This window comes from Limimaricola cinnabarinus, assembly GCF_047631075.1.
Taxonomy (GTDB): domain Bacteria; phylum Pseudomonadota; class Alphaproteobacteria; order Rhodobacterales; family Rhodobacteraceae; genus Limimaricola; species Limimaricola cinnabarinus.
Genome location: NZ_JBLHYX010000021.1, coordinates 1 through 48,079, shown reverse-complemented (window position 1 = coordinate 48,079; position 48,079 = coordinate 1). Strand labels below are relative to the sequence as shown.

Below are 48,079 nucleotides of genomic sequence, written 5' to 3'. Positions count from 1 at the left end.
GGCGCGGTCGCTTCGGGGGCGGGGCGCGGCGCGTGCTCGGGGCGAGGTTCACGATCCGGGCGGGGGCCGCGGTCGGGCCGGGGCCCGCGATCGGGCCGCTGTCCGCGTTCGGGCCGGGGGCCGCGCGACAGGTCGGGCGCCGTGTCGAGCGCGGTCATCTTCAGACCTTCCTCGGGCGACATGTCGGGACCGATGGCGCGCAGGAAGCCCGGCACGGCGGTTTCAAGGATCTCGACGTAGGTTTCGGTATCCTGAATGCGGATCGCGCCGATCGCATCCTTGGAGATGTCGCCCGCGCGGCACAGCAGCGGCAGGAGCCAGCGCGCCTCGGCCCGCTCGTTGCGGCCCGCCGAAAGCGAGAACCACTTGCTCGGACCGAAGCTCTCGGTCGCGCGTTTCTGCGGCTTCGCGTCGGGGGCCTGAAGCTCCTCGGGTGCCGAGCGGCGGGCGCGGTAGAGCGCCAGATAGGCCGCGGCGATGGTCTCGGGCGCGTGGCGCTGCAGGAGCTTGGCAGCGAAGACCTTCGCATCCTCGGTGATTTCGGCGTTCCAGACCGGATCGTCGAGCAGCCGCGCCTCGTCGGCGGCGAGGATGTCCTCGGCCGAGGGCGGCACGGTCCAGTCGGCGGAAAGCTTGGCGGTGCCAAGCAGGCGCTCGGCCTTCTTGCGCAGCTTCATCGGCACGATCAGGGCGCTGACGCCCTTGCGGCCCGCGCGGCCGGTGCGGCCCGAGCGGTGCAGCAGCGTCTCGGAGTTCGAGGGCAGCTCGGCGTGGATCACCAGTTCGAGGTCGGGCAGGTCGATGCCGCGCGCGGCCACGTCGGTCGCCACGCAGATCCGGGCCCGGCCGTCGCGCATCGCCTGAAGCGCGTGGGTCCGCTCGTTCTGGGTCAGCTCGCCCGAGAGCGACACGACCGAAAAGCCCCGGTTCGACAGCCGCGCGGTGAGGCGCGCCACGGTGGCGCGGGTGTTGGCGAAGACGATGGCGTTGGTGGCGTCCTGATGACGCAGCGTGTTGATGATCGCCGCCTCCTCGTCGCCTTGGGCCACCTGCAGCGCCTTGTAGGAGATGTCGGCGTGCTGGCCGCCCTTGGTGGCGACGACGACGCGCTCGGCGTCGGTCTGGAAATCCTTGGCCAGCTTGGCGATGGCGGGCGGCACCGTGGCCGAGAACAGGAGCGTGCGGCGGCTCTCGGGACAGGCCGAGAGGATGAATTCGAGGTCCTCGCGGAAGCCCAGATCGAGCATCTCGTCGGCCTCGTCGAGCACGACGGCGCGGATGTCCGACAAATCGATCGCGCTGCGGCGGACGTAATCGGCGAGGCGGCCCGGCGTGGCGACGACGAAATGCGCGCCCCGGTCGAGCGCGCGGCGCTCGTCGCGGATCTCCATGCCGCCGATGGCGGTGGCGAGCTTGGCGCCGGCGCCGCGGTAGAGCCATTCCAGCTCGCGCATCACCTGCGAGGCCAGTTCGCGGGTCGGCGCGATGGCCAGCGCCAGCGGGGCGGCGGCGCGGCCGAGCTGGCCGTCATCGTCGAGGATGGTCGGGCCGATGGCGAGGCCGAAGCCCACGGTTTTGCCGGAGCCGGTCTGCGCCGAGACCAGCAGGTCGCGCTCGGCGAGCTCGGGCGCGGTGACGGCCTCCTGCACGGGGGTGAGCGTGTCGTAGCCGCGCGCGTCGAGCGCGTCCCTGAGGGTCTGCATCATATGTAAGTAAAGGTCCGTTGGTCTGGAGGCGGCCGGATTGGGGCCGGGGGCGGCCCCGGGGGACCACGTCAAGCGCGGACCCTTACCCGCAATCGGGCGCGATGTATAGCGCCATTCCACGCATGGCCGATGCCCGCAAAGCGAAAGGACCGCGCAATCGCGCGGCCCTCTGCCCCCATCGGGATCGTGGCGGGCCGTTGCACCGGCCCTGCCGGCCTCACTCGCCGGGGACGGCGCTCATGCCCGCGTCGGCTTCGCGGTAGTGATGCTTCTCGCGCACGGGGCGCATCATGAGGTTGGCGAAGAACGCCACGACCAGCAGGGCGGCCATCACGTACATCGTGGTGTTGTAGAGGCTCGAGGTCGGGTCGACCGTGCCGGCGGGCGCGATCTCCATCAGCCGGGCGATGGTGACGGTCTTGGCCGCCACGAGCTGGTCGAGCTGGTCGAGCCCCGCGCCGAACTTCTCGGCGAAGGCCGCCGGATCGACCTTGGCCGCGAGATCGGAGATCGCCGAGGTGACCGACATGTCGCGCAGCGAGGTGATCAGGAGCGGCCCGAGCACGCCCGCCGTGGACCATGCGGTCAGCAGTCGGCCGTGGATGCCGCCCACATGCATGGTGCCGAACATGTCCGCCAGATAGGCCGGGATCGTCGCGAAGCCGCCGCCATACATGGTGAAGATGATCATGGTCGCGACATAGAAGCCGATCAGCCAGATGATCGAGGGATCCGACGCGGTGGCGCTGGCGAAGAACGGGATCGACAGGTAGAGCGCGGCCCCCAGCACGAAGAAGATCGTGTAGGTGGTCTTGCGGCCGATATAGTCCGAGGTCGAGGCCCAGAAGAAGCGGCCCACCATGTTGAAGACCGAGATCATCAGCACGTAGGTCGAGGCGAAGGCGGCGGTCACGATCAGCGGCATCGAGGTGCCGTAGATCTCGCTCATCATCGTCTTGGCCACGCCGATCACGCCGATGCCGGCAGTGACGTTGAAGCACAGCATCAGCCAGAGCTGCCAGAACTGCGGCGTCTTCATCGCCTGATCGATATGCACGTTCGAGCGGGTGATCATCCCGGCCGAGGCCGATTCCGGCTTGGGCTGCCAGCCCTCGGGCTTCCAGTCCTTAGCGGGCACGCGGAAGCCGAAGGCGGCGATGATCATCACCACGAAATAGGCGATGCCCAGCGTCAGGAAGGTCGAGGCGGCGCCGGTGTCGCCGGTGCCGACGGCATAGAGACCGTTGGTCACGACGCCCTCGATCTGCGCGGCTTGCGCGGCGGTGGCGGTCACGGCCTCGATCATGGTGCCGTTCTGCTCCACGAAGAGGCGGCCCTGTTCGGTGGTGGTCGCGACCTCGCCGGACATGCCGAGGAAGGTGGGCGCCTTGGAGTAGAGGCTCAGCAGCCAGCCCTTGAGCGGGGCCGCGATGATCGCGCCGCCGCCGAAGCCCATGATCGCCATGCCGGTCGCCATGCCGCGCCGATCCGGAAACCAGCGGATCAGGGTCGAGACGGGCGAGACATAACCGAGGCCGAGGCCACAGCCGCCGAGCACACCATAGCCGAGATAGACCAGCCACAGTTGATGCGCCGCGATGCCGAGCGAGCCGATGACGAAGCCGCCGCCCCAGAGGCAGGCGGCGAGCACGCCGACCATGCGCGGGCCGACCTTTTCGAGCCATTTGCCGCCGAAGGCCGCGGCGAGGCCGAGGAACACGATGGAAACCGAGAAGATCCACACCACCGAGGAGAGCGACCAATCGTCACCGGCGGCCGAGACCACGCCCAGTTCGCGCGTCAGCGCCGGGTTGAACACCGACCACGCATAGACCGAACCGATGCACAGGTGGATCGCGATGGAGGCGGGGGGCACCCGCCAGCGGTTGAAGCCGGGTTCGGCCACGATGTTGTCCTTGTGAAGAAAGCCCAAGGGCCCCTTCGAGTCGCTCACGCTCATTGTCGTCTCCTCCCAGAGTCCCGGCGCGCGCACGGCGGCGCGAGCCGTCATGGCGTGAATGCATGACCGCCGCCACTTGACCTGTCAAGAGGAATACATATATGAAACAACAGGTTAGCTGGACATTCTGTCCGTCAAGCCTAGTGCCGGGGGCGGCAAAGTGGACATTTTGTCCGACGCTACCCGGACGGGCCTGCCGCTTTCGGTCAAACCGGCCCGCCCGCGGGCTCCGCCGCCGGAAGCCGGATCGTGAAGCGGCTGCCCGCGCCGGGCGTGCTTTGGGCCAGGATCGTGCCGCCCGCATGTGTGACCAGCGTCTGGCTGATCGACAGGCCGAGACCGGTGCCGAGGCTGCGCTTGGTGGTGAAGAACGGATCGAAGATCCGCGCCAGCACCTCGGGCGGCATGCCGGGGCCGTCATCGGCGATCTCGATCTCGACCTCGGCCCCATCTCCGGCCCCGGCCTGCGCGTCGGCCTGGACGTCGCGCGTTGCGATGCGCAGCGCGCCGCCTTGCGGCATCGCATGGGCGGCGTTGACCACGAGGTTGATCACCACCTGCGTCAGCTCGCCGCGATCCATGGCGACGCGGGCGCGGGCGACAAGATCGGTCGAGATGTCGAGAGCGTGGGTCTCGGCCTGATGGCGCGCAAGCTCCAGCGCTTCCCGGATCGCCTCGCTCGTGTCGAGCGCCGGGGCCGAGGCGGCGTAATCGTCGGGTCGGGCGAATTGCAACAGCTTGGACACCATGGCCGAGATCCGGTGCACCTGCGCGTCGATCAGGTCGAACTCGGTCTTCACCGCCGCCGCCGCATTCGCATCGAGGCTGTCGCGCGCGACGTCGAGATTGCCCTGGATCACCGCGACCGGGTTGTTGATCTCATGCGCGACGCTGGCGGTGATCTCGCCCACGGCGGCGAGCTTTTCCGACAGGACGAGCTGGCGCGTCGCCTGCTCCAGCCGGTCATTGGCCTCGCGCAGGTCGCGGGTGCGGTCCTCGACCTTGCGTTCCAGCTCGGCGGCCCAGTCGCGCAGCTTCGCGTCACGCTCCTGCACCTGATCGAGCAGCGTGTCGAGATGACCCGCGACCTGTCCGATCTCGTCGGGTCCGCGCGCGTCGATGCGCGCGCGCAGATCCCCCGCCTCGACCCGCGCCATGGTCTGGGTCATCCGCTCCAGCGGCAGGAAGATCCGCCCCGCCCATCGCAGGAACACCGGCACCGTGATCGCGAGAACCGCCAGAAGCGACAGCGCCACCGCGAGGAGCGAGTTGGCGCGCGCCGCCGAGAAGGGCGCTTCGAGAAAGCCGACATAGAGCATGCCGACGGCCTCACCGTGGCTGTCGAGGATCGGCTCATAGGCCGAGACGTACCAGTCGTTGACCACGAAAGCGCGGTCGAGCCATGTCTCGTTCGCGCCGAGCACCCGGTCCGAAACGGCGGCGGACACGCGCGTGCCGAGCGCGCGCACGTTCTCGAACAGGCGCACATTGGTCGAAACGCGCACATCGCCCAGAAACAGCGTCGCGGTGCCGCGGCTGCCTTCGGGAAGGGAGCGTTCGCGGTAGACGAGGTCGTTGATCGTGTCGATGAAGCCGAGGTTGCGATTGAGCAGCACGCCCCCCACCAGCGCCGCGCGGCCGCCGCCCGCCAGCGTCACCGGCGCGGCGGCGTGGACCATCATGCCGCGATCCTCCTGTACCCGGTTGGTGGGGCGGGCGGCGGCCGTGGGCACCAGCGGGATCGCCGCGCGCGCGGCCAGATCGGGCGAGAGGGCTTCGAGCGTGCCCGCGTCGAAGAGATCGACGGCGCTCATGGCGCGGCCTTCGAGCGCGGCGGCGATGACCGGCCAATCGTCGGCGGGCAGGATCGCGTCGAAGCGCGAGATGCCGCCGGGCCGCGCCAGAAACAGGAAATCGAAGCCGAGGGCCTCGCGGCGTTCGGCGAGAAAGCCCTGCGCCGAGGGGTCGCGCGCGATGGCGGTGGCGAACTCGGTCGAGGTGCCGAGCGCGTCGAGCCGCTCGGCCGCGTTCTCCAGAAGCCGCCCGAGATACTGATCGGCGATGGTCAGGTCGGAGTTCACCTTGACGATCAGAAGCTCGTCGAGCCGGTCGGACCAGCGCAGCACGATGACGCCGATGAAAAGCGGCAGCAGAACCAGCACCGGCAGCAGCGCGATCGCCAGAAGCCGCGCGCGCACCGAGCGGGCGAAGATCCCGAAGGGGCGCAGGATCACAGCCCCCAGGCCGCGCATTTGCGGTCGATGGTCTTGCGGCTGACGCCAAGGCGCCGCGCGGCTTCGGCGCGGTTGCCGCCCGTGGCCTCCAACGCGGCGAGGATCTCGCGCCGCTCCACGTCGTCGAGCGGCTCGATCGGACCGCTGGGGGCGGGGGAGAGCTGCTCGATGGGGAAGCGCGCAAAGATCAGCGCGCGTTCGACGAAGTTGCGCAGCTCGCGGATGTTGCCGGGCCAGTCATGGCGCAGGATCGCGGCGCGGGCGGCGGCGTCGATCTCGATCCGCGGCAGGCCGAGCTGCGCCGACAGCTCCTCGACGAAAAGCCGCGCCAGATCGACGGTGTCGGCGCCGCGCCGCCGCAGGGGCGGCATGTGGATTTCGAGCACGTTGACCCGGAACCACAGATCCTCTCGGAAGCGCCCCGCCGCGACCTCGTCGGGCAGGTGCTTGGAAGTGGCGAAGACGAGACGGATATCGAGCGGCAGCTCGCGCTCGGCGCCGATGGGGCGGATGGTGCGGTCCTCGATCACCCGCAGCAGCGCGGTCTGGGCCGAGGCCGACAACTCGCCGATTTCGTCGAGGAACACGGTGCCGCCCTGCGCCGAGACCAAAAGCCCCTCGCGCAGGGCCTCGGCGCCCGGAAAGGCGCCGCGAGTGTGGCCGAAGAGTTCGATCTCCAGCATCTCGGCGGGAATCGCGGCGCAGTTCACCGGCACGAAGGGGGCGTGCGCGCGCTCCGACAGCCCGTGCAGATGCCGCGCCGCGACCTCCTTGCCGGTGCCGCTCTCGCCGGTGATGAGCACCGGGGTCGGCACCCGCGCCACCCGCGCCAGCATCCGGCGCACCTCCTCGACCTGCGCGGAGTCGCCGATCAGCCGGGCGCGGCGCGACCGGCCCGGATCGCCGGTGCTCAGCTCGTGGCGCAAAAGCGCGTTCTCCCGGCGCATCGCGGCCAGCTCCACGCAGCGGCGCACGGCGTTGAGGATCTGGTTCGAGCGGAACGGCTTCAGAACGAAATCCACGGCACCCGCGCGCATCGCCTCGATCGCGGTGTCGAGATCGGCGAAGGCGGTCATGATGATGGTATCCGACAGGCTGCCGCGCCGCCGCTGTTCGGCGAGCCATTCGAGCCCGGAGGTGCCCGGCATCCGGTTGTCGAGGATCACCACGTCGAACATCCGCGCCGCGACGAGCGCCTCGGCCTCCTCGGCGCTGCCGGCCTGCGCGACGTCGAGGCAGTGTGGCGTCATCGTCTTGACGATGAAGTTGCGTATCCCCGGCTCATCGTCGATAACGAGCACCCGAGTGCGCAGCATGCCGCGACTGAACCCGCCGGAACCGACAGAGGCATTATCCGCTGATATCATGGGTGCCTCGACAGTGGCATTGCGTATGCCTGTGTTACATGAAACTGGCCTTCTGGCATCAAGTAGCCCGAAAGGGCTGACACATCCATCGTCGTGTGAGATACATTAATGGTATTTAAACTATTTGCCGTGGTGGATGCCGGATGATGAATGCCGTCGTGGAAACTGTCATGGTCAACAGTTTCAGGGTTCAGGTATACGCCGATCTTTACGAGCGCGCCGCGCGTAGCCATTCGAAGGTTCTGAGGAATTTCGCGCTCCGCGGTATTCCCAAGCAGATCTACAGAAACCGGACAATATTCATTCACGTGCCGAAGAATGGCGGTACGAGCGTTTCCCGCAGTCTTTACGGCCGTAGCATTGGCCATCGTTCGGCGGAGTTCTATCGTAGGACGGACCCGGAACTTTTCGCGAGCGCCACGTCCTTTGCGGTGTTGCGCGATCCGATATCCCGCTTCGGTTCGGCCTGCAACATGCTGATCAACGGCGGCGCGACCGATGTCAGGGTGCCTCCCCGTGTAGCGCGGCTATTGGCCGATCTGCGCACGGTACCGGATATTCTCGATTGGCTCGAGGGCGAAGGCGAGAACGCGTTCCGGTTGAATGCCAGCTTCAGGAGGCAGAGTTGGTACGTCACGGATGCCGTCGGCAAGGTTCTGGTGGACCGGCTGTTTGTCCTGGGCCGCGACGATGCGGAATTGAGTGAGATGGTCGAGACGTTGTCGGGCAAAGCCTTGTCACATGCCAACCGCGGGTTGAGCAAGCCGATTGAATTGTCGACGTCGGATGAGGCAAGGGTGCGCGAATTCTATGCCCCGGATTTCGAGTTGCTGGCAAATGTAGATGCAATGCGAAAGGTCACGATCGCGGCGTCGTAATGCCAGGCGATCCGGCCAAAGCTATATCCTCCTGACAATTGGTTTCGCGATAAGATACAAAGTCCCATTTTATGGGGGTCTGTCCAGGACGCCCGCGCCCGACACATGGGCGGGAGTGGAATGCCGCGTTCGGCGGGGGCGAAACCGCTTGCCTCCCCCGCTCTATCGGTAAAGGTAGTGGCAAATCGAAACGCGAGCGCGACAGGCGCTCGACCGCAGGACATGAGGGGCTGAAATGCCGAAAGTCGTGATCATCAACGATGCCAGCGTCGCGCGGGGCGGGGCCACCGGGCTGGCGCTGCTTCAGGCGCGCGGCCTGCAGGCGCGTGGCGTCGAAGTGGTCTACGTCGCCGGCGACCGTGGTGAGGATTCGCAGTTCGAGGCGCTCGGCATCGAAGTGCACAACATCGGCGGAGATGCGCTGCTGCGCGCCTCGCCGCTGCGCGCGGCGACCCGCGGGCTCTACAGCCAGGCGGCGCGCAAACGCGTGGCCGAGGTGGTGGCGCTGCATGACGGGCCCGATACGGTCTATCACGTGCACAGCTTTTCCAAGGCCCTGACCCCGGCGATCTTCGGGCCGTTGCAGCGGGTCGCGTCGCGGTGCTTCATTCACGCGCACGACTTCTTCCTTGCCTGTCCGAACGGCGCCTTCATGGATTACCAGGCGATGCAGCCCTGCCACCGGGTGCCGCTGTCGCGCGATTGCCTCGGCACCAATTGCGACAAGCGCAATTATGCGCAGAAGCTCTGGCGCACCGGCCGGCAGGCGGTCCTGCACCAGAGCATGCCGCGGCAGGCGCCTTGGGGCGGGATCCTGATGATCCACCCGGGCATGGCGCCATTCCTGCGTAAGGCGGGCTATCCCGAGGACACGCTGCACAGTCTTCGCAACCCCGCCGAGGCCATCGGCCCGACACGGGTGCAGGCCGAGCGCAACGACCGCTTCGTCTTCATCGGTCGCGTCGAGGCTGAAAAGGGCATCGAGGAGCTGATCGCGGCGGTCGGGGCCGTCGGCGTCCCGCTGACCGTGATCGGCGAGGGGCCTTTGCGCGAAACGCTGACCGCGCGCCACCCGGAAGTGACTTTCCGTGGCTGGATGGATCGGGCGGGGATTGCCGGTGAGATCGCCACGGCGCGGGCGCTGGTGATGCCGACCCGTTACCCCGAGCCGTTCGGCCTCGTCGCCGCCGAAGCCTCGCTCAGCGGTCTGCCGGTGATCCTGTCGCACAGCGCGCTGCTCGGCCCCGAGATCGACGCGCAGGGGCTTGGCTTTGCTTGCGACACCCGCGATCCCGCCGCCTTCGAGGCGATCTTGCGCCGCATGCGCGATCTGCCTGCCGAGGAGGTCGCCAAAATGAGCGAGCGCGGCGCATCGGGGCAGGCCGGATTGTGCACCAGCCCCGAGGAGTGGATCGACCGGCAGCTCGCGCTCTATGCCGGGGCGACCGGGCACGACACCAGCGCCGCACCGCGCCGCGTGGCGGCGCTCTGACAATATTCAAGGCAAGCAAGGAGTCCTACATGACTGACAGCGCGCTGCGCGCCGACGGGCTGGTCCTCGTGACCGGCGGCGGAGGTTTCATCGGGTCCAACATCGCCCTCGCCCTCGCGGCGGAAGGGCGCGACGTGGTGATCTGCGACGACCTCGGCACCGACGGGCGATGGCTGAACCTGCGCGAGGGGCGGTTTCACGACGTGATCGCGATCGACGCGTTGTCCGACTGGATCGCCCGGAATGGCACGGCGCTTGCCGGGGTGGTGCATATGGGTGCGATCTCGGCCACCACGGAGACCGACGTCGACCGGATCGTGCGCCTCAACATCCGGGCCACGCTGGATCTGTGGGAGTGCTGCACCCGGCTGGGCATTCCCTTCGTCTACGCGTCCTCTGCCGCGACCTATGGCGACGGCACCCGCGGGTTCGAGGATGCGGACACGGCCGAGGCGCTGGCGCAGCTGCGCCCGCTCAATGCCTATGGCTGGAGCAAGCACATGGTCGATCGGCGGCTGGTGCATGACCGCGATACCGGTCGACCCACCCCGCCGAGCTGGGCCGGGCTCAAGTTCTTCAACGTCTATGGCCCGCGCGAAAGCCACAAGGGGTCGATGCGTTCGGTGATCCACCAGATCCGGCCCGGCGCCGAGCGCGGAGAGCCGGTGCGGCTGTTTCGCTCGGACAATCCCGATTACGGCGATGGCGGACAGCTGCGCGACTTCGTGCATGTCGATGATTGCGTTCGCTTCGCGATCGCCGCGCTCAAGACCCCGGGGTTGGGCGGGATCTTCAACGTCGGCACCGGTCAGGCCCGCAGCTTCGAGGATCTGGCCCGCGCCACCTTCGCGGCCGTGGAGCGCGAGCCGGTGATCGAATACATCGACATGCCCGAGGCGCTGCGCGGACGGTACCAGTACTTCACCGAAGCCCGCACCGAGCGCGGCGTCGCGGCCGGGTTGGCGCCGAATTGGCGCTCTCTCGAAGCGGGCGTGGCCGACTATGTCGGCTGGCTGCGCGACAACCCCGACTTCTGAAGCGCCGACAGGCGCGGGGCGGCGAACTCCAGCAGGTCGCCGCCCTGGAACAGATGGCCTGCGACACCCGCGGCCCGGGCCGCCTCGACGTCACTGGGCTTGTCGCCGATCATCGCCGACCGCGCCGGATCGAGGTCCATCTCGCGGATCGCACGCAGCAGCATGCCCGGACGGGGCTTGCGGCAGTCGCAGTCGACATCGAATTGCGCCACCGCCGCGCCCGGAAGATGCGGACAGTGATAGACCGCGTCGATCCGCGCCCCTTGGCTTGCGAGGTCGGCGCGGATCATGTCGTGAAATGCGTGCATCTGGCTTTCGGGAAAATAGCCCCGCGCCACGCCCGATTGGTTGGTGACGATCACCACGGCCCAGCCCGCGCGGTTCGCCGCCGCCACTAGATCGGCGATCCCGGGCACGTAATCGAGCCGTTCGCGCGTGGCGACATAGCCGTGATCGACGTTGATGATGCCGTCCCGGTCGAGAAACAGCGCGGGGCGCGCGCCGCTCATGCGTCCTCGTTCGCCCGAAGGCGCGGCTGGGCTTCGAGCTTGTCCAAAGCGGCGGACAGAACGCGTTCGGGTGTGAGCATGGGCATGATCTCCTCGGCCTGCGGGTGATCTTCCCAACCGTATTGCACGAAGCCCCCGGCCGGGTGCGGCGAATCGAGGCCGAGCGCGGCCGGGCTGACCGACCCCCAGCGCGCCGCATGCGTGGGACCATGCAGGCCGATCGCGCGGCCCGATACCGCCGCCGACAGGTGCAGCACCCCGGTATCGACCGAGATCAGAAGCGGCACCTCGGCCAGAAGCTCGGCCAGCGCCGCGAGCGACAGTTTCCCGCACAGGCTGAACGCACGATCCGCAGGCAGCGCCGCGGCTTCGAGGATCGGGGCGACCGCCTCGGCGTCGGCGGGCACGCCGGTAAAGCCGACCTGGTAGCCCTGCGCCACGAGACCCTGCGCGAGCGCGACCCAGTTCTCGACGGGCCATGCCTTGGCGGCGGCACGCGCCCCGCCGGCCGAGACATGGCACAGCACCAGCCCGTCGGAGGCGGGGAGATCGGCGCGGGCCGAAGCGTCGCGCGTAATCCGCATCTCGCGCGCGGGACCGGCGCCGATCGCTTGCGAAAGCGCGTCGAGATTGTCGATCTCGTGGCGATCCGTGCGATGCGGAACGCTGAGATCGAACAAGCGCCCGCGACGGCTGCCTTGGGGGTTGAAGCCCGCCGACCACGGCGCGGAAAAATGCGCGCAAAGCGCCGTGGCATAGGGCCAGGGCGTCAGATCGACGATCATGTCGGGGCTCAGGGCCCTGAGGGCCGCGACCGCGCGGGCGGGGTTGGCAAAGCCGACCTGCACCGGGCGCACCCGCGCTTCGAGCATCTTCACGGCCGCCGCGTTGGAGGGACCATGGGCGACCACGATCTCGGCTGCGGGATACCGTCGCTCGATCGCGGAGATCAGCCCCGAGGCGATCAGCGTGTCGCCGATCGCGGTGGGCTGGATCAGCAGGATGCGGCGCGGATCGGCGGGCTGCGGCCGGGACGATCTGAACGGGGAGAGCAGGGACGCCGCCGCCGTGCCGACGGCCCGGTCGAGCCGCCGCGTCAGGTTGGAAGAGCGCGCCATGTCAGCTTGCCGCCAGGGCGCGCGATTTCGCCACGATCCGGGTGGTGGAATAGCCATCCACGAGGTCGATCAGCTCCACCTCGCCGCCATAGCCCTGCACCAGCTCGTGCCCGACCACGGTGTCCACGGTATAGTCGGAGCCCTTGAACAGCACGTCAGGTCGCAGCGCGTCGATGATCGCAAGCGGCGTGTCCTCGTCGAACAGCAGCACCATGTCGACCGCACCGAGCGCCGCGATCACCTCGGCGCGCGCGGCCTCGGATTGGATCGGGCGTTCCGGCCCCTTGAGCCGCGAGACGGAAGCATCGGTGTTGAGCGCCACGACCAGACGGTCGCACCGCGCCCGTGCCTGGGCAAGCAATGTCACGTGGCCGCGATGTACGATATCGAAGCAGCCATTGGTGAAGCCCACACGCAGCCCCTGCTGGCGCCAATCCTCGCGGATGTTGCGGGCCGTGTTGAGCGGCGCGACCTTGGATTCGAGGACGGTCTCGTTGGTGTTGCGCAGCATGGCCGAGATCAGCTCGGGTGCCGTGACCACCGAGGTGCCGCTCTTGCCGACGACCACACCGGCGGCCGCGTTGGCCGCGCGGGTGGCATCGGCAAGGGCCGCGCCACCGGCCAGCGCCAGCGCCAGCGTCGCGGCGACCGTATCGCCGGCGCCGGACACGTCGCGCAGTTCGCGGTTGCGGGCGGGATCGTGCATTTCGCTGCCGTCGCTGTCGAACAGCGAAATGCCTTGCTCGGACCGGGTCAGGACGATCGGCCCGCCGAACTGCGACATCGCCACCGGCACCGCAGCCGCGATCTCGGCGTTGTCATCGGCCGGAAGGCCCGTCGCGGCGGCAAGCTCCTTGCGATTGGGGGTCAGCACGCGGCAGCCGCGATAATCCGCGAAGTTGGGCCGCTTGGGGTCCGCGATCACGGGCACGCCGATCCGCTGCGCCACCTCGATCACCGCCGCGATCAGGCCCGGTGTCACCAGCCCCTTGGCGTAGTCGGAAATCACCATCGCGTCGCAGCCCGCCGCCGCGATACGCTCGATCGCCTCGATCAGGCGGGCCTCGACCGTCTCGGGGATGCGCTTGCTTTCGCGATCGGCGCGCAGCAGGTGGTTGTCGCCGGCGATGAACCGGGTTTTTTCGATGGTGGGCCAGTTCGGGTCGGCGACCAGATGGCTTTCGAGCCGCGGATCGTCGGCGAACAGCGCCTCGATCCGGCGGGCGGCGTCATCCTCGCCCACCAGACCCACGAGACAGGCCACGCCGCCGAGCCCGGCGATGTTCTGCGCCACGTTGCCGGCGCCGCCGACCGCCCAGTGATCATTGCTCACATGCAGCACCAGCGCCGGCGCCTCGGGCGACACCCGCCCCACGGAGCCGCGTACGAAATGGTCGAGCATCACATCGCCGATCACGAGGATCCGCTTGTCCTGAAATTGGTCGACGATCATGCCGGAAGTCCCTCTTCGTGCGCGGTCAGCCCGAGCGCGGTCGCGCAGCGGCGCAACTCGGCATAGGCCAGAAACAGATGATACAAAGTGCTCGCCGGCACGTACTCGACCTTGGGCTGCAGATCGGCGCCGATATGATCGACCCAGCCGCCGGGGGTGGCCGGGGCGATGTAGTGGCGCCAAAGCGCCTCGAGCGCGGCCGAGATCGCCTCGGTCTCGGGCCGGCCCGAGATCTCGGCGCGCACGGCTAGAGCCTTGAGCCGCTCCGTCTGCGGCCAGGACCGATGCGCCGCCGAAAGCCGCGCGCCGCTCCTGTCGAGCCCGTCATGGATCAGGGCCGAACCGGGCAGGACGCCGTGACGTTCGGCAAAGTCCCACAGGCGCGTCGCCGCGGGCTCGGCGGTGCCGAAGCCCGCGCGCTCGGCCATGTGCAAGAGCCAGAACCATTCGTAATGATGCCCGGGCTCGATTGCATCGTCCGGGCGCGGCGCCCAGTTCATGTCGAAGCGCTCGCCCAGCGTTCCGGCCTCGGCATCGAGCAGGACCTCGTCGAACAGGGCGCGCAGCCGCGTGATCCGGGCCGATGCCGGACCTTCGGGGTCCACCGCATGAAGCGCCAACAGCGCCTCGAGCAGGTGCATATGCGGATTTTGCAGGGCTTCGCCCTGATCCGGGAGGCGCGACAGGTAGCCCCGGCCATCGGGGCGCGCGAACAGCTCGTCGATCTCCGCGAGGGTGCGCCGGGCTTCGGTGATGGGGGCCGTTTCGCCCGACGCGCGGGCCCACCAGGCCAGCGCCAGGATCACGAAAGCCTGGTCGTAGAGATCGCGCTCGGGATCGACGCAGCCGCCGGCCTCGCCCATCTTCACGACCCAGCCGCCATCCTCGGAACGGCCATGCGCCATCAGGAACCCATGCACCTCGCGCGCGGCCTCGAGCATGCCCGGCACGCCGAGCACATGCGCATGCGAAAAGACATAGAGCTGCCGGGCATGGACCCGGACCCGCTTGAAGCCCGGACGATCAGGCTGCCCCGCGAGGGTCAGCCGTTCGACCGCCCCGCCGTCGGGGGCAAGGCCGGTCTCGCTCCAGAATGGCAGCGCCTGATCGCGCATCCATGTCTCGAACCGCGCGAATCGCGCCTCAAGCATGTTCATGCGCGGCGCTCCATCCGGCCCTCCGGCTCGAGCACGGCCCACATCCGGGCCACGTCGGCGCGCGCCTCGGCCACCACGGCGGCCCGCTCGGCCTCCGGCAGCCCGTCGCGCGCGGCCGCGATGGCCATGTCCACGCAATCGCCCGCCGGAACCTTGGCCACGTCGAGCAGGAACTCCTCGCGGTTGACCGAGGCCATGAAGGAACGCAGCTTGCGATCCCACGAGAGCGCGATCGCGGGCACGCCGTAGGCGTAGGCGGCGATGACCGCATGCATCCGGTAGGCGATCAGCACGTCGAAATCGGCGATATGCGCACAAAGGCCGCGCGGGTCGCGCTGCGTCAGGAAGCTGATCTGATCGGACGAGCCGAGCGCGGCCAGTCGATCATGCATCTGCGCGGCGTAAGCCTTGTCCTCGGGACTGCCGTTGGTGAAGACCCGCACCTCGCAGCCCTGCTCGATCAGCCCGCGCGCGACATCGAGATACCATTGATCGAGATGCTCGGAACGCGGCGCGTCGGTGGCGTGATAGCGGATCGCGATATGGCTCATCAGGCCGAGGCCCGCCACCGGGCGGCGGTCACGCGGGCGCGGCGGCTGCGGATAGAGGTCGGCGGCCATCAGGCCGGGATCACGCACCACCTCGCCGGTGATGCCCGTCGCCTCGGACATCAGATCGTCCCACAGGACCTTGCTGTCGGTGTCGCGCAGGAACACGGCCCGGACATGGGGCCGGGCAAAAGCCGCGCGGCACATCTTGAGACCCGTGGCGCTCCAGCCTTGGGCGACGCCGCAGGCGTAGAAGGCGGTCGGCAGATTGCGCCGCTCGGCTTCGGAGATGGCGAGACCGAGCTTGGTCGGGAAGTTCAGGTCGATGTCCGAGATCAGGTTGCCGCCGCCGATCACGACGCGGTCCGCGCCTTCGAGGCCGCGCGCGAAATGCGGACGCCAGCTTCGGATCGACTGCGCCTTGAGCGGCAAGCGGACCGCGGCCCGCCGCAGCGTCGGGGGCAGGGCGTCAAGGAACGTCATGACCGTCCCACGCCCCATCATGACATCGCCGTAGGCCTTGCGGGCGGCGAGGTCGATCGAGTGAGTGTCGGGATCGGCTCCGAGATCGATCAGCGCCTTCTCAAGGCATTCCGACAGCAGGCCGTCTCCCAGATTGGGGCTGAATTTTACATTGAAGCAGCGAACCACGCTGCCGGAGCGTCCCAATTCCTTCGGCTTGTCCGCCGATTGGAGAGATGCGTCAGTAACCACTACGCCGACCCTTGTACCATTATCGTTTCTGCATGAAGCCTCACCCCGGACCGGTCAAGGTCCCGCGCGCCACTTCTTTGTGCCCTCATGACCCAGTTATCCGGAATGCTCAATCAAGAGCCGCCACGCCCTCTCCAGAGACGGGATCGTGATCTGCCACTGGGCCGGGATATCGCAATTGCGACAGTCATATAGCGCGCGCGCCTGAAGGTCTGTGATTTCGGGACCATGAAACACTCTGTTGCCGCATCGACCGGTCCCGGACATGGCGACCCCCTGAATCGCGGCCCGAAGGCCCGGTCGGTCAATCATGGATCATTCTGATGCGAAGGCGCGCCTCGAGCGCCGAATCCGGTGTCGCGGCATCACGTGGGCGTCCGCCCCGGGCCGCCCCGTGCCGCCCCGGGCCGCCCCGTGCCGCCCCGTGCCGCCCCGGGCTGTGCCGGGCTGAGCCGCCATGGTGCGCTGCCATGCGCGACGTGGCGCTGTGGTCGAGGCGCAACGACCGCTCATCCCATCGGGCGGAGCATGGCTGCGGTTTCAGCCCCATGTCTCGCTCAGGACGTTTCATTACAATTGGAAGGATCTCGCCAAATCGGGCCAGTCGGCGAATCGGATCGACAGAATCGCTCCTCATATCGGCGAATCAACCCCAGATCACACAGGAGGTCGGCGAGTTTCGGCCAATAAAAGCCTTTGTAAGTCATAAGGATAGACCCGAGACGGCGGATCTTGGCCGAGTGTCCGGCCTGAGTCGGGGTCATTCTGGACCCTCCATATCTTGTCAGATAGGCACTGCAGCGCCGCCGTTGCGAGATGGCGTCGAAAAGGCAAGAAATTTCTTCGAAACGAATTGTTTCGCGACCGCGAGGTCTTCGGAGGAATGGGTGGCCGGTAGGTTTCGCGGCCTGTCCGACAGGATCTGCAACGTTGCAGACACATTGCGCCGGACATGGCTGATTTTTTGTGGTGTAGCGATGGGTTGCAATGCCTGTCGATGCCGTAATGGCTCCATGTGCCATGACGGGTTTGGTAGGTTCTGCAATGAAACGGGTTCATGATTCAGACCATTGTTCTGCGGCATCGATATGCGCGCTCGCCCGGTCTGTGAGAACCGCTTGTTAAGAGTTTGCAAAACTCTTCTCGCAATCATCAATTTTGAAACAATGTCTAGGAGCCAGTCAGGACCGGGGCACGACCCCTGTTGCCAAATTCCAAGCCAGATTTCGCTCTGATGCTGCCATGGTCATCCGCTCCGCACCTTAATGGTGTCATCAAGCGGACCCAATCCAAAGCCAGTGTCTGCAAGGCGGGTCAGCCAGAAGGCGTCCACCCTAGAGAAGCCCATGACCGAGGAGAGCCGTGTGTCCACCAAGCAAGTCATTTCAGGTGCATCTACCCTACCCGGAACTGAAACGTTCAGTGACCCGGTAATGTTCCGCAGCTGGTATTTCGCTGCGAACCGTTCCGCCGTGAACATCGATATCGAGTCCGTGTGGAACGAGTATCGTGGAAAAGGCGTGAAGATCGGGGTCATCGATTCGCAGATCGATTTCACCCACTCCGATCTCGATGGAAACTACGACCTGAAATCGGATTACAACTTCGATCAGAAGAGCGGTGACGTCAGCTTCACGGTCAAGGGCGCGGATCACCACGGTACACTGGTGGCGGGCGTGATCGCGGCCGAAGGAAACAATGGCGTCGGAAGCGTCGGCATCGCCAGCGAAGCCACTCTCGTGGGCTACGGCGTCAACTATGGCGCCGCGGATGCGGTCGATCAGGTGATCAAGGCATTGCACATGTCGAGCGCCGTCGACGTGGTCAACAACAGCTATAGCTTCAACCGTCCCTTCACCGACAACTTCAACAAGGTGTCCACCTTGGAGGCGGCGGTGGCCGACCCGGCCGAGACCGGCCGCGGCGGGCTTGGAACCGTGGTCGTCTTTTCGGCGGGCAATGGCGGCGGAGACGACTCCTCGAACTTCCACAACCTGCAGAATTCCCCCTACAGCATCGCCGTGGGCGCGGTCGATCGCGACGGCGAAGCCTCCTCCTTCACCAGCCTCGGAGCGAACGTCCTGCTTTCGGCTGCCGGGCGTGACGTGTTCACGACCGAGCCCGGCGAGCGGTTCGAGACGAAAGCGACCGGCACGTCCTTTTCCGCGCCCGCCGTTTCGGCGGTGGCGGGCCTCATGCTCGAGGCCAACGATCAGCTGGGCTATCGCGACGTGCAGCAGATCCTCGGCCTCTCGGCCCGGCGCGAGGGCTTGGGCGAGGGCATCTCGTGGGGCGACGGCTGGGTGATGAACGGCTCCGACTACTTCAACGGCGGCGGCAAGGCGTTCAACGATTCCTTCGGGTTCGGCTTTCTCAACGCGCATGACGCCGTCCGTCTGGCCGAGACCTGGACGCTGCAGCAGACCGCTGCGAACCGCGACACCGTCTCGGTCGAAAAGGACACCTCCAACGCCAAGCTGATCAGCGACAAAGTCAGCCACCTGCAGTTCGCGATCGACGTCGACAAGGACATCGCGATCGAGCACGTTCAGCTCCAGCTCGACTTCTTCTGGCGCAACACCGCGGATCTGGACGTCTATCTGACCAGCCCCGACGGCACCAAGATCCGCATGGTGCACGACATTCCGCTGACCGGCGGCATCGATGATCTGCGCAATTTCAAGTTCGGGTCCGTCGCTACGATGGGTGAGAACGGCTCGGGCCGTTGGATCGTCGACATCCATGACCGTGCCCCCGGATCTCGGGACAAGAACGGCGATGCGCATATCGGCGTGGTGAAGGATATCACGTTGTCCATCCATGGCCGTACCGATGGGCTCAAGAACGACACGTATTTCTATTCGGACGAGTTCGACAGCATGGCGGCGGCGGACATGTCGCGGCGCGGCCTGATCGACGCGAATGGCGGGATCGATGCCATCAACGCGGCGATGGTCACCACCGACAGCAAGCTCGACCTGAGCGGTGCGTCCGCGAGCCAGATCGCGGGCGTCGCCCTCAAGATCGACGCCTCGATCGAGAACGCCTTTGCGGGCGATGGCAACGACATGCTGATCGGCAACGCCTCCGACAACTGGCTGCGCGGCGGTCGTGGCAATGACGTGTTCCAGGCCAGCGCCGGCAAGGATCGGATCGACGGCGGCGCCGGCAGCGACCGTTTCCTCGTGGGTCAGGCCTTCGCGGATGTCGCGGGATCCCTGCTCAAGACGGGCGAGGCGCTGTTCGAGCTTGCCGGAAAGGCGATGACGACGGTGTCGAATGTCGAGCTTTTCGAGTTCAGCGACGCGGTCTATGGCTTGAGCGATCTGGTGAAGCTCTGGAATGGCTCGACGGGTGTCGAAACGAAGCCCGAGCCCGAGCCCGAGCCCGAGCCGAAGCCGGAACCCAAGCCCGAGCCGAAGCCGGAACCCAAGCCCGAGCCGACCCCCGAGCCCGAACCCGAGCCGACCCCGGAACCGACGCCCGATCCCGAGCCGATCTGGACCTTCTCCGGAACGGAAGGCAGCGACAGGGTCGATGGGGACCACAGGAATGACGTCATGCGTGGCCTTGGCGGGAACGACCGCTTCCGCGCCCGGGACGGTGACGACATCGTCTATGGCAACGACGGCCTCGACTACATCATGGGCAACAACGGTAACGACGAGCTGTTCGGGGGCAATGGCGCCGACGTGCTCTTGGGCGACGCGGGTCACGACTATCTGTCGGGCGGCGCCGGAGACGACATGCTGTACGGGGGAACCGGCAACGACATCATCGAAGGTGGCGCAGGCCGCGACGTTCTGGTCGGTGCCAAGGGCGCGGACAGCTTCGTCTTCGACCTCAAATCGATCGACGCTATCGACTTCGTGCGCGATTTCGACAGCCGGGAGAACGACCGCATCATTCTCCACAACGCGGATGCGCTTCAGGTCAACCAGGTGACGATCGAGACCGACGCCGGACGGACATTCGTCAGGCATATCGCCGACGGCGAGGTGACGACGCTGTTCGAAGTGGCGATGACGGGCGGCGGCGATCTGTCCCTGGCCGAGGTGCTGCAGAGCAACAACAGCGATGGCAGCACGTATATCTTCTCGTGATGCCCAAGAGAGTGTGTCGGACACCACAACGAAAGGAAGCCGCCCCTCGGGCGGCTTCCTGTTAATTCCGTCTGTTGCGCGCCGATGATGGCGCGGAGAGTCTATTTCCCGGTAGCCTTCACGACGGCGCCGGCGGTCTGGGCGATCACGTTGAGGTCGAGGCCAAGCGACCGGCGACCGTGATATGCCATGTCGAGCCGCACACGCTCTTCGTAGCTCACATCGTTGCGGCCGGAGACCTGCCACAGACCGGTGATGCCGGGGGTCGAGGTCAGGTAGCACCACTGGTAGCCTTCGTAGCGCTCCAGCTCGGCGGCCACGATCGGACGGGGGCCGACAAAGCTCATCTCGCCGCGCAGGACGTTCCAGATCTGCGGCAGCTCATCGAGGCTCGTGCGGCGCAGCAGGTTCCCCATCCGGGTCACGCGCGGATCGTTCGTCAGCTTGTAGTCGCGGGCCCACTCGGCGGCGGCGGCCGGGTTCTCTGCGAGATGCTTCTGCAGGATGGCATCGCCGTCGGACCGCATCGTGCGGATTTTCCAGCAGCGGAATTCACGGCCGTTCTGGCCGACGCGCTTGTGTCCGAAGAACCCGGTCTTTCCCCCATCGCTGCGCGCGACGAAATACAGCACGGCGACGACGATCGCGATGGTGGGGAGCAGGATGAGTGCGAGAGTGAGGTCGAGAAGGCGCTTGCCCCTGCGCGTATAAAAGGTTTCAGAGGCGGTTGCGCGAAGGCCGGAGGCCTGGGAGTTCGACGTAACGGTCATAATGATATCTCTTAACGTGGGCGTTGAAAACGGGGCCGGCAAATTGCGGTGTCTCTGACGTCCCTCGGTGCGGCAGTCTTGCTTCGAACACAGAAATGACATGGTTGGCGCGTGCCGGTCAATCAAGGCTCCGGCAACGTCGCAAGCCATATGTCAGCATTTGTGCACAAAAACGGCAGATTTTCTATATTGGTGCTACTTCTCCTGCTCACGGCAAACATGCAAGAGGAAATCCGCATCTGCCGCTATCGTGATCAGGGCAATGAAATCACTGAAATCGTGACGTTTTCATGACCGTTTGCCCCAATTACGCCAAGGATCACGCCACTTAGCGGCTCTGGTCGCACGTGCCGTGCCCAAGGTGACTGATCGTGAACCGGAAACAGTCTATTGACGGTTTTTCGATCAGCGGGTCCACTTTTCGTGCGGACCGTGTTCGTCCGGCAGGCACATCAATCGGCCACAGATTCGTCGTCGATGACCGGGTCCGTCCCGCCTGAGGCTTCGCCCTTGGAAGGACGAGCGGCGCGGACGCGGCGCCCGTTTTGACCACCGCGCGCACCGCGTCGAGCGGGGCGGGGCCCCGGAGCGGACGTGTTGCGCGCCGCGCGCCCGAAGCGCGCGTTCGGGTCAGCGATCATGCACCTATGCGGCGCTATAACGGTGTCGCCGCCCGGTGAGATACGGCCGATGCGGCGCGAACGCTGATGCGTCACGAGGGAGATCACCATGACCGATGTATTTGCAGGCCGCCAATCCGGCCTCGAGAGCCCTGCGACCGATCTGTATGAGATCGTGCCCGACGACGCGGCGGACCTGTCGCTCTGGGTGCGCGCGATCACCGCGACCGAGCCGGGCACCGTGCGGGTGACGGCCATCGGCGGCAGCACGGCGACACTCTATGTCGGGGCCGGATCGGTGCTTCCGGTGCGGGTGCGCAAGGTCTGGGCCACGGGCACGACGGCCGCGGGCGTCGTGGGGCTTGTCTGATGCGGCTGGGGGCGGGCATCGGCCATGGCACGGGCCTGATTGCGGGGACTATGGCGGGTCCCGTGAATCAGGTGGCGCCGCAGATCACGGGCAGCGGGCGCGTCGGCGATCCGCTCACCTTTTCGCCGGGAAGCTGGACGGGCAGCGGTCCGGTGACGATCGCATATCGCTGGCTGCGGGAGGGGGCGCCGATCACGGGCGCGACAACGAAAAGCTATCTGCCCGTTGACGAAGACGAGGGGCTGCGCCTGTCGGGGATCGTCACGGCAAGCGACGACACCGGGTCGCGGGGTCGCGGGGTGATCGGCCCCATGGTCGTCTGGCCCACCCCGACCGCCACGCGCCCATTGCCGGACCTCGCGCTGGACCCCGGCGTGGCGATGACGCCGGCCGACCTCGCGGGGGGCTTTTCAGGGCGCGACATGCGATTCGACCTAGGACCGGGGTCGGCCCCGTTGCCCGACGGGCTGACACTCTCTGCGGCGGGGGTGCTGTCGGGCACGCCATCGGCCGAAACGCCGGATGTGCGGATCGTCATTCGCGCCCTGAACTCTGGCGGCGCGGCGCAAAGCGCGTTCCAGCTCAGGGTCGGCCTGAGCGGCGAGACACCCTTGCTGTTGATCATCGCGGGCCAGTCCAACGCCGACAAGCAGGGCACATCGGGCATCACGCTGCCCGCGAAATACGGCAACCTGAGCGACGTCGAGATCTGGAACCCGGTTGCGGGGGTTTTCGAGGCCTATGCACCGGGCACCAATGCGGGCGACGACAGCCGCAACGCATGGGGATCGGAGGCCGAGTTCGCCCATCAGCTGCGCGAGGCGGGCGACACGCGCCCGATCCGCGTGGTCAAGCGGGCGCAGGGCGGCACCGGCCTTGAGGCCGAAGCCGGGCGCGACGATTGGCACCCGGTCACGCAGACGGGCGGGCGACAGCTTTTCGACGAGCTGGAGGCTCGGGTGACAGCGGCAAGGGCCGCCATCGGCACCACGACAGAGGACGTCACGATCTGGGCGCAGGGCGAATACGACATGGCGAAGGGGTTCGCCGGGTCCTATGCCGCGAATTTCGGGGCGCTGCTGTCGGAATGGCGAAGCCGGATCTCGACCGGGCTGTTCATCGTGGAGCGCACGCGGCCGCGTCTCGACAGCGCCACGGCGCGCGCGGGCACGTGGATCGTGCGTCAGGTGCAGCTCGATCTGGCGCTCGCCGATGGCAACGCCGCCGTGATCGACACCGACGCCGCAACCAACGGCGCCCCGTTCAGCCAGCTCCATCCCAATCACCTGTGGTGCGAGGACTGCGGGTTGCGCGCCTATCGTGGCTGGAGAGGCAACTATACGGAGTTTCATGGCGATATCACCGGTGCCGTGCCGGCGGCTTTCGCCCTCGCGGACCGGACCAGCGTGGCCCAAGGGGCGGTCGTGACGTCCGATGTGCTGTCGCCACGAGGCTTCGAGCGCGACACGGACATCTCTATAACAGATGGAGAATACCGGATCACCAATCCAGACGACACTGTCTTCGCGGACTGGACCGCTGCGCCGGGCAAGATTCACAAGCACCAGAAGGTCCAGCTTCGGATCACCGCGAGCGACAGCGCCGAAATGGCCGTTGTGGCCACGCTCACCATCGGCGGCGTGACAGGGCGTTGGTCCGTCACGACGCAGGCGGCGCAGGCCCCTGCAGGCATCACCCATGTCGCATCGGGCCTGCCGACCACCGCCAACGGCGCCCATGACGTGCCGATGCCCGCAGGCGTGGCGGCGGGGGATCTGCTGCTTTTGCATGTCTCCACCCATTCGAACAATTATACCGAGACGACACCTCCGGGCTGGACCGCGCTCCCCGAGGTGAGGAGCGGCAGCACCAACTCCGATCAGGCGCGCGGCATCATCTATTGGAAGCTGGCCGGGGAGGCGGAGCCCGGCGTGACCCTCACACAGGGGAGTTACTACAGCACCGGCATCGTGACGGCGTTTCGTGGTGTGGACCCGTCGGACCCGATCGCCGTGGTGCAGCCGGGCGCGGCCACGACGAGCAATTCCATCGCCGAAGGCCTTGTCGCAGCACCCGTCATGGCAGGAACCCATGTCGTCTATGCGGCCGTGATCGGGGAGATGCATTCGGCGACATGGTCGGGCGACCCCGATCTGACCGGTTTTGCCGAACGCTACGACGTGCAGCGCCAGGGAAGCGCGGGCGCGAAGCAGACGCTTACCATGGCGTCGGGCCTATCCGCCGTGGCGCAGTCGGTAGGGGATGCGGTGACGGCCACCATCGACGGCGGCGCGAGGCGGAACATCAACGCGCATCTCCTCGCCCTGCGGCCTGCATGACCGCGAGCACCGGATCGAGGCGCGGGCCCTCGATCCGGTGGCAGCCTCCTGGAACTCAGGGGGCGCGCAGGGTGATGCGGTAGCGTGTCACGTCGCCATTGGCGTTGCCATCGGGGCCGACCGCGATCTCGAGCCGATCTCCGGCCGCGAGGGAAATCGCCTCGGGGGCCATGGTGATCGCGGCCTTGCCGGACTGCGTCTCGAGTTCCTCGTCATTGAGCAGGAGCCGCACGGCGATACCATCGTCGCTGCGCTCCGCCACCTCGAACGTCGCTTCGAGCGCGACCTCCATCGCCTCGGTCGCAACATAGCGATGCACGATCTCGACCGGCCGCTCGGCCGAGCCTCCGGGCAGCAACTGCTCCGCCGTCAGGCGCAGCGGCCTTTGCCCCTTGTCCCCGAGATACGGCGTCCAGAGCGTGCCGCTCGCCTCCTGACCCGGCATGGTGCTCAGCGCCGTCTCTTGCCCGTCAACGCGGATAAGCCGCTCGAACGGGTCGGTGGGGGCGGGCGCGCCATCGGCGGAGGGATAGCCGAACTGGTCGAAGCTGTCGGCGATCAGCTCCTGATCCCCGAGCTTGACCTGATCGCCCAGGGCGATGGGGCCAGCGGCCTGCAGGATCAGCGGCGCGTCGCGCGACAGGGTCTGTGGCCCGTCGAGCGGCTGACCCTCGGCATCGAATATTTCGACCGTGTCGGTGACCGTCACTTCGCGCGGCTCGCCCCAGAGCAGCATCGCGTCCTCGCCGAAGCGGCAGCCATAGGTGAAGGGGTCCGCGTCGATCCCCGTCACGGGCTTTTCGGCGAAATGCTTCTGCACCGCCCGGAAGGCGCGCCCCGCGCCGGTCAGGCGCCCGTCCTTTTCCATCAGCGGCACCAGACCGTCGCCCCGCGGGGTCAGCGGGTACCACACGGCGCGGGTGACGCCTGACAGGGCCATCTGACAGTAATCGCGCAGCATGTAACTGGCGGCGGCCTCGGGATCGCTGCTGCCGAATTCGGTAATCTCGATCGGCATGTCCGCTGCTGCCGGATGCCGTCGGAGCACCTCGATCTGCCGCGCGAGCTGTTCGGGCGGGGTCGTGTAGGGGTGGAGCGCCAAGGCATCCATATGGTCGCCGCCGCCCGCGTCGAGCACGGCCCAAAGGTAAGCGAGCGGGATGGAATGGCTGGCGCCGCCGAGAATCCGGATGTCGTCGCGCACGCCGCGCGCCGCTTCGGATGCGGCGGCGAGCAGCTGCGCATGGGCCTTGGCGCGCTCCTCGGGAGAGACATCCTTCAACGGGCCGCGAACAAAGTCGACGCCGTTGAATTCATTCCCGATCTCGACCGCGTCCAGATCGGGAAACCGTTCGGCAAGAACGCCTGCGAAGGCCCCGAAGGCGGCGATGCCTTCGGGGGTGGTCGGCGTCGCACCGTCTTCAAACAGCGGGTGGCCCCAATTCAATGTGAGGCTGAGCGACAGGTCCTCGGAGAGGATCTCATCGGGAAAAGTTGTCTGCGGGCCGTCGAATTCGAACTCTCCCAAGGTCGTCTCGACCCTGTCCCAGTAGAGCCCGTCGCGCAGATCCGTCAGCCCCAGCGCGATGGCGTTTTCGAGCACGCCGGGCTGATTGCCCTGTCCGAAGTTGCTCACCGCTCCGAGAAGCGGCGCCATGAGGGGCGTGGCGGGGGGCTCTGTCTGTGCCGCGCAGGCAAGCGGCACGGCCGTCAGCACGGAAAGCGCGGCAATGTTCGGTATCGGGGGGAGGCGGAAGGGCATGTCATGGTCCGGGTCTGGTTGGCGACTATGGCGTCGGCCCGGCAGCCTGCTTCATATCGGCGGGCATGGAAAGCCCGGCGGCGGCCAACTCTTCGAGAACACGCCGGATCACGCCGGACGAGGTTGGCAGGTATTCGAAGCGGCCCTGACGCCCCACGGTGACGACGCCGGTCGCCTCGATCCGCTTGAGGATCTGGGGCCGCAAGGCGTGCGTGCCGGGGCGGTAGAGCGGATAGCAATCGCTCACCCTGTCATGGCCCTCGAGCCGCAGGTCCTCGGCATGGCCGAACCCCTCCAACTGGGCCTTGAACTCCGCGAAGGCGGTCTCAGGGTCGGCGGCGGCCCCCGGCAGGATCGTGTGTTCGACCGACAGATACTCGCGGGCCACCGCCGGGTCGGAATAAAGGCGCGAATAGATCGTCGCCCGTTTCCAGCGCCCGGTGGCATGGAAGTTGAACAACACGTTGCCCATGGCGGGGGCGAGGCGGCGCGCCGATACGAAGAGCGTCATGAGGTCGAGGCTGCCGATCCCGCTCGGCGTGCCGAACAGCGCGGTATGAAGCGTATCGAGCGGGATCGTGTTGACCACGATGTCGCAGCGATGCGTTCCGGCCGACGTCTGCACGACATATCCTGCGGGCTTGCACTCGATGCGCTGCAACTCCTCGTTCATCGCGAACACGACGCCCGCGGCTTCCAGCCTCTGCTGAAGCGGCGTGAACAGGGCCAGAAAGCCGTCCCGTGGCCGGACCCGCAGGACCGATGGCCGCAGGTTGGCCGCCCGGAACGCCTGACCGAAAAGCGCCCTCCGGACGTGGCCCAAGAGCGCGCTGAGCCGGGTCTGCCGCTCGATGAAGCCCATGCGGTAGAGAAAGAACTCTTCGTCGAGCAGCCTAGGATCGGTGTGATTGAACCGGGTGATGTAGGATTTGAGGCCGGTATCGGTGTAGATGGTCCGCCCGAGCCGCGCGAGGCAGATCGTTTCCAGAGTGCCGTCGAGACGGGTGATCTGCCGTCGGAGCAGGAGGTCAAGCAGCGCCTTGCTCAGCTTGGGATACCCCCAATGCAAGAGCTCGCGCGGTTCGATCGGGTAGGAGAGCAGTTTTCCATCCGGGGCGATCCGTCGTTCGATCCTGTGAACGGCGGGACAAAGCTCGCGGTTCTCCGGCGCGAGCGAGAAGATCAATCCCTTGTCGTCGTAGAAGATGCTTCCGACGTCGAAGGTATAAGGACCAATCTGATGCGAGCGGTGCGCGCCGCCGGGGGCGGACCCCCGCTCGAGAACCGTGACGCGATAGCCTGCGCGGTTCAGGGCATCGGCTGTCGCGAGGCCGGCGATGCCCGCCCCGAGCACGAGCACATGTTGCGCGGACGGGATCGGCATCTCGTTGGTCGGCGCCTTCGGAACGATCATCTCCATCTCACCAATCCTATGGTTGAATCAGGCTGACTTCGTGTCCGCCGCCATGACCTCGGCTTCGCCATCCCATCCATCGGATCCGAGGCAATCGCGAGCCAAGAGAGAATCACCATCGAGTGGTTAGATCACGAGATGTCATTTTACATAGGGACCACAATATAAATCGGCAGGAAGGGCACCGAACCTTCGTCGTTGTATCATGTCCATATGATGGGCCCGTGCTGGATAGCCTCAGCTCAACGGCTTTCGGGGTGACGCTCTGCCGGACGCGGTGACAGAGGTTTCCGACGAAACTCGTTCCCCAAGCGTTCTTGGGCGTTTCACTTGCAACCAGAGGCGAACCGAGGCGTGCCGGCGGGCTTGCCAGATGGGCCGAGAGGTAGGTGAGATTCGGACACCTCCGCGACCGTCTCGGCGACAATGAGATCAAGATGAAAGCATTGTGGCGGAATTTCGCTGCTCTCAGGGCGGAGCGGCGTCTCATGCGGTGTCAACCCACCGAAAATATTTAACCAGACGCCAGAAGGAGTGATTCGATAGCCAGTTGACGCGGATTACGTAGGGGAATGGCGCGGAAATGCCGTAAGTTAGGTGGAACTAAGGCGGAAATTGGCCGTTACATGCCCGAGTTCACAAAGCGAACCGCACCGCCGAGCCTATCACCTGTAACCCTCTGACATCAGCCGCATCTCTGTAGGCGCCCTGTTCGCCCCAAGGTCGATCAACATTAAGGCATCACGGCGTAAATGCGGCAAAATTTTGTTGAAAGAGGTCCCTGCAATATGCCACATCTACCGGAGCGGAATCCTGCCGATCTCCATCAGACTGTGAGCGGATGGGCGCCCCGCCGGATGTGCATCGAGCTTGAAGGTGAGCTGCCATTTTCGAACCAAAGTCGTGTTTTTTAAGGATGTAACTCCCATGGCTATCAAATCGAACCAACTGAACTCGACCAACATTGGTCAAGACAACTTCGTCATCGGCACCTCGGGCGCCGACCAGTTCACCGCAGGCTACGGCTCCGACACCATTGACGCCGGCAACGGCGACGACACGGTCTACGGCGGCATCGGCAAAGACATCGTTCGTGGCCAGAACGGCAACGACTATGTCAACGGCGACAACGGCAACGACCGCGTTCGTGGCGGCGAAGGCAATGACGCCGTGTTCGGCGGCGGCGGCGACGACCGCGTCTTCGGTGGTTGGGGCGACGACATCATCGCCGGCAACTCGGGCAATGACGAGCTGTTCGGCGGCCGTCCGAACGCCGGCCCGCTGCCCGATGGCATGTCCGACGACGACGCCTTCATCTTCGACCAGCGTGATGGCAACGACATCGTTTGGGACTTCAACAAGTTCGGCGACGACAAGGTTGTCCTGATCGATGGCGGTTCGTACGAGATCATCTACAACGCGAGCAACGGCCACTCGAAGCTGATCTACGGTGAGACCACCGTGGTCTTCAAGAACTTCGAGCTCACCGACGACCACGTTGCGACGATCGACTTCAGCACGGGTCAGATGTCGCCGGGCGCGTCCGACTCGCTGACGCAGAACCAGATGCAGCAGATCATGGACGCCGATCCGCTCATCATGTGAGCCATGGTACCATCCAAACGAAAAGGAGCCCCTCGGGGCTCCTTTTTGCTTTTTGGACTGACGGTTCCATGGGTTCGTGAGCCAAGGCGCATCAGGCCAAGGGGAGCACGAGCTCGCGAAGCCGTTCACCGGCACGGGCCCATGTGAGCTCCGCCGCCCTCGCGCGTCCCTTTGCCTTCATTTCGGCTTGTGCCGCCGGATCGGCCAGCAGGCTCCTTATGGCGTCGCGCCACGCGGCCGCATCCTGTGGGGGGACATAGCGCGCCGCATCCGCACAGACCTCGGGCATCGCGCCGGCACGGGCCGAAATCACCGGGGTGTCGGACCACATGGCCTCCACGGGAGGCAGCCCGAACCCTTCGGTCAGCGACGAGAACGCGAAGCAGGCGGCGTTTTCGTAAAGCGCGCGCAACTCGGCATCGGATACGAAACCGGTGAAGATCGTGCCCGGCGGCGGGGTCCAGCCGGCAGCGACATAGCGCGCGGCGGGCGGTCCGCCGGCCACCACCAGCGGGGGGTCTTCGGGACGCCGATCGCGAAAGGCGTCGAACAGCACGCGCATGTTCTTGTAGGCCTTGGCCGATCCCAGGGCGAGCACGTAGCCTCCGGCGGTCAGGTCGTGCCGGGCCAGCACGGAAGCGTCCGCCGCCGTGGATTGCAGGTGATCGGTGCCATTGTGGATCACGTCGATCTTGTCGGCCTTGCCGATCCCATGCGCGACGAGCGAGCCCTTCGAGAACTCGGACACCGTCAGGATTCGCCGGGCGCCGCGTGCGATCCAAGGTAGCAGCGATCGGTAAGCGGTGGCCTGGCGCCCCGAATAGTCCTGCGGGTGCAGAAACGTCTGCGCATCGTGGATCATGACGATGGAGTTGCGGTGCAGGATCGGTCCGAGATTGCAGAAGTTCACCAGCAGATCGCCCCTGGCGATGCGCGGCAGCGACAGCATTTCCCAGCCTTGCCCCGCACCGAAGCGTCCGGGCAGCGCCTCGGGGACGAGAGTGGGAAACTCCGGGTCCGGATCATGCGGTCGCGGCGCGACGATGCGGGTTCGATCCGCCTTCAGCAGCTCGGTCGCATAATGGGCGGCCGTTCGGTGCACGCCGTTCAGCGAGGCGCCGAGAAACTTGCCGTTGATCGTGATGCGCTTCATTCGATGAATTCCTTCGTGGCGACCGGTTGCGATTCGCGGGTCAGCGCGGCGCGCCAACCGTCGCGGAACGCCGCCGGGGTGAACCGCTCGATGGAACGGGCGAGGTCGGCCTCTCGCGTCGCGCGCTCCTCGGGATCGAGGCTCACCAGTTTGCGCAGCCCCTCCGCGATGTCGGCCTCGTTCAACGGGTCCGCGCGCAAGGCACCTGCACCGGCGACTTCTTCGAGCACGCTGTCGCGTGCGACCAGCGGCACCAGTCCGGCCGCGATCGCTTCGGCAACAGGGACGCCGAACCCTTCGAGGCGGCTCACGAGGACAAAGCCCGCGGCGGCCTTGTAGAGCCATGCCAGCTGCGCATCGGTGACATAGGACAGAAGCCGGACGCCCTCCGTGGTTTCGGCGAGTTCGGCCACTTCCTCGGCACCGGGCTCGCGAGAGCCGCACAGCACGTATTGCACGCCTTGCGCCGCCAGACCCGATCGCGCGAAGGCCCGGATCGTCGCCGCTTGATTCTTGCGCCGCCCGATCGACCCCACGGTCAGCAGGAAAGGTGCGGTCAGCCCCTCGACCGGCGCCGTCTCGGCCTCGGTGAGATCGGGACGCAGCGGCGGATAGATCACCTCCATGCGCGGCAGCGGGCCGAACAGGTCGACATAGGCATCGCGCGAGGCGCGGCTGACGAAGACCATGCTCGGCTGTGTCTCGGAAATGCGCCGGTAGGCTTCGTCGTAGAGCCGCGTGACCTGAGGGTCGAAAAGCTCGGGATGGGTGAGCGGACCCATGTCATGGCACAGCACCATGTCGCGCGGGTCCTGCCGGTAGAGCAGAACCGTATAGGGATCGAGATGCAGCACGGGGTTGCGGCTGCGCACCCCCAGCGGCAGTGACGGCCAGCGCTTGATCGCGGCCATCTCGGCGTCGGACGCCTTCTCGACGAATTTCCGGAGCGCGCCGGTGGGCACCTTGAGCGGCGTCGTGCCGCTGTGCCGCACCCGGCCATAGCGGAGCCCGGCGATGAGATCGGCGTTGTCGAGCACCACGTCGCGGCCGATGTAGTATTTGCCCGTCCGGTTGCGCAGGGCGAGAGAGAAATCGACATCCCACATGACAGATACCGCTCAGGCCGCTGTGGACGCGCGGCGAAGCGTCGCGGCGTGCAGCCGGGCATCTTCGGCATAGCGCTTGGCGATGAACGCTTCGGTCGCCGTGCCGAGATCTATGTCGCCATAGTTCTGGGATGCGGATTCGTAGACGCCGCTTTTGAGCCACAAGGGCCGCAGGGCGGCACGTACGGGCCGCGGCAGGGCGCTGCGCGACAGCGCGCGGACCGCGGGCTGCACATGACGAAACCAACGTTTGGGCTGGCGGCTCTGGTTGGTCGATTGTTCCAGAAAGCGCGGCACGCCATAGGTTCGATGCAGCCAGTCCTCGAGCTGCGGGAGCTGTTCGAGCGCGAAAAGCTCGTCCACGATCTGCCGACCATCGAGCATCAGGTAGTCCGTCTGCCGGGCGAAGTGGATGTATCGCAGGTCGGCGAACTCTTCGTGGGCCTCGAGCCAGTCGCAGATCCGGGCCGCGGCGTCGCGCAGCATGTCGTCGGTGATGCTCAGGGCGCCGACATTCTCGAACTCGCGCAGGTGCTGACGCAGCGCCGAGATGAAACGGTCGCGTGGGTCGCGCAGCACCGCGAAAGAGGTGCTGTGTTCGAGCAGGGCGAAGGTTTCAGGGAAGTTTCGGGCCAGAATGGCAAGGGGAATATGGGCCTGATGGATCTCGCCCAGCTCGGCATGGGTGTAGCCGAACGGCGTGACCCTGTCCCGCAGAGTGGCTTCGGCTTCCTTGTTGTCGCGTGCGAAGCTGGCCCACGGAAACTCGGCGATGGCATCGAGACCACGGTAGATGGAGAGGCCCGCGCATTTCGGGATATGCACGAAGAAGAGCTTTTGATCGGCGGAATATTTCATACTGGATATGAACCTTCTGAAACTGTCATCACATCGAGCGGGCGGGGCGCCTTATCCCGAGAAGGCTGCGAGTTGGAACACCCGCAACCGCGCTGCGACGGCCATGGCGCCAAGGCCGAGGATCACGGCGCTTGCGAGACCGGCCACGAGGGCGATGGTCGGGTCGTCGATCCGGGCGTGAAGCGCCTCGCGCGTGGCATAAAGCACGAGCGCATAGGCCAAGACGAGGATCAGTGCCACCGCAAAGCTTCGCATCGCGGGCCAGACCTTCAGGTTGCCCATCCGGGCGAGGACATAGACCGAACCGAGGCTGAGCAGGGCGCTCGTGCCCGCCTGCGCCCATGCCAGCGCGGCAAGGCCGAAGGGTGCTGCGGCGAAGACCGCGGCGATCGAGACGACGGCGCCGAACATGTTGAACCGCATGACGATGCCGGTGCGACCCATGGCCGCCGCAGCCGGTTCGAGAAGGAACGGCCCGATGGCCAGCACGGCCCGCGCCGCGAGGGCGTAGGTCACGGTCATCGCCGCGAGGTAGGCGGGCTGGAACATCAAGGCGACGAGATCGGCCGCAAAGACGAGGATCACCGCCGCGATGCCCCCGGTCAGGACGGTCACGGTCCCCGCGAAGCGCGCGAGCTGGTTCTCGAAGGAGAGCCCGGCGCGGCCCGCGGCCCCGAACTGGGTCTGCGCAAAGCTGCGCATCGGTTGGGCCACGACGTCCGTGGCCCCCGACGCGACCCGGTTGCCAAAGCGGTACAGGCCGGTCTCGGTGGTCGAGAACATCACGCCCAGCACGAGATCGGCGCCGTATCGCGCCGCGAAGGTCATGATGCGCGCGCCATACAGACCGCCCGAGAACGACATCGCAGTCCGTGCCAGACCCCGGTCGAGAGTGAAGCTCGGCCTTTCGCGCATCGACACGAGATAGAGGGTCGTGCTGACCAGCAGCTTGGCATAGCGAAACGCGACGAGGGCGTAGATCGATTGCCATGACCACAAAAGGACGACGCCCACCACCAGTCCGACGACGTTCTGGGTAAACATCACCAGAAAGTGCCGGTTCACGGCCTGTCGTCGCAGCAGCACCGCCGCGCACCAGGCCTCGATGGAGGCGATCGGCTGCGCCAGAGCGAGCAGGATCAGCACCCAGGCCAGTTCGGACGCCTCGAACACGATGGCGAGCGGCCAAGCCGCGGCGACGAGCAGCAACGCGCCCCCGGCGCCGAGCCCGAACAGCAACCAGAAGCTGGTGTTGAGCACCGAGCGGTCCTCGGCGGGCGAGGTGATGATGAAATGGTAAAACCCGGTATAGGTCAGCGTCTGGATCAGCGTGACGCAGATCACGGCGATGCTGTAGATGCCGTAATCCGCCGGCAGCATGAACCGCGCCGCGAGCAGCATCACGACCAGCATCGTGATCTGTTCGAGACCGCGCGCCGAGAGCGCGAAAGCGGCGAGCGCGATCTTTCGTCCGCGCCGTTGGGGAGGGGGCGTCATAATGGAATCGCTCAAGGCTTCATACTCGTCACATTGCCGTCCGGGCTCTCTATGACGTATCGCGAGGAACTGTTACAGGTGGCCGGGGTCAAATTGAGGCGCTACCCAGCTCTTTTGATTAATGGACGGCGAAAAGCACGATGCAGATCGTTTCGAGTACCTTCATAGCTTTCGCTGTTCTGGCCTTCATCCTCGCCCGGGGGCCGTATCGTGGATTGCTGTTCTTCTTCGCCGTGACGCCGATGGGGGCCATGGCCGCCATCAACCTGCCGGCGCTGGGGGGGACCTCGATCACGGTGATCGATGTCACGGTGGCGGGGCTGTTCGGGCTCGTGCTTCTGGGACGCGACGCGCCAACCTCATCGCTCTTGCGACCGTTCCTGCCGGGGACGCCGGGCGGTTATCTGCTGTTGTTCCTCGTGTATGCCGCCGTGGCCTCTGCGTTCCTGCCGCGGATCTTCGCGGGAGACTCGCTTGTTTTCGGGATCGGGCGGGGCGCCAATGATGACGGGATCGCGCTGACCCCGTTGGGTCCGGGCAACGGCAACCTGTCGCAGATGTATCGCCTGATCCTGGGGTTGATGATCTTTTCGGTCACCGCGGCGCTGATCCGGCGCAGGCCCGACCCCGCGCATGTGCTCAAGCTGATGGTCGTGGCGACGACGGTCAATGTCGCGCTCGGCCTGTTCGACATTCTGAGCTATGCGGCGGGGTTGGAGGCATTGATGGATACGTTCCGCACCGCCAACTACTCCATGGCGATCGGCCACCACATGGCCGGCATGAAGCGGATGGTCGGCGGGTTTCCGGAAGCGTCGGCCTTCGGATATTATTCCATCGGGGTGATGGGGTTCTGGATCAGCTACTGGTTCAGCACCCGCAGCGGCGGGCGTCTGGTGCCGCTGATGCTCTTGATAAGCATCTTCGTCGTGCTGCGCAGCACGTCCTCCTCGACCTATGTCGCAACCCTCGCGTTCTGCGGGATCTTCGCCTTCTTCAACATGACCGGCAGCCTCGGCCAGCTGATCACGCGGCGTGGCGCGACCCTGCTCGTCACCTTCCTTGGATTGGTCCCGCTCGTGATCTACGGGCTGTACCTCTCCTACGAGATGCTGCCCGGCTTCCAGTCCTTCGTCGACCGGTCGCTGCTCGACAAGATGGCGACCGATTCGGGTCAGGAGCGGATGAGCTGGAACACGCAGGCGATCCAGAACATGATCGATACCAATTATCTCGGGACCGGTCTTGGGTCGATGCGCGCCTCGAGCTGGCTTTTCGCCTGTCTCGCCAGCACCGGGATCATCGGCACCTTGCTGCTCCTTGCCTTTCTGGCAAAGTTCTTCCTGATGCGGACCCGAGGCAGCGATCCCGACCGCGATGAGCGGGCGCATCTGGCGCGCGCTTTCAAATACGGCTGCGTGGCGCAGCTGCTGTCGGCGATGTTGAGCCAGCCGACCCCCAATCTGGATTCGTTCTTCTTCGCCATGGCAGGGCTGGCATTCGGACTGAGTTCGGTCGGGAGACAGACTGTTGCCACGTCCGAAGCCGCCGGAACGCCCCCTTTCATGTTGCAGCGCGGCATGCGACACGCCATGGTCGCCCCGGCGGGTGCGCAGAGGGATGTCTCCGGACAATGATGGTCTTCTTGGACGGGAAGTGGAACGGAATTTGACAACTGCGCGACCCGTAGTGCCGGCAGTGAACGCAACCAATGGCAGCCAGGGCGGCGATGAAGGCATCGATCTGTCGATGCTGTTCCGATCCCTGTGGCGACGCAAGTGGATCGTGGTGATTTGCGCCTTGCTGGGGGCCGCGCTCGCCCTTGCGGCCGTGTCGCGCCAGACGCCGCTCTATACCGCGCAAAGCAGCCTGATGCTCGACCCTCGCTCGATCAGGGTCATGTCCGACGAGGCGGTGATTTCCGATCCCGACCTGAATGACGGCTTGATGGAGTCCGCAGTCGCCGTGCTCAGGTCGAACCTGCTGATCGAGGACGTGATCAACAGCTTCGAGCCGGAAGTGCTCGCGCCGCTGGACCCGGTCAGCGCGGCACCCGATGCGGGCGACGGGCTGGGCGCGAGGATCAAGAACGGCATCGACGGCCTCGCACAGACCATCGGGTTGACGCGGGCCGATGCGCCGGAGCCGGTTCCTGCGATCGAGGCCATGTCCGCACAGGACCAGCGGCTGCGCCGACTGGTCGCAAAGATCCGCAGCAGCATCCGCGTCTGGCGCGCGGGGGATTCCTACGTGATCATGATCTCGGTCGAGATGGAATCGCCCGAACTCGCCGCGCTCATCGCCAACCGGATCGCCTCGCAATACATCGACCGATCGGTCCGCGAACGCAGCGAGACCGCACGCGCCGCGGCGACATGGCTCGGCGAACGTACGGCCGAACTGCGCGAGCAGCTCGAGACGGCAGAGGCGCGGGTCGAGGAAATGCGTGTGACGCAGCTCGATGAGGACGGCGTTTCGCTCGAGGCGATTTCGCAGCAGCAGCTTCAGCTCAACACCCAGCTCGCGGTGGCGCAGGCCGATACCGCGTCGGCGACCGCGCGCTACAACCAGATCGAGCGGGTGATGGAAGACGGGGGCATGACCGCGGCGGCGGAATTGGTGACGTCGCCATTCGTGCTGTCCCTGCGGCAGGAGCTGTCGAACCTCGAAAGACAGGATCTGGATCTGGCCTCGCAGTTCGGACCGGAATATCCCGAACGGCAGCGCATCGCGGCCTCGATCGAGCTGACCGAGACCAGCCTCGTCAATGAGGTCAGGTCGATCGTCTCGGGCCTGCGCAACGACGTCGCCGTGGCACAGGCCCGCGAGGCCGTGCTTCGCAGCAGCCTTGCCACGCTCGAAGCCCGGCATGCCGCCGTGTCCCGGGCCTCGACCGATCTGCGTCAACTCGAGCGTGAGGCCGAGTCCGCGCGCAAGACCTATGAGGAGGCGCTGTCGCGCTTCAACGAGACCCGGACCGCCGAGCAGTTCCAGAACCCGGACGCCCGGCTCGTGGAGCGGGCCGTCGTCCCGGCCGGTGCCTCTGCACCGCGCCCCAAGCTGTTCACGGTGTTCGGCGGGATCATCGGTTTTTCGATCGGCCTCGTCCTCGCGTTCCTGTCCGCCTTCATGCGGCGCGGCTTCGGCCTCGCTCACGAGGTCGAGCACGCGACAGGCGTAAGGGTGCTGGCGTCGCTGCCCGCAGGCCGTTGGCGCAGCCGCAGCCGGATGCTGCAGGATCTGGTGAAGGACCCCTATCATGTCTTCGCCGAACGGGTGCGGCAGCTTCGCGCCGTTCTGGGGGGGCCGCGCGGAGAGCGCGCGCCGCGCAGCGTGATCGTCACCTCCGCACTGTCGAGCGAGGGCAAGACGAGCACCGCGCTCGCCCTCGCGCTTTCCGAGGCGCGCAGCGGCAAGAGGACCATCCTGCTCGATCTCGATACGCGGCGCTCTCCTCTTCAGCGTGAACTTGGCCTGACCGGAAGCTATGATCTCGACGCCTATCTGCGCGGGGAGTGCGATATTCAGTCGGCGATCTGTCCCCTGCCGGGGCTCGATTTCGACCTGCTGACGAACATCGCTCCGAACCGGCCGTCGCATCAGGAGATCACCCCCTCCGCGCTGCGCGATCTTCTCGACGTGCTGGGCGAGACCTATGACCGGGTGATCATCGACGCGCCGCCGCTTCTGTCGGTGTCGGAAACGCTGACCTATTGCAGCGAGGCGCAGGCCGTTCTCGTCGTGGTGCGTCACCGGGCGACGTCGGCTCCGGCGTTGCGCGACGCGCTCAAGCGTCTGCGCGACATGCAGATCGAACCCGTGGGGCTGGTCCTGACGATGACCGATCTGCGCGAGGAAAGCATCCAATACGCGGCGGAGCAGTCCTATGCCTACACATCGTAACACCCTCGCACTCGTCACCCTGTCCCTGTTCGTGGGGACGGCGGTGGACGCCGAAAATTATCTGCTGACGCCGGGTGACGAGTTGATGATGTCGCTCTCCGCCTCGGATGAACCCCGTTTGGCCCGTATCGGTCCCGACGGGACAGTGCGGGTCCGTAGCGCGGGCGGCGTGCCCGTCGCCGGGATGACTCTGGATGCGGCCGAGGCCGCGATCGAAGCGGCGGTCGCGGCCTCCGGGATCTTCGTCGCGCCCGACGTGGACATCGCGGTCGACAGCTATGCCCCCATCCTCATCACCGGCGACGTGGCGACACCGGGGCGCTACGATTATCTGCCGCAGCTGACGGTGGAGTCGGCCGCGGGACTGTCGGGCGGTATCTCGAAGGTGAGGGGCGCCGAACGTCTCGATGTTGCGCGCGCGCAAAACCAGATCGATGGCGAACTTCTGACGCTGCGGCTCGATATCATGGCGACGGTCGCGCGGATCGCCCGCCTCGAAGCGGAAATCGACGAGACGACCGATACGGTGGTTCCAAGCGAGGCCCTGCGCCAGTCGGTGCCGGTCACCGACGACGCGGCACTGGCAACGATGGTCGCCGATCAACAGGCGATCCTCGACAACTCCCGCGCCCGCAAGATCGAACTCGTCCAAGGCTGGAACGAGGAAATCGAGGGATTGCTGCGTCAGCAGGAACTGCTGCAGGAGCGCATGCAGCTTCAGGACCAGATCGTGGAATCGCTGCAGGCGGAGTTGTCCAACGCGCAATCCCTCGCGGATCGCGGCCTGGCCACGACGAACTCGCTCAATCGGGCCGAACAGCTTGCCGGGGACGCGCAGGCGCGCACCCTCGAGCTGGAGGCCGCGCTGACCGGTATCGAACGCGGGATTTCTGCGGCCAAGCGTGGCCGTGACGGATTTCTTCGCAACAGCACCGAAGAAGCTCTCCTCGCACTGCGTGCCTCTCGCGAGCAGCTGAATGAATTGCGCGTCCGGTACGGCACGGCCGAGAGCCAGAGCCTTTTGCTTGCCGATGGCAACCTTTCCACGCTTCTGGACGAAGGCGTCTTCGAGGTGGATTACACCTTGATCGACGGGCGCACCGGCGAAGCGCGACGCGACGTGGCAGCTACGACGGCGTTGCAGCCCGGTGATACCGTGCAGGTCCAAGTCTCGCGTGACACGCCCGAAGGCTGAGATCCTCCCGGATTCGGAGCAGGAGACACGCCGCAGGTTCGCCGCTATACCCGGTGGCCGCGGTCGTGCGGCCTGTCGCCACTCGACGAGGGGCGGCGTGGCTGCGAGCTCAGCATGCGAGGAAACGGGCACCCCCGATTTCGGTCGATGTCTGGATATCGCTGCGCGAATTCTGATCCGCTTCTGAAAATGGCAGAAACGATCCGGCTGCCGATCACGAGTCGCATGTGCCAGATTCCCCCCGAATAGAAATCGTCGTGACCGCGACGATCGTGTGATCGTTCGTCGCACGGCGCCCGAAAATCGCGCAAAATACCGAAATTCTATGCAATGCGACGCATGAGGTTTCTTCCAAAGCGTCCTCGGCTGTCGCAATTTGCGGTCTGCTTGCGGCGGCCACATTTCGATAAGCCTCCGGCGTCAGGACAACATCAGATATCCGATGGTCGGGGCAATGACGCATTAACACCAAATTAACCATGTGCTGCCACCTGTCTAACAGGCAGCTTTTGCCAGATTCGCCTTTATTCGCTCAACTTTCATGAATGGATAGCGCAGTGGCATTTGTGGCCGACGAGGGTTCGCAATCTTGTGGTACCAGCGGGAGCGGCAACAACGCCGCGCTACCGGTCGTGCGAACGGAATACAGGCCGGAGATCGATGGGCTTCGCGCTGTCGCGGTCATACCCGTTCTGCTGACCCATGCCGGTTTCACCGCGGTGAGCGGTGGGTTTCTGGGGGTCGATGTCTTCTTCGTCATCAGCGGATATCTCATCACCACGATCCTGCTGCGGGAATTTTCGAAGACGGGCCATGTTTCCATCATGTCATTCTACGAGCGGCGAGCGAGGCGCATCCTTCCCACGCTGTTCGTCGTGACCGCAGTGACGTTCGTGCTGGCATGGATGATAATGTTGCCGAAGGAATTCCGGGATTTCGGACAGAGTGTCGTCGCGAGCGGCGTTTTCCTGTCGAACGTGTTCTTCGCGAGCGAAAGCGATTATTTCGCGTCGGTCAGCGCGTTCAAGCCATTCCTGCACACATGGTCACTCAGCGTCGAAGAGCAATTCTATCTGGTGTTTCCCGTCCTTCTCCTGACGATGGCAAAGTTCAGCCCCGGAAATCTCAAATGGGTCCTGGCCGCCCTTGCCCTTACAAGTTTCTCGGTCGGACTGCACGGTTCGAAGACCGCGCCGACCGAAGCGTTCTTCCTGCCCGCCGGTCGCGCATGGGAGCTTCTGGCGGGTGCCTTGCTGGTCTTCATCAGACCCGCTGCGCCGGCGGACCACGTCCGGCGCCTGATGGCTGATCTGTTTTCCCTGGCCGGTCTCGTTGCGATACTTCTGGCCTATATGCTGCTTGAGGAGACCACCCCTAATCCCGGCGCCGCCACCCTGCTACCGGTCGTAGGCACCTGCGCGATCATCCTGTTCGCGATGCCGGGCACGATGGTCCATCGCTTCTTGACCATGAAGGCGCTGATCGGGATCGGATTGATCAGCTATAGCGCCTATCTTTGGCATCAACCTCTGTTCGTCATGTCTCGGTTCTACTTCATCGAGATTTCCGTGGTCGGATGGTGCGTGTTGATCGGGATCACGCTTCTTCTGGCATGGGCAAGCTGGGCATTCGTAGAGGCACCGTTTCGCAGCAGTGTTCGTATTGGGCGGCGGACGATCCTGATCGGCGGCGGGGCCGGACTTGCGGCCATGGTCGCTGCGGGACTGACCGTTCATCTTGCGGATGGTTTTCCGGGTCGGCTCGATGAACAGCGCCGGTTGGCCGCGATCGGTCAGCAAAGCATCAGTCCTTACCGTGACAGCTGCGGCAACACCTTGCCGCAGGACTTCGAGAGCTTCTGCGTTTTTGGCGACAACGACAAATCTCTCGTCGCCTTTGTCGGCGACAGTCATGGAAAAGAGATTTTCTGGCGCACGACAAAACAGATGGAAGGCCGTGATTACGCGGTACAGGGGTTTCTGTGGAATGGCTGCCTGCCTTTCGCCGCATATGACGAACCGCGCGCCTGCGACATGTTTCTTGAGGCTGCGAAGGCGCATATCCTTGCCTCGGAGAACATCTCGACGGTGGTGTTTTTCGTGAACTGGCAGGCGCATCTGGGATGCGGAAAGTTTTGTGATGAGAACAACTGGTTCGGTGGTGGAGCAGAGCGGGCTCGCGGGATGGAGAAGATCATCCAGACCGAGATCGAAGCCTATCTCGAAGCAGGAAAGGAGGTCGTGCTCAGTGGGCAGATCCCCGGGATGAGGTCGAACATTCCGCATAAGTTGAACGCCCAAGCATTGCGCGGCCTTCCCAATGATCCGGTGGGAATTGCCGAAGCGGAACATGGCGCGCAGGCGGCCCCTTCGAACAGGATGCTCTCCACCCTCGAACGAAAGCTCGGTGTCAGCATCTTTCGACCCAGTCAAACACTGTGCTCGGACGGCTTTTGCAAGGCTACCGATGGCGTCATGCCCCTGTATTTCGATCATGGGCACCTCAATGGGTTCGGGGCGGACAAGCTCGTCGGGCCGCTGCTGCAGGCGATCGATTTGTCCACCTCGATCTGAAAAGGGCTGGGCGAGGGGCGTTGACGATGGGTTGGGTAGCCCCTCTTGGCGGCATTTGTGCGACGTTGCCGCGCCTCTCGGTGAGGGGGACTTTCCGAACGGGGCCCTGACTGTCGGCTCATTGGGGTGTCGAAGCCTTCTCCCTCGACCCGCTATCGCACGACGAACTGGCCCACCTACCATGCAGCGCCGTGCAAGCGCGGTTCGCCATCGGTCTGGTTCCGTTCCGAGATGGCCTGGCATGCGGAAAAGTCTGGCAAGTGATGAGACGAAGCAGTTTTCAGAACTGGTCAGTCATGAATTCAGGGACCGGTCTGACAGATACAGTTCCGAGCCATCACTCGAGAACACGAAAATTTGGCATCAGTTGCACGGAACATTTCTTGATTTGGTCCGACCTTTCGCGCGGGTTGGCCATATTCGGCCCCTAGTTCCTAGCCTTACATAAGAAGGCAGGAACATGATCATGACGGCGCATTCGACGACGGGCTTCAATCTCGGCGTGGCCACCCATTATGGACAAGGTGGCCCTTATGGAGCAACGGCGCGCGCCGACCTCGACGCGGTGGCCGCGAGCTTCGTCCGCGGCGGGCTGAACTGGCACCGAGTCGAAAACAAGGCGGGGCAGTACGATTTCAGCGATCAGCGAAGCAATTATCTCGACTGGGTTCTCGCCAAGGGCGGCGATCCGATCCTGACACTGTTGCCGCAGGGCAATCCGAATTACCAACACGGCAAATGGGCAGCCAGCGACGAGGCCATAGAGGGTTTTGCCAACTACGTACTGGCCGTGCTCGACCGCTTTCCCGATCTCAAGAAGATCGAGATCGGCAACGAGTACAACGGGAAATCGTCGGCCTTCGTGTCAGGAGAAGCGGCAACCGACAACCTGCCTTTCAAGGCGGAGCTGTTCACGCGCCTCCTGAAGGGCGTTTCCGACAAGATCGGAGCCGCTCATCCGGATGTGGAGATCATCGGCGGCGGCCTGCACTCGGTGCCGACCGGCTTCGTGCAGCACCTGATCGATGCAGGCGCCTTCAAATACATGGATACGCTGAGCTTTCACCCTTACGGTCTCACTCCCGAAGCGGCGGGCGAGGCTCTGGACGTTCTCAACAGCGTTCTCGACAAACTGCCGGCTTCCGAGCGACCATCGCTCATGGTCACCGAATTCGGCCAGTCCTCCTTGGTCGGGCCTGAGGGGGCCGACGCGAACTACCTCGTGAAGATGACCGCCGAATTGGCAAGCCACGGGGTGGATTCAGCCGCGTGGTACGCTCTTTATGACGAGGATGGCTCGTCCCATGCCGAAATGGGACTCTACGACAAAGTGGGTGTCACCAACAGCGTCGCGACCGCCTATAAGCATCTCCAGACGCTCGTCGGGGACGGCGGACCGATCCAGCGGGTCGGGACCGACGGGACGCTGCGGGTCTATGACCTTGGCGAAGGTGTCAGCGCCGTTTGGGGTGCGCCCCAGGCTCTGACCTTGACCGGCAACGGCATCTCGGTCCGCGACGTCTATGGGCAAGTGATCGAGCAGCCAAAATTCCTCGATGGCCAAGTGATCTTCGTCGAGGGGCAGGACGTCACCATTCAAGGCCATGGCGCGATCGCCGACAGCTTCCTCGAGTTCGACCTGCAGCAATCGGGTGCGGGCGGCTGGTCCCAGCTTCTGGAGAAGGTCAACGGGCGCGGCGCGGTCATGGAAACGCTTGAAATCATGGGCGGGCAGGAGCGGTCGAACGAGATCTGGAATCCCTTTCTCGGCTCCGGTTGGGCGCGGCCTTTCCGCATGGATCAGGTCGAGGTGCTGGGCGCTGATTTCAGCCGCAATTCGCGCGACGATCGCAATCCGGTCGACCGCTATGTCGCCGAGCAGAGCGGCCCGGTCGACATCGTCGCGAGCTACAGCGTCGCCAAGGCGAGCGCCGACGGCATCGCCGTTTCCGTGCGCCTGAACGGAGCCGAGATCGATCGGCTCGTCACGCGCGACATGGGCGAGCTGACGCTTCGGGGGATCGACCTTGAAAAGGGTGACACCGTGGATTTCGTCGTGGAAGACAACGGCAACGCCAAGGGCGATCTCACGACCAGACATATCAGGCTGTTCGAGCATGATGCCGGACGCAGCGACGAAGATCTGCGGGTCCTCCACGTCAACAGCGACAACATCAACGGCAATGAAGTCGAGGTGAAGTCAGAGCCCTATGCCGTGGAACTCATGCCCGTGGCTCCGGAGATTCCCGAGATGACGGAAGTCTTCGGCAGCAAGGCCAATGACAGGCTGTCTGGCACGGCCGAAGACGACAGGATTCTCGCCCGGGACGGCAATGACTTCGTCTCTGCCGGAAAGGGGGATGATTTTGTGTTCGGGGGAGACGGCAAGGACACTCTACGGGGCCGGGGCGGAGACGATTGGCTCGATGCCGGAGCAGGCAACGATCGGGTTTTCGGGGATCTGGGCCGCGACACCATGATGCTCGGGGCGGGCGACGATTGGTTCCGGGCCGATATGGGTCGAAACGGCGAGAAGTACGCGGATGTTTTCGTGCTCGACGTCTTGAACAACGGGGACGATATCATCCACGATTTTTCCAGGGAGGATCGCATCGACCTTCGTGGCGCGGATTACGATATCGAGTTCCGTGGCAACCGCGATCGCAGCACGGTCGTAGAGATCGAAGATGGTGGCCGGATCTTCCTGCAGGCGTTTTCTCGTGCCGATTACGAGGCGATGAACGGCGACATCTTCCTTTGAACGGGGCCGCGCCCCCGTGGCCGGCTGGACCGCGGGGGCGCAGGGATGCGGCAGTTCCGGTTCGCGGAATGGTCCCTACCGCTTGCGAGAAAGCTGCAATATTCTCTCGGGTGCCGATCGGCCCCGCAGGATGTCGATCAGCGCGAGCCAGTTGCCTTTGACTCGACCGCGACGATCAACCCATGGCTCGGGGCGGAAAGCGCGTGCGTGGTTGGACAGGATGTTTCGCACACCGAGCCGCAGGCCGAACGACAAGGGCATGGAGCCCTTGCGGATCAGGTAATAGGGATTGGCGACCTGGCTGTAGCCCAGCGGGCCGCCATTGCGCTCCCGGCCCACCTTGACGCCGCAATGCACGCCCACCAGCGCATCGCACTTGATCTTGCGACCTTCGAGGCGGCTCGCGAAATCCACATCCTCTTGCCAGCCATAGAGGGGAAGCCGTTCGTCGAATCTCTTGTCGCCGATACGACTGCTGCGCATGGCCATGTTGCAGCCGTAGAGCCCGACCCCGTCGGCCATGAAGGTTTTCGGCTCCGTGACGGCGCCGCTCTGGGTTTCGTCCCATTCGGCGACCATACGCGCCGCTTCGGCCGGAGAGATGCCGCTGCTCTGGATGCCATCGGCAAGCAGGCGCCCGGTCAGCCCGGCAATCTCGGGAAACGCCTCGAAGGCGTTGGCTATGCCTTCGAGAGCGTAGCGGCTGGGGAAGAAGTCGTCGTCGAAGAAGACGATGATGTCGTTCTCGGGAAGCGCGACGTCGAGCGCATGGTTTCTCTGAATGCACAGTCCCTTCGGCGTTTGGAGGACTCGGGTCGGTACGGGCTGCGCGGACCAGTCGATGTCCGAGGGAACGTCATCGGCGCTCGGGACGGAGAGAATGATTTCGTTGGCTGGCAATGTCTGCGCCATCAAGTGAGGGATGAGGCTCCGAATAAGCTCCGGGCGTCCCAGTGAGCAGATGATGACAGCTATTCTTGGTTCCGTTCGACCCATCGAGACTCGTTCCTGTTCAGACAATCGCTAGCTACGCTCTTCTAGCCTAGAGCATCTGAAAACAAGTGGAAGTACACGACCAGGCTTCTGATCCGATCGACGTTGATGATGGGTTGGGTAGCCCCTCCTGACGGCACTCGTGCCACGATGGTCCGGATCGGATCAGGAGGATGTCAACGGCGGACTAAAAACCGGCCACGCGGCGGCGCAAAACCAGGCCAGCGGCGCGGCGGCAAGCGCCATGCCGCGCGCGCTTGCCCCATAGCTGGCGCGTGGCAGGGCGCATTGGCCCGCGGGGCCAATTCATCTGACGAGGATCAGGTGGGGGCTACGGCCTTTCGAGCCCGGCTTTGGCCGAGCTGATAGCTGTCGCCATTCATCTCGAGGATATTGACGTGGTGGGTCAGCCTGTCGAGCAGCGCGCCGGTCAGGCGTTCGGTGCCGAAGGTTTCGCACTCATCGAATGGCAGGTTGCTGGTGATCCTCGTCGAGCCGCGCTCATAGCGCTGCGAGATCACCTCGAACAGGAGTTCGGCGCCGGTCTTCGACAAGGGCACGAAGCCCAGCTCGTCGATGATGGGCAACTTGACGGCGGTCAGTTGCTTTTGCAGGCGAAGCAGGCGGCGCTCGTCGCGGGCCTCCATCAGCTCGCTGACCAGCGCGGCGGCCGTGATGAAGCTGACCGACAGCCCTTTCTGGCAGGCGGCCAGCCCCAGCCCGAGGGCGACATGGGTCTTGCCGGTTCCACTGGGCCCCAAGGCAATGACGTTCTCGCGCCGGTCAATCCATTCGCTCGGGGCGAGTTCCAGCACCTGCATCTTGTTCAGCTTGGGGATCGCCTTGAAATCGAAGCTGTCGAGGCTCTTGGTGGCGGGGAACTTCGCGGCCTTGATACGGCGCTCGACCATCCTGCGCTCGCGGTCGATCAGCTCCAGCTCGACCAGGCGGGCCAGGAACTGGACATGGTCCAGCCCCTCGGTGGCGCACTGGCGGCCGAGCTTCTCATATTCCCGCAGGAAGGTGGGCAGCTTCAGCGTCTTCAAATGATCCGCGAGCAGGATCTTCGGGGTGTCGGTCATGCCGCATTCCCCGACAGCAGGGACATGTAGCTGGCGGCCTTCGTGGTCGCGACGTGAGCGCGCGGCAGATAGGGATAGACGTCGAGGTCCAGCTTCGGCGGCCGTTTCTCGACCTGGCAGAGAACGAGGTGCTTCACGGCATCGAAGCCGACCGCGCCCAATTGCAGGGCCTTCTTCACAGCGGCGTGGAGATCGTCGATGTCGAAGGTCTCCAGCAGGCGCAGGACCTGCACATACTCCCGTCGTCCCGCCTTGGTCATCCGTGCTTCCAACAGGCGGCGCAGGGTCGCGAACGCCGGCGGCAGGTCCCATTCGGCCAAGGGGGCCGCCTGGTCCAGGGCATTGATCTTGCGCTCGATCAGCGGAAGGTAGTGGACCGGGTCAAAGACCATGTCCTCGCGGCCGTAGCAGCGGGGATGGCGTGCGATGATCTGGCCGCCGCAGCCGATCACGACTGCGTCGACATACCCCCTGATCCAGACGTCGCGGTGGCCATAAGCGATCGGCACCGAGTAATCGTTGGTCCTGTAGCGCATCAGCGCTTGGGAGCTGACCCGTCCGGTGGCCTGATGCGCAGGCATCGAACGGTGCGGTCGGCAGGTCGGCCATCGCTGCCAGATCCCGCGCTAGCCGTTCCCCGATGGTCTCGGACTGGCCGCGGAGCACGTCCGCCTGACGCTTGCAGCACTGCCCCGCCAGATAGGCATTGAACGCGTCCCAGCTCGCGAACCACGGGATCGGCACCATGAAGTTGCGGCGGGAGTAGCCGACCAGGCTCTCCGCGTTGCCCTTGTCGTTTCCCTTGCCTGGGCGGCCGTAGCGGTCGCGGAACAGGTAGTGCGACAGAAACCCGCTGAAGAGCGTGGCGCGCTTGCGCGTTCCGTCCGGCAGGATCTTCGCAACCAGGCAGCGGTCGTTGTCGTAGAGGACCGAGGCGGGCACCTTGCCGAAGAAAGCAAAGGCATGGACGTGGCCATCGACCCAGGCTTCCGCTGTCGCCGCGGGATAAGCCCGCACGAAACAGGCATCGCTGTGCGGCAAGTCCATGACGAAGAAATGCGCTTTCTGCTCGACCCCGCCGATGACGACCGCCGCCTCGCCGAAGTCGGCTTGGGCATGACCCGGCGGATGCGTCAGCGGCACGAACATCTCGCGGCCGCGCCGTTCACGCTCCCGCATGTAATCCTTCACGATCGTGTAGCCGCCGCGGAAACCATGCTCGTTACGAAGCCGTTCGAATACCCGCTTGGCCGTGTGCCGCTGCTTGCGATGAACCGCGCGATCCCCTTCCAGCCAGCCTTCGATGATCCCCGTATAGGCATCCAGCTTCGGCCGCTTCACGGGCGCCGTGCGGCGGTAGCCGGGCGGAGCAGAGAACGCCATCATCTTGGCTACGCTGTCGCGCGAGATGTTGAAATGACGCGCCGCCTCTCGCTGGCTCATCCCCTCGGCACAGGCCAGTCGCACCTTGCGATACAAGTCCACGGTGAAAATCCTCCCGCCCTCCCTGCCTCCAGAAAGGGTAAAGGTGGACGACTTTTACGCCGCCCGCAGCAGGCTCACCCCGCCGCTACCATGGCCGACTTTCTCACCGCCGTTCTCAGGAGGATCGTGCAATGAAGGAAGTATCAATCATCGGCGCCGACTTGGCCAAGCAGGTGTTTCAGCTCCACGGAGTGACCTGCTCCCCGCCGGTCCCTCGGTCATAACGAGAGTTTGCGGGTTTGAGATTGGTAGTTGGACTGGTCGTTTCGGGCAAGCGCGCCTGGCGTGGAGCCTTCAAATTGCTCAAGCGCCCGGCG

31 protein-coding genes and 1 pseudogene are annotated in these 48,079 nt (G+C 65.3%); 13 read left to right on the top strand and 19 right to left on the bottom strand.

The features are described from left to right. The 4 genes from ACJASC_RS14990 to ACJASC_RS14975 all read right to left on the bottom strand — a co-directional run. A partial coding sequence (locus ACJASC_RS14990; RefSeq protein ID WP_415146713.1) for a DEAD/DEAH box helicase occupies window positions 1-1,706 on the bottom strand: 1,706 nt, incomplete at its 3' end. A gap of 217 nt (window positions 1,707-1,923) precedes the next feature. Further along, entirely contained in the window at window positions 1,924-3,666 is a 1,743-nt protein-coding gene (locus tag ACJASC_RS14985; protein ID WP_415146712.1) for an OFA family MFS transporter, read from the bottom strand. Window positions 3,667-3,872: 206 nt separating this feature from the next. After that, window positions 3,873-5,900: a sensor histidine kinase gene (locus ACJASC_RS14980; protein ID WP_415146711.1), complete on the bottom strand. Its 2,028-nt coding sequence runs from the start codon at window positions 5,898-5,900 to the stop codon at window positions 3,873-3,875. Further along, complete coding sequence (locus ACJASC_RS14975) at window positions 5,897-7,216, bottom strand: sigma-54-dependent transcriptional regulator (protein WP_415146710.1); 1,320 nt, start codon at window positions 7,214-7,216, stop codon at window positions 5,897-5,899. The genes ACJASC_RS14980 and ACJASC_RS14975 overlap by 4 nt, the downstream gene beginning before the upstream one ends. A 194-nt stretch (window positions 7,217-7,410) precedes the next feature. Here ACJASC_RS14975 and ACJASC_RS14970 point away from each other — a divergent pair, with 194 nt between their 5' ends. The 3 genes from ACJASC_RS14970 (at window position 7,411) to rfaD (ending at window position 10,674) form a co-directional block, all read left to right on the top strand. After that, the gene (locus ACJASC_RS14970; RefSeq protein WP_415146709.1) at window positions 7,411-8,145 is read left to right on the top strand and encodes a hypothetical protein; all 735 of its coding nucleotides are present in this window, start codon (window positions 7,411-7,413) and stop codon (window positions 8,143-8,145) included. A gap of 235 nt (window positions 8,146-8,380) precedes the next feature. Beyond that, on the top strand, window positions 8,381-9,637 hold the full coding sequence (locus ACJASC_RS14965) for a glycosyltransferase family 4 protein (RefSeq protein WP_415146708.1): 1,257 nt from the start codon (window positions 8,381-8,383) through the stop codon (window positions 9,635-9,637). A gap of 29 nt (window positions 9,638-9,666) precedes the next feature. Beyond that, window positions 9,667-10,674, top strand: a complete 1,008-nt coding sequence (gene rfaD, locus ACJASC_RS14960) for an ADP-glyceromanno-heptose 6-epimerase (RefSeq protein WP_415146707.1) — start codon at window positions 9,667-9,669, stop codon at window positions 10,672-10,674. Here the strand turns inward: rfaD and ACJASC_RS14955 are convergent. The 5 genes from ACJASC_RS14955 to ACJASC_RS14935 are packed head-to-tail and all read right to left on the bottom strand — an operon-like array spanning window position 10,638 to window position 16,110. Then, window positions 10,638-11,183, bottom strand: coding sequence for a D-glycero-alpha-D-manno-heptose-1,7-bisphosphate 7-phosphatase (locus ACJASC_RS14955; protein ID WP_415146706.1), 546 nt, complete (start codon window positions 11,181-11,183; stop codon window positions 10,638-10,640). The genes rfaD and ACJASC_RS14955 overlap by 37 nt on opposite strands. Then, a complete protein-coding gene (locus ACJASC_RS14950) occupies window positions 11,180-12,301 on the bottom strand; it encodes a glycosyltransferase family 9 protein (protein ID WP_415146705.1) in 1,122 nt (373 codons plus the stop codon). The genes ACJASC_RS14955 and ACJASC_RS14950 overlap by 4 nt, the downstream gene beginning before the upstream one ends. A 1-nt stretch (window position 12,302) precedes the next feature. Further along, window positions 12,303-13,754, bottom strand: a complete 1,452-nt coding sequence (rfaE2, locus tag ACJASC_RS14945; protein ID WP_415146704.1) for a D-glycero-beta-D-manno-heptose 1-phosphate adenylyltransferase — start codon at window positions 13,752-13,754, stop codon at window positions 12,303-12,305. Beyond that, window positions 13,751-14,911 (bottom strand): AGE family epimerase/isomerase, encoded by a 1,161-nt coding sequence (locus ACJASC_RS14940; RefSeq protein WP_415146703.1) that lies wholly within the window; start codon window positions 14,909-14,911, stop codon window positions 13,751-13,753. The genes rfaE2 and ACJASC_RS14940 overlap by 4 nt, the downstream gene beginning before the upstream one ends. After that, window positions 14,908-16,110, bottom strand: a complete 1,203-nt coding sequence (locus ACJASC_RS14935; RefSeq protein ID WP_415146702.1) for a polysaccharide pyruvyl transferase family protein — start codon at window positions 16,108-16,110, stop codon at window positions 14,908-14,910. Before ACJASC_RS14935 ends, ACJASC_RS14940 begins: the two co-directional genes overlap by 4 nt. Before the next feature lie 1,496 nt (window positions 16,111-17,606). Here ACJASC_RS14935 and ACJASC_RS14930 point away from each other — a divergent pair. Continuing rightward, the gene (locus ACJASC_RS14930) at window positions 17,607-20,276 is read left to right on the top strand and encodes a S8 family serine peptidase (protein WP_415146701.1); all 2,670 of its coding nucleotides are present in this window, start codon (window positions 17,607-17,609) and stop codon (window positions 20,274-20,276) included. Window positions 20,277-20,377: 101 nt separating this feature from the next. On the opposite strand, the gene ACJASC_RS14925 is transcribed toward ACJASC_RS14930, so the two are convergent. Then, window positions 20,378-21,046, bottom strand: a complete 669-nt coding sequence (locus ACJASC_RS14925) for a sugar transferase (protein WP_415146700.1) — start codon at window positions 21,044-21,046, stop codon at window positions 20,378-20,380. Window positions 21,047-21,157: 111 nt separating this feature from the next. Between ACJASC_RS14925 and ACJASC_RS14920 the strand changes: the two genes are divergently transcribed. The 3 genes from ACJASC_RS14920 (at window position 21,158) to ACJASC_RS14910 (ending at window position 24,375) form a co-directional block, all read left to right on the top strand. Beyond that, window positions 21,158-21,340, top strand: a complete 183-nt coding sequence (locus tag ACJASC_RS14920) for a hypothetical protein (protein ID WP_415146699.1) — start codon at window positions 21,158-21,160, stop codon at window positions 21,338-21,340. A 435-nt stretch (window positions 21,341-21,775) separates the two neighbouring features. Continuing rightward, window positions 21,776-22,036, top strand: coding sequence for a spike base protein, RCAP_Rcc01079 family (locus ACJASC_RS14915; RefSeq protein ID WP_021694080.1), 261 nt, complete (start codon window positions 21,776-21,778; stop codon window positions 22,034-22,036). Between the two features lie 50 nt (window positions 22,037-22,086). Next, window positions 22,087-24,375, top strand: coding sequence for a sialate O-acetylesterase (locus ACJASC_RS14910; protein WP_415146698.1), 2,289 nt, complete (start codon window positions 22,087-22,089; stop codon window positions 24,373-24,375). Between the two features lie 55 nt (window positions 24,376-24,430). On the opposite strand, the gene ACJASC_RS14905 is transcribed toward ACJASC_RS14910, so the two are convergent. Beyond that, window positions 24,431-26,032: a glycoside hydrolase family protein gene (locus ACJASC_RS14905; RefSeq protein WP_415146697.1), complete on the bottom strand. Its 1,602-nt coding sequence runs from the start codon at window positions 26,030-26,032 to the stop codon at window positions 24,431-24,433. A 130-nt stretch (window positions 26,033-26,162) separates the two neighbouring features. Beyond that, a complete protein-coding gene (locus tag ACJASC_RS14900; RefSeq protein ID WP_415146696.1) occupies window positions 26,163-27,557 on the bottom strand; it encodes an FAD-dependent oxidoreductase in 1,395 nt (464 codons plus the stop codon). 921 nt (window positions 27,558-28,478) lie between these two features. Here ACJASC_RS14900 and ACJASC_RS14895 point away from each other — a divergent pair. Then, on the top strand, window positions 28,479-29,156 hold the full coding sequence (locus ACJASC_RS14895; protein WP_415146695.1) for a calcium-binding protein: 678 nt from the start codon (window positions 28,479-28,481) through the stop codon (window positions 29,154-29,156). Window positions 29,157-29,247: 91 nt separating this feature from the next. Here ACJASC_RS14895 and ACJASC_RS14890 read toward each other — a convergent pair whose 3' ends face one another. From ACJASC_RS14890 to ACJASC_RS14875, 4 genes are read right to left on the bottom strand one after another with little or no spacing between them, the layout of a single operon-like run. Next, window positions 29,248-30,309 carry a glycosyltransferase family 4 protein gene (locus ACJASC_RS14890; protein WP_415146694.1) on the bottom strand — a complete coding sequence of 354 codons (1,062 nt, stop codon included), beginning with the start codon at window positions 30,307-30,309 and terminating at the stop codon, window positions 29,248-29,250. Next, window positions 30,306-31,415 carry a glycosyltransferase family 4 protein gene (locus ACJASC_RS14885; protein WP_415146693.1) on the bottom strand — a complete coding sequence of 370 codons (1,110 nt, stop codon included), beginning with the start codon at window positions 31,413-31,415 and terminating at the stop codon, window positions 30,306-30,308. Before ACJASC_RS14885 ends, ACJASC_RS14890 begins: the two co-directional genes overlap by 4 nt. A gap of 12 nt (window positions 31,416-31,427) precedes the next feature. Continuing rightward, window positions 31,428-32,273: a sulfotransferase family 2 domain-containing protein gene (locus ACJASC_RS14880; protein ID WP_415146692.1), complete on the bottom strand. Its 846-nt coding sequence runs from the start codon at window positions 32,271-32,273 to the stop codon at window positions 31,428-31,430. 51 nt (window positions 32,274-32,324) lie between these two features. Next, window positions 32,325-33,785, bottom strand: coding sequence for an oligosaccharide flippase family protein (locus ACJASC_RS14875; protein ID WP_415146691.1), 1,461 nt, complete (start codon window positions 33,783-33,785; stop codon window positions 32,325-32,327). 125 nt (window positions 33,786-33,910) lie between these two features. Here ACJASC_RS14875 and ACJASC_RS14870 point away from each other — a divergent pair, with 125 nt between their 5' ends. From ACJASC_RS14870 to ACJASC_RS14850, 5 genes are all read left to right on the top strand, one after another. Continuing rightward, window positions 33,911-35,407, top strand: a complete 1,497-nt coding sequence (locus tag ACJASC_RS14870) for a hypothetical protein (RefSeq protein ID WP_415146690.1) — start codon at window positions 33,911-33,913, stop codon at window positions 35,405-35,407. Window positions 35,408-35,468: 61 nt separating this feature from the next. Further along, on the top strand, window positions 35,469-37,673 hold the full coding sequence (locus ACJASC_RS14865; RefSeq protein ID WP_415146689.1) for a GumC family protein: 2,205 nt from the start codon (window positions 35,469-35,471) through the stop codon (window positions 37,671-37,673). Then, window positions 37,657-38,868, top strand: a complete 1,212-nt coding sequence (locus tag ACJASC_RS14860) for a polysaccharide biosynthesis/export family protein (RefSeq protein WP_415146688.1) — start codon at window positions 37,657-37,659, stop codon at window positions 38,866-38,868. The genes ACJASC_RS14865 and ACJASC_RS14860 overlap by 17 nt, the downstream gene beginning before the upstream one ends. Window positions 38,869-39,413: 545 nt before the next feature. Then, window positions 39,414-41,441 (top strand): acyltransferase family protein, encoded by a 2,028-nt coding sequence (locus ACJASC_RS14855; RefSeq protein WP_415146687.1) that lies wholly within the window; start codon window positions 39,414-39,416, stop codon window positions 41,439-41,441. A 460-nt stretch (window positions 41,442-41,901) separates the two neighbouring features. Next, window positions 41,902-44,202 (top strand): calcium-binding protein, encoded by a 2,301-nt coding sequence (locus ACJASC_RS14850; RefSeq protein ID WP_415146686.1) that lies wholly within the window; start codon window positions 41,902-41,904, stop codon window positions 44,200-44,202. Window positions 44,203-44,277: 75 nt separating this feature from the next. Here ACJASC_RS14850 and ACJASC_RS14845 read toward each other — a convergent pair whose 3' ends face one another. The 3 genes and pseudogenes from ACJASC_RS14845 to istA form a co-directional block, all read right to left on the bottom strand. Continuing rightward, window positions 44,278-45,198, bottom strand: coding sequence for a glycosyltransferase family 2 protein (locus tag ACJASC_RS14845; RefSeq protein ID WP_415146685.1), 921 nt, complete (start codon window positions 45,196-45,198; stop codon window positions 44,278-44,280). Window positions 45,199-45,515: 317 nt separating this feature from the next. Then, entirely contained in the window at window positions 45,516-46,277 is a 762-nt protein-coding gene (gene istB, locus ACJASC_RS14840; protein ID WP_415146684.1) for an IS21-like element helper ATPase IstB, read from the bottom strand. Then, window positions 46,274-47,762, bottom strand: a pseudogene (istA, locus tag ACJASC_RS14835) (IS21 family transposase). Before istA ends, istB begins: the two are co-directional and overlap by 4 nt. Window positions 47,763-48,079: the final 317 nt, after the last annotated feature.

What these genes read in the sequence shown, in the direction of transcription:
- ACJASC_RS14900 (WP_415146696.1), bottom strand. Translation starts at nt 27,557, where the DNA reads ATGGAGATGATCGTTCCGAAGGCGCCGACCAACGAGATGCCGATCCCG.
- ACJASC_RS14860 (WP_415146688.1), top strand. Translation starts at nt 37,657, where the DNA reads ATGCCTACACATCGTAACACCCTCGCACTCGTCACCCTGTCCCTGTTC.
- ACJASC_RS14880 (WP_415146692.1), bottom strand. Translation starts at nt 32,273, where the DNA reads ATGAAATATTCCGCCGATCAAAAGCTCTTCTTCGTGCATATCCCGAAA.
- ACJASC_RS14965 (WP_415146708.1), top strand. Translation starts at nt 8,381, where the DNA reads ATGCCGAAAGTCGTGATCATCAACGATGCCAGCGTCGCGCGGGGCGGG.
- ACJASC_RS14975 (WP_415146710.1), bottom strand. Translation starts at nt 7,216, where the DNA reads ATGCTGCGCACTCGGGTGCTCGTTATCGACGATGAGCCGGGGATACGC.
- ACJASC_RS14930 (WP_415146701.1), top strand. Translation starts at nt 17,607, where the DNA reads ATGTTCCGCAGCTGGTATTTCGCTGCGAACCGTTCCGCCGTGAACATC.
- ACJASC_RS14940 (WP_415146703.1), bottom strand. Translation starts at nt 14,911, where the DNA reads ATGAACATGCTTGAGGCGCGATTCGCGCGGTTCGAGACATGGATGCGC.
- ACJASC_RS14850 (WP_415146686.1), top strand. Translation starts at nt 41,902, where the DNA reads ATGATCATGACGGCGCATTCGACGACGGGCTTCAATCTCGGCGTGGCC.
- istB (WP_415146684.1), bottom strand. Translation starts at nt 46,277, where the DNA reads ATGACCGACACCCCGAAGATCCTGCTCGCGGATCATTTGAAGACGCTG.
- ACJASC_RS14905 (WP_415146697.1), bottom strand. Translation starts at nt 26,032, where the DNA reads ATGGCGCCGCTTCTCGGAGCGGTGAGCAACTTCGGACAGGGCAATCAG.
- ACJASC_RS14870 (WP_415146690.1), top strand. Translation starts at nt 33,911, where the DNA reads ATGCAGATCGTTTCGAGTACCTTCATAGCTTTCGCTGTTCTGGCCTTC.
- rfaD (WP_415146707.1), top strand. Translation starts at nt 9,667, where the DNA reads ATGACTGACAGCGCGCTGCGCGCCGACGGGCTGGTCCTCGTGACCGGC.
- ACJASC_RS14910 (WP_415146698.1), top strand. Translation starts at nt 22,087, where the DNA reads ATGGCGGGTCCCGTGAATCAGGTGGCGCCGCAGATCACGGGCAGCGGG.
- ACJASC_RS14915 (WP_021694080.1), top strand. Translation starts at nt 21,776, where the DNA reads ATGACCGATGTATTTGCAGGCCGCCAATCCGGCCTCGAGAGCCCTGCG.
- ACJASC_RS14955 (WP_415146706.1), bottom strand. Translation starts at nt 11,183, where the DNA reads ATGAGCGGCGCGCGCCCCGCGCTGTTTCTCGACCGGGACGGCATCATC.
- ACJASC_RS14895 (WP_415146695.1), top strand. Translation starts at nt 28,479, where the DNA reads ATGGCTATCAAATCGAACCAACTGAACTCGACCAACATTGGTCAAGAC.
- ACJASC_RS14985 (WP_415146712.1), bottom strand. Translation starts at nt 3,666, where the DNA reads ATGAGCGTGAGCGACTCGAAGGGGCCCTTGGGCTTTCTTCACAAGGAC.
- ACJASC_RS14855 (WP_415146687.1), top strand. Translation starts at nt 39,414, where the DNA reads ATGGATAGCGCAGTGGCATTTGTGGCCGACGAGGGTTCGCAATCTTGT.
- rfaE2 (WP_415146704.1), bottom strand. Translation starts at nt 13,754, where the DNA reads ATGATCGTCGACCAATTTCAGGACAAGCGGATCCTCGTGATCGGCGAT.
- ACJASC_RS14845 (WP_415146685.1), bottom strand. Translation starts at nt 45,198, where the DNA reads ATGGGTCGAACGGAACCAAGAATAGCTGTCATCATCTGCTCACTGGGA.
- ACJASC_RS14970 (WP_415146709.1), top strand. Translation starts at nt 7,411, where the DNA reads ATGATGAATGCCGTCGTGGAAACTGTCATGGTCAACAGTTTCAGGGTT.
- ACJASC_RS14950 (WP_415146705.1), bottom strand. Translation starts at nt 12,301, where the DNA reads ATGGCGCGCTCTTCCAACCTGACGCGGCGGCTCGACCGGGCCGTCGGC.
- ACJASC_RS14890 (WP_415146694.1), bottom strand. Translation starts at nt 30,309, where the DNA reads ATGAAGCGCATCACGATCAACGGCAAGTTTCTCGGCGCCTCGCTGAAC.
- ACJASC_RS14885 (WP_415146693.1), bottom strand. Translation starts at nt 31,415, where the DNA reads ATGTGGGATGTCGATTTCTCTCTCGCCCTGCGCAACCGGACGGGCAAA.
- ACJASC_RS14925 (WP_415146700.1), bottom strand. Translation starts at nt 21,046, where the DNA reads ATGACCGTTACGTCGAACTCCCAGGCCTCCGGCCTTCGCGCAACCGCC.